A 54732-nucleotide genomic window follows, 5' to 3' on the forward strand; every position below is an offset into this window, starting at 1 on the left:
AACCGTCATCCCCGCGAAGGCGGGGACCCAGCGTCGTTGCTCGTCATTCCCGCGAAGGCGGGGACCCATGGACGTTGTTCTTGCCGTCATTCCCGCGCAAAACAAAACCGCAACGCATGCATGCTGAATATCGCATTCACCGACATCAATCCTCGACTAACGCAATTGCGACCTCGTTCGAATGCGCGCGCTGCGATGCTGTGCACGCGGCATCTGGCCAGGTGCGTCGCATCACCCGAAACCGAGGATGAGTGATGAACAAAGACATCATTGCTGGCAAGTGGACGCAGATCAAAGGCCAGGCTCAGGCCCGTTGGGGCGACCTGACCGACGACGATTTCGCAGTGGCCGAAGGCAACGCCGAATATCTCGCCGGCAAACTCCAGGAAAGGTACGGCTGGGAGCGCGACCGCGCTCAGCAGGAAGTGCGTGACTTCGAGAAGACGCTGAACTAGCAGTCCGTCGATCCACGCACGCGGTGCGCGCGCCGGGCGGTGCGGCTTTGGGCCGCAACCGGCGCGCGCGATGCGCTTCGCCACCGTTGACCCCACGAACCGGCCGCAAGGCCGGTTCTTTCATTGCCCGCTGTAACGCGGCGGGTCGGCGACGAAGCCGTCCGGGAAGGCGCGCGGCCGCGAATCGGGCAGGTAGCGCGGATACGGACGCAACACGCCACGCGCAACCAGCGAGTCGTAGTCGTCGTAACGCAACTCGCTGACCTGGTTCGGCGCACGCGTGGCGCGGATGAATTGCGTGTGGCTGGCGGGCGACCATTCGCGCTGGCCATGCCCGGTCCCTATCGATTGCGCGGCCGCTTCCGATTCACGTGCCGCCGGCGCGGCGTTCTTCGCGGCGTCGGCACGCTCGAGCCGGTCGAGAACCTCGCCGCGCCGTCTGTCCTCCAGCGCCACGCCGGCTTCCTCGAACACGGCCACGCCGATCACGCCGACGTTGTCGGGCCGCCCGGTCCGCGCGGCATAGCTGTCGGGCAGGTCGGTGAAGACGAACTGGGCGACCTGGTCGAGCGACTTGCGCCAGCCTTCGACCTCCATGGTCTGCCAGGGCGCGAGCACGTAGCCGGTCTGGGACGGGTGGGCGGTCTGCCCGCTGATGGCGTTGACGCCGTCGACCGACAGCACCACCAGGACCCGGCGGTCGCTGGTATTGGCCAGGCGCACCGAATAGCGATGGCCCGGGGTTCCGGCGATCCAGCGCTGGCCGCGGTGGACCGTCGGCGACAGCCATTGGCCGCTGTCGCGGTCGACCACGGCCAGTTCGACCGGTCCCCCGGGCTGATACCTGGCCAGCTCCCTGGCCGGCAGCGGCGCGACGAACGCGAGGGCCGCCGAGGCGGCGAGATTGGCAAGCAGGCGGGGCAGGGCGCGCAGCATGGTCGTTCTCCGGTTGGGACGCCCGGGGTGAACGGATCAGTCGCGGCTGCGGGGTTGGGTACACTGTTGGGCCGTTTTCCCCGGCGTCAGCGTTGATGAGCCCCAACCGCGTCCTCACCGGCATCACCACCTCAGGCACCCCGCACCTGGGCAACTACGTCGGCGCGATCCGCCCCGCCGTGGCGGCCAGCCGCACGGCCGGTGTGGAGAGCTTCTACTTCCTCGCCGACTACCACGCCCTGATCAAGGTGCAGGACCCGGCGCGCGTGCAGCGTTCGACGCTGGAGATCGCCGCCACCTGGCTGGCTTGCGGGCTGGAGCCGGACAAGGTCTGGTTCTACCGCCAGAGCGACGTGCCGGAAGTGCAGGAGCTGACCTGGTTCCTGACCTGCGTCGCCGGCAAGGGCATCCTCAACCGCGCCCACGCCTACAAGGCATCGGTCGACAAGAACCGCGAGGTCGGCGAAGACGACGACGCCGGCATCAACGCCGGGCTGTTCATGTACCCGGTGCTGATGGCGGCCGACATCCTGCTGTTCAACGCCAACAAGGTGCCGGTCGGCCGCGACCAGATCCAGCACATCGAGATGGCGCGCGACTTCGGCCAGCGTTTCAACCATGTCTACGGCGAAGAGTTCTTCGACCTGCCCGAAGCTGTGATCGACGAGAACGTGGCGACCCTGCCCGGTCTGGACGGCCGCAAGATGAGCAAGAGCTACGACAACACGATCCCGTTGTTCGTGCCGCGCGATGCGCTGAAGAAGCTGATCTATTCGATCGTCACCGACTCGCGCGCGCCGGGCGAGGCCAAGGATGCCGACAACTCCAACGTGTTCCAGCTCTACCAGGCCTTCGCCTCGGCGCAGGAAACGGCGGCCATGCGCCAGGCGTTCGCCGACGGCATCGCCTGGGGCGAGGCCAAGCAGGCGCTGTTCGAGCGCATCGACAGCGAGGTCGCGCCGCTGCGTGCCAGGTACGAGGAATTGATCGCGCGCCCGGCCGACATCGAAGCGGTGCTGCGCGACGGCGCCAGTCGCCTGCGGGCGCGTTACGCGCAGCCGACGCTGGCGCGCCTGCGCGAGGCCGTTGGCCTGCGCGACCTGTCGCGCACCAGCAGCGGTACCGCGAAGAAGGCCGTGAAGGCATCGCTGCCATTGTTCAAGCAGTACCGCGAGAGCGATGGCCGCTTCTACTTCAAGCTGGTCGATGGCGACCGCCTGCTGCTGCAGAGCATCGGCCACGAGTCGGCCCGCACCGCCGGCCAGCTGATCGGGCGCCTGAAGCAGCAAGGCGGCGCCGCCCTGCGCGGCGCGGGCAACGCGGCCGTGCACCTGGGCGATGAGCTGGTGGGCCACCTGCACGAAGGCGTCGATCTGGTCGAGGTGGTCGAGGCGCTGGCGCAACTCGTCGCCGAGGACGCATGAGCCCGGCGGTCGAGCTCAACCTGGCGCTGATCCTGTTCCTGCCGTGGTTTGCGATCCTCGGCGCGCTCTACTGGCTGTTCCCGCGGCAGCCGCGCAATGTCGCGCGCAAGCTTTACGACACGGTGTCGCTGCTGCTGGCGGTGACGGCGTTCCTGCTCAGCATCTACTGGTCGCATGACAACGCCGATCCGGCTTTCGGGCGGATGTGGCAGCAGATCCTCGCCACTGCGCTGGGTTACGGCGTGTTCCTGGCGGTGCTGACGGTGGCGTTCTTCCTGCGAAGACTGTGGCTGCGGCGCAGGGGTTGAACCTGCGACCAACGTCGGATCGCGTCCCCGTCGCCGGCGCGATATACCTTGCCGTAGGAGCGAGCTTGCTCGCGACCAGGCGCACGATCGCGAGCAAGCTCGCTCCTACAGTGACCAGGATCCGCGCATGAATCAGACCCACGGCATCGTCACGGTCGACACCGGCTTCCATCGGCCCTCGTTCGATGCCGCCTATCTGATGGTGGAGAACGGTCGTGGCGCTTTTATCGACTGCGGCACGCAGCATTCGATCCCGGCGATGCTGGCGGCGCTGGCAGGGCAGGGGCTGTCGCCGGCGCAAGTCGACTGGCTGATCCTGACCCACGTGCATCTCGACCACGCCGGCGGCGCCGGCGCGCTGTTGCGCGAGCTGCCCAACGCCGTTCTCGCCGTGCACCCGCGCGGCGCGCCGCACATGATCGATCCGGCACGGCTTGTGGCCGGTGCGACCGCGGTCTACGGCGAAGAGGAAATGGAACGCAGCTATGGCGAGATCGTTCCGGTCGCGGCCGACCGCGTGCGCGTGCTGGCCGATGGCGACGTGATCGAGCTGGCCGGTCGCCCGCTGCTGTGCATCGACACGCCCGGCCATGCGCGCCACCACCTGTGCGTGTGGGACGAGCGCAGTCGCAGCTGGTTCACCGGCGACACGTTCGGGTTGTCGTACCGCGAGTTCGACAACGCCGATGGCGCGCCGTTCGTGATCCCGACCACCTCGCCGGTGCAGTTCGAGCCGGAGCCGCTGAAGGCGTCGATCCGCAAGCTGTTGGCGCGCGCGCCGGAAGCGATGCACCTGACCCATTACGCGCGAGTCGGCGATGTCGCGCGCCTGGGCGACGACCTGATCGAACAGATCGACGCGATGGTCGCGCTGGCGCGCGCTGCCAATGGCAAGGACGATCGCCATGCACGACTCGTCCAATCGCTGTCGCAGCTCTACCTGGAGCGTGCACGCGCCCACGGTGCCCGGCTCGAAGCGGCTGCGGCGGCCAGGTTGCTGGCGATGGACATCGAACTCAATGCGCAGGGCCTGGAAGTGTGGCTGGACCGCGAGGCCGCCTGATTCCCATTCAGAATTAATGGGTGCTGGCTGACTGGATTCAGGGCCGTGTCGGATCGGCACAGCTGTGGCCTGCGTCACAGGTCGGGCGACCGCGGCAGAGTAGCCTGAGCCGCCTTTCAGCACCCCCCAGATGTCCGCCGTCCGACCCCTCCCCCCGCCACTGCCAGACGATGCGCCACGCCAGGCGGCGTTGGACGCATATGCAGTGGTGGACACGGTGCCGGAACAGGCCTACGACGACATCGTGCGCCTGGCCGTAACGCTGTGCGACGCGCCGGCGGCGGCGATTTCGCTGATCGATCACGACCGGCAATGGTTCAAGGCGCAGATCGGCTTCGATACCCGGCAGACGCCACGTGACCAGGCGATCTGCGATCGCGCGATCATGGCGCCCGGACAGACGCTGGTGATCGAGGATCTCGCCGCGCAGTCTTCTTTTCCACGGCCCGACCTTCGCATCGGCAAGCAGCCGTTGCGGTTCTACGCAGGCACGCCGCTGCTGAGCCCCGATGGTCATGCGATCGGCACCGTGTGCGTGCTCGACACCCGCCCGCGCACCTTGACCAGCGCGCAGCGCGAAGGCCTGGAAGTGCTCGCGCGGCAGACCCAGCACCTGCTGGAGTTGCGCCGCTATGCGCTGGAGCAGCGTCGCCTGTTGTCGGAGCGCGAAGCCTTCGCGCAGCGCCTCGAGGATGCCCGTGCCGACCTGCAGCGGCGCAACGACCAGCTCCAGCACAGTGCCACCCACGATGCGCTGACCGGTCTGCTCAACCGTGCCGCGCTTGTGCAACTGCGCGACAATCCCGAGGCGATGCTGCAGCTGCAGCGGGCGCCTTATACGCTGATGCTGCTCGACGTGGACCACTTCAAGGACGTCAACGACCGCCATGGCCACCTGCTCGGCGATCGCGCGCTGCGTGCGGTTGCCGATGCCGTGGCCGGTTCGATCCGGCAAGGTGACGTCGCCGTGCGCTATGGCGGCGAGGAGTTCCTGATCCTGCTGCCCGACACCCGACTGGCGGTCGCGGCACAGGTCGCCGAACGCATCCGCCAGCGCCTGTCGCAGTCGGCGTTGCCGTTCGAGTTGACGGTGTCGATGGGCCTGGCTGCCGGCGAGCCGACGCGCGACTGGTCCGAACAGGTGTTCGACCGCGCCGACCAGGCGCTTTACCGCGCCAAGGCGCGCGGCCGCAATTGCATCGTCGCCGACGACACGCCGCTGCACGAGGTGTGATCCTTGTCGTCGCCCCGCATAGGCCGCCTGGTCGCGAGCAAGCTCGCTCCTACGTGAACGACTTCAGTCCCAGGTGGTCGGCGGTGTGCCAACTTCGGGGTGGTGCATCTTCACCACGCAAAAGCGCTGCCCCGTCGGCGCTTCCATCACCCACCAGCGTTTGACGAAGGCGATCTTCTTCGCGCCGAGCTTCTCCAGCCGTGCCGCTTCGGCATCGACGTCGTCGGACTCGATGTCCAGGTGCACGCGCGACGCGTGGTCGACCTTCTGCACCTCGATGTGCAGCCCGTCGCGGGTATCGCCGAACTGGACGTAGGTGCCAGGGACATCGCCGGCATCAGCGTCGGCAATGCTGGCGCCGAGCGCCTGGCTCCAGAACCTCGCCGCGGGGGCGAGGTCGTCGGTCTGGCAATCGATGATGAAACCGGCAAGGCGACTGCGATGAGCCATGGATTGATCCTCGGTTACGTCGGCTGAGCCATATCGTCCAGCAACGCCTTGAGGAAGCGCGCGGCCTCGCCGCCGGTGCAGGCGCGGTGGTCGAAGGTCAGCGAGATCGGCATACGGCGGTGCACTTCGATGCCGCCGATCACCGCGACCACGTCATGGCTGAGCTTGCCCGCGCCGACGATCGCCACGCACGGCGGCACCACCACCGGCGTGGCATAGCGGCCGGCGAACATGCCGAAGTTGGACAGCGAGATCGTGTAGCCGCTCAGTTCGCTGGCCGGGATCGAACGCTCCTCGACCTGCGCGCGCAGGCGCTGGATCGCGGTGCGAACGCCGGCGCCATCGAGCATGTCGGCATTGCGCAGCGCCGGCACGAACAGGCCGTCGTCGGTGTCGACCGCGATGCCGATGTCGACCTGCGGGTGCAGGGTGCGGCTGAGGTTGTCGCCGTCGAACCAGGCATTGAGCGCCGGCACGGCCTTGCAGGCGGCGACCATCGCGCGCACCAGGCGCGCGGTGATGTCCTGCTTGCCGATCCAGGCGTGCAGGTCGGCGTCGTCGCACAGCGTGGTCGGCACGACCTTGGCGTGCGCATCGGCCATCACCCGCGCCATGTTGCGGCGCACGCCCTTGAGCTGTTCGGGCTGGCCGCTGGCGCTGACACCCGGCGGCTGCGTGCGGACCGGCTTGCCGGCCTGCGAAAGCGTGCTGCGGGTATTGGCCCCCTCTCCCGCTTGCGGGAGAGGGCTGGGGTGAGGGCGAGACGCCGGCACGCCTTCACCGGCCACTCTCCCGCCAGCGGGAGAGGGGAGCGGAGCGGCCGAGCCATCGGCGGCGGCACGCTTCACGTCGTCCATCGTCACCACGCTGTCGGCACCGGTCGCACGCACACGCGACAGGTCGACGCCGAGCTTGCGCGCCAGTGCGCGCACGGCCGGCATCGCCTTGACGCCGCCGACCGCGACGGCCTGTTCGCTGCGCACCGCATCGGAGGTCTGCATCGCGCCGACCACCGTGCCGGCGTCGTCGCGCTTGGCCTCGGCCTGCGGCGCGGCAGCCTGATCGCCGGCGCTGATCGTGCCGCCCTCGTCGGAGGCAATCACCTGGTCGCCGTCGTCGGGGGCGTGGCTGCCGGCGCCATGGTGGTGGCCGGTGTCCTGGCCCTCGGCGCGCTGCGGCATCGACGGATCGATCTCGAACTCGGCCAGCATCTTGCCGGTGATGATCACGTCGCCCGGTGCACCGGCGAGCCTGATCACCTTGCCGGAAACGGGCGAGGGCACCTCGACCACGGCCTTGGCGGTCTCCATCGACACCAGGTTGTCGTCCAGGCGGATGGTGTCGCCCTCCTTCACGAACCACTCGACGATGGTCGCGTCGGGCAGGCCCTCGCCGAGGTCGGGGAGGAAGAAGGTCTTGTTGCTCATACGGTGTCGTCCCTAGGTTGTGTCGCTTGGGTGTCGCGTGCGGTTCGTGTCGAGGCGCACCGCGTCACTTCGAAATTCTCGGGTCAGCTCAGATCCACACATCATTGCGCGCAGTCAGCCCGCCGCCGGCATCGCCGGTATTGACCACGCCGGCCGGCTCGATGATCAGCGCATGGCATTCCTCGCTGGCACCGGTGATGTGCTCGACGCCGCGCGGGATGACGCACATCTCGCCTTCGCCCAGCACCACGTCGCGGTCGCGGAAGCCGATTTCCATCTGTCCCTTGACGACGATGAACACCTCGTCGGTGTCCTCGTGCGAATGCCAGACGAAATCGCCCTGCATCTTGACCAGCTTGAACTGCACGTCGTTCATCTGCGCGACCACGCGCGGCGACCAGTGCTGCGCGAACAGCGCCAGCTTGGCCGCCAGGTTGATGGCCTGCGACTTCGCCTGCGGCTGGCAGGACGCGTCGCTCATGCGTCCTCGCCTTCGTCGTCGTCGAGGATTTCCAGTGCGCGTGCCGGGATCCAGCCCTGCATGCCCAACGCATTCTCCGCCCACCACCACTGCGCCAGCTCGTAGTGCAGGGTGACGAGTTCGTCGGCGCGGGCGTCGAGCTCGCGCGTGTCGTAGTCCGACAGCGCCTTGGCCGCGCCCTGCTCGCTGTCGAACAGGGCCACCGGAACCCAACCGCCATGGCCCTCGGCAATCGTGGTCCAGACGAACTGCGGCCAGTCACGGTCGCGTTCGCCCAGCGTCACCTCTTCGCCGCGTGCGATCCGGATCGCCGGGCGATCCGGTGCGCGGTGGGCGACTACGACGCGGGCGTGGCGCATGCTTGGCCTGTGTCCTCAGCTGGCTGCCAGGGTCCGCTTGGCCGCGGTGACGATGCGCTCCACGCTGGGCAGGTACTTCATCTCCAGGCGGAACAGCGGGATGTGCGTGTCGTAGCCGGTGACGCGCTCGACCGGCGCGACCAGGTCGAACATCGACTCCTCGGCCAGGCGCGCGGCGATCTCGGCGCCGAAGCCGGCGGTCTTGGGCGCTTCGTGCACGATCACGCAGCGGCCGGTGCGGCTGACCGATTCGGCGATCGTGGCGAAGTCGAGCGGACGCAGCGTCGCCACGTCGATGACCTCGGCACTGATGCCCTGCGCGGCGAGCTTCTCGGCGGCTTCGAGCGTTTCCTTCACCTGCGCGCCCCAGGTCACCAGGGTCACGTCGGTGCCGTCGCGCAGCACGTAGCACACGTCCAGCGGCAAGGCTTCGCCGTCGTCGGGCACCACTTCCTTGTACTGGCGGTAGATGCGCTTGGGCTCCATGAAGATGACCGGATCCGGCTCGCGGATCGCGGCCAGCAGCAGGCCGTAGGCACGCGCCGGCGACGACGGCATCACCACGCGCAGGCCCGGCACGTTGGTGAAGATCGATTCGTTGGCTTCGCTGTGGTGCTCCGGCGCACGGATGCCACCGCCCCACGGCACGCGCAGCACCATCGGGCAGGTCAGGCGGCCGCGGGTGCGGTAACGGAAGCGCGCGGCGTGGCAGATGATGTGGTCGACCATCGGGTAGACGAAGCCGTCGAACTGCGACTCGGCGACCGGCTTCATGCCCTGCGCGGCCAGGCCGACAGTCAGGCCGGCGATGGTGGTTTCATCCAGTGGCGTGTCGAGCACGCGCTCGGGGCCGAACTGCTGCTGCAGGCCGGCGGTGGCGCGGAACACGCCGCCGTTGACGCCGACGTCCTCGCCCAGCACCAGCACGGTGTCGTCGGCGCGCATCTCGTAGGCGAGCGCCTGGGTGATGGCTTCGATCAGGGTGATCGCGGTGGGCGTTGCCGGAGCGTTGGCCATGGCAGTGGAACCCTTGGTTGCTGCGGTCTTGATGGGATCCTCGACGCTCATCAGCGACCCTCCTGCGCCAGCACGTACGCGCGCTGGGCGGCGACGTCCGGCGGCATGTCGGCATAGAGGTAATCGAACATTGCCTCGACCGGCTGCACCGGTGTTTCCAGATAGGCGTTGATCTCGATGTCGACGCGCTTGCCGCATTCCTCGGCCCAGGCCTTCTCTTCGGCCTCGCTCCACACGCCCTGCGCGGTCAGGTACGTGCGCAGGCGGGTGATCGGCTCGCGCGTCCAGGCCGACTTGACTTCGTCGTCATCGCGATAGCGACGGGCGTCGTCGGCGGTGGTGTGGTCGTGCAGGCGGTAGGTCATGAACTCGATCACGCTGCCGCCTTCACCGCTGCGGGCGCGCTCGCTGGCGCGGCGCATGCCCTCGAGCACGGCGATCAGGTCGTTGCCGTCGACCTGCAGGCAGTGCAGGCCGCCGGCCAGGCCCTTCTGCGCCAGCGTCTTGGCACCGGTCTGCGCCGAGCGCGGCACCGAGATCGCCCAGCCGTTGTTGATCACGCACAGGACAAGCGGCAGCTTGTAGGCACCGGCGGAATTGAGTGCGGCATAGAAGTCGGTCTTGGACGAGCCGCCATCGCCGCAGCAGGCCACCGCCAGCTGCTTCTGCTTGCGCAGCTTGAACGCCAGCGCGGCGCCGGCGGCATGCAGGCACTGCGTGGAGATCGGCACGCACCAGGCGTAGTCCTGCCTGGGCCCGGAGAAGTCGTTGCCGCGTTCGTCGCCACCCCAGTAGAGCAGCACTTCGCGCGGCTTCACGCCGCGCATGAACTGCGCGCCGTACTCGCGGTAGCTCGGTGCGAACACGTCAGCGGCCTGCATCGAAGCGCCGATGCCGATGTGCGTGGCTTCGTGGCCCAGGCAACTGGCGTAGGTGCCGAGCTTGCCGGTGCGCTGCAAGGCGATGGCCTTGCTGTCGAAGGTGCGCACGAACAGCATTTCCTTGAACAGCGGCAGCAGCGCCTTGGCATCACGGAATGCGGGCGGAAGCTCCGCCACCGGCTTGCCGTCCGGGCCGAGGTATTGCAGGTATTCGATTTCGAAGGTCGCGGCGACCGTCATCGCGGAAGTCCTGGATGATGTGTGAAGGGAGTTCCGAAGCGGCCGCGTTCCGGATCCAGTGCCGGCGCATCACCGCATCGGGTGGCTGGGCCCGGAAGGCGCACCGGGCCTGGCTCCGCGGCGTCTGGATGGCCCCGAACACAGGCCCGGCCGACGCGCTTTCGCGAAGATCATAACCAAAGGCTTGTTAAGGGCCGTTGCGCGCTGCGACATGCATCTTTGCCGCAAAAAAGGTAGGTCCGCCCCGTGGCCGGCCGCACGGCGGGGTATGGAGCGCGGCCGCAGCGGCGGGTCTGCTGCCGCAAACGACAAGGGCGCGGTGAACGCCGCGCCCTTGCCGGTGCTGCCTGTTGCAGGTGTCGAGCGCGTCATCCGCGCCGACCGAGCGACCGCTCTCAGCGGCCGGTCTCAGCGGCCAATGCGGACCCGCACCACGTCGTGGTTGTTGGCTACCTGGGGATCCGGCGTGGCTGCCGCGACATCGGCACTGAACTCCAGTTCGGTGCCGCGGCGCGGGCGGTCCGGCACCACGATCGCAAAGGCGAACCACTGCGTTCCGGTCGCCATCGCACCGCTGCGCTGGCATTGCGCGCGGAAGCCGGCATCGCTGGCCTCGCGGGTGCAGCTCCAGCCGCTGGGTGCGGCGACGGCCGCGGCACCGACGGCGACGTTGCCTTCCAGCAGCAGACGCGCCTGCTGGGCGGCGTCCGGCCCGGCATTGCGTACCGGCACCAGGAAGGTCGCGATCGCGCCCTTGCGCACCGGCAGCGCGCCGCCGGCAATCTGCACCGACAAGTCCGCGGCGGCGACCACGGTGACCTCGGCGGTCGCCTGGTTGTCGCCATTGGCCCGGTCGCGGGTCTGCGAGCGCGCGGCCACGGCCATGTGCAGCGAGCTGCCGTTGGTCAGCGCCGGGACCGCCGTGGTCAGCGTGAAGCTGGCGCTGCCCTGTACGGCCAGGCTCGGCGCGGTGCATGCGACGGTGGTCGTTGCGGTCTCGTGGACCGGGGCTGCGCAGCTCCAGCCGGCCGGCGCCGTGATCGACGGGGTCACCTGCGCATCGAACACGAAGGCGACCGCTGCCGATTCAGCGGCATTGGGGCCGTCGTTGCCGACCGTGGCGGTCCACGTCGCGGTCTGGCCCGGGTGCAGCGACTGCGGCGAGCCGGTCGCGGTGACCGCGAGGTCGGCACTGCGGAACTGCGCCACCTCGATGCTCAAACGCACCGGATCGTGATCGGACACGCGCATCGGCACGGCACTGTCGCCGAAGTGGTCGACGCCGAAGTCGGCGTTGATGCGCGCATGGTCGACGCGAACCTGCGCCGCACCCATCACCAGCGCCTCGTTGACCAGCACATGGTCGAGCGTCTGTGCATTGCCCTGGTACACGTACGAATAGCGCTCGGCCGGGTCGGCGATCAGCTGCGAACCGTCGATCAGCGGCGTCGCCAGCGGGCTGTCGACCCAGGTCAGCACCTGGTCGCTGGTCGCTTCCTCGCCCTTGACCACGCCGAGCACGTCGACATAGCCGTCGTTGAACTCGAACGCGTTGAAGTCGCCGACCAGCACGATCTTCTCGTCCGGGTGCGACTGCTGCAGCGAGTTGACCAGGCCGGCCAGGTACGCCGCCTGCGCCGCGCGCTTGCCACGCACGCGCGCACCGGTGCTGGACCAGCCATTGCTGCCCGGTTCGACCGAGTCGATGTCGCTGAGCGAACGCAGGTGGTTGACGATCACCGTGACCGGGTAGCTGGCGCCGTTGTCCTGGTGCACGCGGGCGCGCAGCAGCAGCGGCGGGCGATCGTTGAGCAGGCTGGTGCTGCCGTCCGGGTTGGCCAGCGTGGCATCCTTGCCGTACTGCACCACTTCGTCCACCTCGACACGGGCGACGCCGGCGCCGTTGTCGCGCCTGGCGACGAGGAAGCCGACGTTGATGCCGCCGATGTCGTTGCCCTGCGCCAGGTACGGTGCATAGCCCGGCGCACGGGCGCAGCTGCTGTTGAGGCGATCGGCGAGCATGCCCAGTACGCGCAGGTTCTCGACTTCGACCACGCCGAGGATGTCGGGCGTCTTGAGGTAGTCGCAGATCGCCGACGAGGTCTTGGCCAGGCGCCTGGCCACGGCTTCGGGCTTGATCGTAGGTGCGCCATTGTTGTCGGCGATCTCGTCGAAGAATCGCAGCAGGTTGAAGCCGCCGACGGTGACCGCGTCGTAGGCCGGATCGGCCACCGCCTCGGGTGTGCGACCGCCGCTGGCGACCGGCGCGCTGGCCGTGTCGGGCAGCAGGGCCCAGGTGCCAGCGAAGTAGTCGAGCACGCCGACCATCGCACTCACCTGCGCGCCGGTGTCGACGTCCAGGGCGAACGCACCGACCTGGCCGCGGCTGCGCACCATCAGTCGTTCCTGGTTGGTGTCGAACAGCGGTGGATTCTTCCCTGCAGGCAAACTGCCCAGCGCCGCATCCATCACGCCGATGCCGGGTTCTCGGAACGGCGTGGCGATGTAGGGCAGGGTGACGTAGAAGACGCCGTCGCCGCTGGAGGTCGCGTCGTCCTCGTCGATGCGGCCTTCCGACGGACCAACGACCACCGTGCTGGCGACCCTGACGCGCATCGCTTCGAGCCGTTCGAGCGTGCCCGGCGTTGCGGTCGTGGCGAGGTCGGCGGCAGTCAGTTCGATCGCTGCCGGCAGCGCGACTGCGCCCTGCAGCAGTTCGACGGTCGGCCCGGTGATCTCGGTGACGGTGAGCTGGTTGACGTTGCTGGTCGGCACGAACTCTTCGACCAGGCCGGTCACCCGCACGCGATTGCCGACGGCGGCGCTGGCCGGCGGTGCCGAGTTGGTATAGACGAACACGGCATCGGACGTGTCCGGGTTGCCGTCTTCATTGCTGCTCTGCAGGAAGAATCCGTTGTTGAAGCGCAGCGCGGTAACGACGCCTTCCGTCACCACGCGCTTGCCGACATGGGCCGAACGCAGTGCGGCCCCCTGGATCTGGGCGATCGTCAGGGGCAGGGCAGGATCGGGTTGCGGCGGCGCCGAGCCGCTGTTGCGCGGCGTCGGCGCGGCGGCAACGAAGTCGGCCGCGTTGTCGTCGCTGTCGGTCCCGCCGTTGTCCTTGCGCAGGGCCGCGCTGGCCGCGCTCAGTCCCGGTGCCGGCGCGCTGCCTTCGAAGAAGTTGGCGTTGCCATAGCCGACCAGGTCGACGATCAGTGCCCGCTGCTGCGGCGTGCACGGCGTGCTGCCACCGTTGCAGGTCAGCGCGGTGGTGGTTTGCACCAGCGCGACCTTGCCGGCGCTGGCCGACATGTTGGCTGCGCCGACCGCGTCGGGCGTGGGCAACGGCGCGCCGGCGGTACCGCCGGTCATCTGCACCAGGAAGTACTGGCCCGGTTGCAGCGAAAAGGCTGGCAACACCGTGACGCCAGCGAAGTTGCCGGTGCCGGTGGCGCTGGCGTACTGCACCGACAGCCCCGCCAGCGCGACTGCGCTCGTGCCGCGATTGTGCAGTTCCACGAAGTCGTTGCTGAAGGGCGGGCTGGCGCCACCACCACCGCCGTAAACCTGGCTGATCACTACTTGTGCGTCGACGCCGCCGGCCACGGCCAGCAGTGCTGCCAACGCAAGCGTCCTGGCCGCAGCGCGGCCCGTGCTCTTGTCCATGAGAATCCCCGTTGTAGGCCTGCCATGGCCCCCCGTGCAGGCGGCCGGATTGTGCCGGACGGGGTATTGCAGAGGGGTGACGGGTCGATGCGGTACCCTTTTGGCCCCCTGTCCGGCGTCCTGCCGGGCCTGTGCCCCGCAGTGGCCCCTGCAATAGACGACGAGCCTGAGACGACGAGCCTGCAATGACGGTCGAGAAGAACGAGCGCGAACTGGAATCGAGCATCCACACCGACCTGTCCGGGCGGATGACCTATTCGGGGTACCTGCAGCTGGACACCCTGCTGTCGGCGCAGCAACGCCTGTCCAATCCGCCGCACCACGACGAGTTGCTGTTCATCGTCCAGCACCAGGTCTCGGAGCTGTGGATGAAGCTGATGATCCACGAGCTGAAGTCGGCGATCGCGCACCTGCGCGCCGATCGCCTCGGCGAGTGCCAGAAGATCTTCGCGCGCTGCAAGAACATCCTGCGCCAGCTGACCGAGATGTGGTCGGTGCTGGAGACGCTGACGCCGTCGGAATACATGGAGTTCCGCGAGATCCTTGGGCCGTCGTCGGGCTTCCAGTCGCTGCAGTACCGCACCATCGAATTCCTGCTCGGCAACAAGAATGCGGCGATGCTCAAGGTGTTCGGCCACGACGCCAAGGCCGAGGCGAGCCTGCGCGAAGTGCTCCAGGCGCCGAGCCTGTACGACGAGGCCCTGCGCTACCTGGCCCGGCACGGCCACGCGGTGCCGGCACGGCACATCGAGCGCGACTGGTCGCATGCGCACGTCGCCGACCCGGAATTGCTGCCGGTGTTCGAGCGCATCTACGAGGACACCGACGCGCATTGGCAGGCCTATCACCTGTGCGAGGACCTGGTCGACCTGGAAAGCCAGTTCCAGCTGTGGCGCTTCCGCCACATGCGCACGGTGATGCGCATCATCGGCTTCAAGCGCGGCACCGGCGGTTCCAGCGGCGTGGGTTTCCTCAAGCAGGCGCTGGAGCTGACCTTCTTCCCCGAGCTGTTCGACGTGCGTACGGTCATCGGTGCCGGCGGCAGCTACGGCGCAACGCCGGGGTAAGCACGTGGCGGCGCGCGTGCACGACTGCGTCGGCGCGTTCATCGTCCAAGATGGCGAGGTGCTGCTGGGCCTGCGCAGCGACGACTGCGACTGGCTGGCCGGCGCGTGGGACGTGTTCGGCGGCCACATCGAGCCGGGCGAAAGCGCCGATGAGGCGCTGCGGCGCGAGCTCGACGAGGAACTGGGCATCGCCCCGACGTGCGTGCGCTACCTGGACGTCATCAGCGGCGATGCGCCGGAGCCGTGGCGGTTGCGCCTGTATGTCGTCGAAGCCTGGAGCGGCGCCCCGCAGAACCGGCAAGAGCACGCGGCGCTGGCCTGGAGCACGCTCGAACAGGCGCAGCGGCGCCTGGCCGCCGCGCATCCGGACTTCCCGCGCTTGCTGGCCCAGGCCCTGGGCGGCGGCTGAACCGGCAGACCCGGCGCAGCAGCAGCCCGAATGGGCCGAAGCCGCCCACGCCCATCCATGTCCTGAATTGGCGGAATCAGTTGCCCCATCAGGCTGCGCCCCTTCCCGCGTAAGTGCGACCGCTATTCAGCTTTGATGCTGCGGTGCAGCACATTCTGGCCGGTCTTCACACAGGTTTGACGAGACCCGCCTCAGCCGGTAAATCTCCCCGGTCCCGTGCCAGCCGGCGTGGGTTTTTCCTTTCAGTATTCGTCCATTCAGTTTTTCGCAGGGGACACCGCATGAGCGGAACCGCACTACCTACGCCCGGCCAGGCCGCACCGATCCCGGAGTTCAAGCAGACCCTGGGGCATCCCAAGCCGCTGTGGATGCTCTTCATGACGGAGTTCTGGGAGCGCTTCGCGTTCTACGGCATCCGCTGGGCGCTGGTGCTGTACATCGTCGCCCAGTTCTACGGTGGCGATGCCGCGGGCGAGGCCCCGGCCAACCGCGTCTACGGCGCCTACCTGGCGCTGGTGTACGCCGCGGCGATCTTCGGCGGCTACATAGCCGACCGGGTATTGGGCTATCAGCGGTCGATCCTGCTTGGCGCGGTGATCATGGCCGCGGGCCTGTTCATGATCGCGCTGCCCAACGAGGCCATCTTCAAGCTCGGCCTGGCCACGATCGTGGTCGGCAACGGCCTGTTCAAGCCGAACATCTCGACGATGGTCGGCAAGCTCTACAGCGTTGGTGACGAGCGCCGCGACTCGGGCTTCACCATCTTCTACATGGGCATCAACCTGGGCGCGATGCTGGCGCCGCTGCTGACCCAGTACCTGGCACGCAAGATCTTCGGCACCGACACCATGCCGGCCTACAAGGTCGTGTTCATGGCCGCCGGCGTGGGCATGCTGATCAGCCTGGTGTGGTTCTGGTTCGGCCGCCGTGGCCTGGAAGGCATCGGCCGCCCGCCGCTGGACAGCGCGGACAAGCGCAAGGTGCTGTATGTCCTGATCGGCGCGCTGTTTGCGATCCCGGTCGTGTACTTCCTGCTGGCCATGGGCGCCGGTGCGCTGCAGGGCGTGCTGACGGTGATGTTCCTGGCGCTGTGCGGCATGTTGCTGGTCGAGGCCTTCCGTGAAGGCGCCGTCCAGCGCGACCGCTGCATCGCGATGCTGATCATCTTCACCTTCAACATCCTGTTCTGGATGTTCTTCGAGCAGGCCGGCAGTTCCTTCACCTTCCTCGCCGACAAGATCGTCGACCGCGACATCTTCTCCGGCGGCCTGGCCAACCTGGTCTACTCGCTCAGCGGCGAGCGCGTGTTCCCGACCGCCTGGTTCCAGAGCGTCAACTCGGTGGCGATCATCACCATGGCGCCGCTGATCGCCTGGGGCTGGGTCAAGCTGGGCCGCGCCAACCCGTCGATCCCGCGCAAGTTCGGCCTGGGCCTGATCTTCAACGGCCTGGCCTTCCTGCTGCTGATGTTCGCGCTGTCGAAGCTGGTCACGGCCGCTGGCCTGATCCCGTTCTGGACGCTGTTCGCGGTGTACTGGATCCAGTCGATCGGTGAGCTGTGCCTGTCGCCGATCGGCCTGTCGATGGTGACCAAGCTGGCACCGCTGCGCCTGGTCGGCTTCGGCATGGGCGGCTGGTTCCTCTCGACCGGCATCGGCAACAACCTGTCGGGCATCTTCGCCGGCCACGTCAGCGGCGAAGGCGGCATGACCACGGCTTCGGCGCTGAGCGGCTACACCTTCGGCTTCTGGGCCCTGGTCGGCGCCGGCGTGCTGCTGTTCCTGATCGCACCGCTGGTGCAGAAGCTGATGCATGGGGTGAAGTGACGCATCGGCCGGTCCGCGCGACGCGCGGACCGCTTTGCCGATGCGTCATCCCGACGAAAGTCGAGATCCAGGCGCCCGCGAAGCGGGCGTGCAGTTGCCCGTCATCCCGACGAAAGCCGGGATCCAGGCGCCCGCGCAGCGGGCGTGCAGTTGCCCGCGCAGCGGGCGCGCGGTTGACCCACGACGGCGGCCTCCGGCCGCCGTTTTCGTTTCCACCGGTAGAAGCAACGACGCTGGGTTCCCGCCTTCGCGGGAATGACGGGTTGCGAAGCAACGTCCATGGGTTCCCGCCTTCGCGGGAATGACGAGCGGGAGGTTCCCGCTCTGTGCGGAATGACGGACTCCCCCATGACAGCCCATTGAAGCCCGCCCGCGTAAGGTAGCGGCCTTCGCTCCGCCGGATCCCCGACATGCCGCAGCCGTCCCCGCTGACCCGCGCCGAAAGCAGCGACTACGCCTTCACCTCGCGCCATGCCGACGTGATGGCGTTCATCGACGCACTGGCCGCACGCAACGACCCACGCCTGCACGTCACCGACTTCGGCCAGACGCCCGAAGGGCGCACGTTGCCGCTGCTGGTGCTGTCGGCAACCGGAGTGACCACGCCCGCGCAGGCGCGCCAGCTCGGCCTGCCGGTGGTGCTGGTGATGTGCGGCATCCACGCCGGCGAGGTCGAGGGCAAGGAAGCCGGACTGATGTTCGTGCGCGACCTGCTCGACGGCGCGCACGGTGACCTGCTGGCGCAGATCACGTTGCTGCTGGTGCCGTTGTTCAACGCCGACGGCAACGAGCGCATCGATCCGGAGAACCGGCGGCTCGACATCGCCCACTTCACCGGCCAGCTCGGTCCCGATAGCGGCGTCGGCACCCGCGTCAATGCCGCCGGCATCAACCTCAATCGCGACTACATGCGCCAGCAGGCGCCGGAGATGCGGCTGCTGCAGACGCGGGTGATGCACCCGTGGAATCCGCACCTGAGCATCGACTGCCACGCCACCAACGGCTCGATCCACCGTTTCGACCTCACTTACGACATTCCGCACACCGTGCTGAGCGGACGCAGCGAGCCGATCGAGTTCATGCGCGACCAACTATTGCCGGCGGTGACCGCGGCGGTGAAAGAGAACGACGGCCGCGACACCTTCTACTACGGCAACTTCCTGCGCGACGAAGGCGGCGAGGGCAGCGGCTGGATCACCTATACCCACCATCCGCGCTTCGGCGGCAACTACCGCGGTCTTTGCAACCGGTTGGACCTGCTGCTGGAAACCTATGCCTACATCAGCTTCGAGCAGCGCGTGCTGACCACTTACGCGTTCGTCCGCGAGACGCTGGCCTATGTCGGCGCGAATGGCGCGCAGATCGTCGCACTGCTCGACAACTGCGAGATGCCGCCTGACGAGATCGCAGTGCGCTACCGCCTGGAAGCCTTCGAGGACACCGAAGTCGAAGTGCTCACGCGCGCGCCGTACATGCTCGAAGGCGAGCCGATCAGCGTGAAGGTGCCCTACATCGGCCGCTTCATCGGCGAGCAGGTGGTGCGCAGGCCGCTGGCGTATGCGATGCCGGGCGAGGTTGCCGCGCGCCTGGAGGGACATGGGCTGGTGATCGAGCGGCCACCGGTGCCGCCGCAGATCGACGCAGAGATCGCCACGGTGACCGCGCACGAGTCATCGGCGGGTCGCGAGATCCTCGAGGCCGATGCGACGCCGTTCCTCGCCGTCGAGTACCGGCGCGAGAAGCGGCCGTTGCCCGCCGGCTGGGCGATCGTGCGCACCGAGCAGCAGCGCGGCGCGGTCGCCGTGTATCTGTGCGAAGCCGGCAGCGATGACGGGTTGCTGGCGTGCGGGTGGATCGACACGCCGGAGGTCGACAGCGAGTTCCCGGCGTGGCGGGTGATCTCGATCGAGCATGGGTGAGCGGCGTTGCCGCTACCCCTCTCCCTGGCCGCCTGCGGCGGCCTGTCCTCGAGAGGGTTTAGCGCTCCGGTTTTCCCTCTCCCAGGGATCGCGGCAGCCATAGCAGAATCCGCGTCTCCCTCTCCCCTTGTGGGAGAGGGACAGGCGCAAAGCGCCAGGGAGAGGGCCCTAAGGCGCCGGCTGCTCCGAATCCGCCCGCAGCTCCAGCTCATCGAGCCGGTCGAGCAGCCGGAACAGCAGCGCCCGTTCGGCATCGTCGATGCCCTGCAGCAGTCGGCGCTCGAACTCGAGCGCCAGCGGCGCGACCTCGTCGTAGATCCCGTAGCCGGCCTCCGACAGCCGCAGCACCGAGCGGCGGCGGTCGTCGCCGTGGATCTCGCGCTGCAGCCGACCGGCCTCGAGCAGGCGGGCGACCGCGCGGCTGACGGCGACCTTGTCCATTGCCGTGCGCTGGGCGACCTCGTTGGCCGAAAGGTCCGGATAGCGACCGAGCACGGCCATCACCCGCCACTCGGTGATGCTCAGCGCGAAGCGCTCGGTGTAGATGCGCGCGATCGTGCCGCTGACGCGGTTGCTCAGCACCGACAGGCGATACGGCAGGAAATGCTCCAGGTCGAGCTGGGCGTGGTCGGGGCCCGCCTGGGGGCGGGTCGGGCGCTGAACGGGCCAGCGGTCATTCTGCGTGGGGTCGTTCATTTGTTGCGATGGGCCTTGATTATGGTTTCAATTGAAACTATAACGGCCTCTTCTGATCCAAGGCCGTCCCCAAGCGGGCGTCGCCGCTACCTGAGAACAATGCCATGAATGTGCAGCCCAACCTCGGCATGCAAGTCACCACGTTCGAAAATCCGCTCGGCATCGACGGTTTCGAGTTCGTCGAGTTCGCCGCCCCGGCCGGCCAGGGGGAGCTGCTGCACGACTATTTCCGCAAGCTCGGCTTCACCGCTGTGCTGCACCACAAGACCCGCCCGATCACCGTCTACCGTCAGGGCGGGGTCAACTTCCTGGTCAATGAAGATCCCGACAGCTTCGCTGCCGACTTTGCCGCCAAGCACGGCCCCAGCGCCTGCGGTTTCGCGATCCGTTTCAAGAAGCCGGGCAACGAGGTGTTCAACGCGGTCGTCGGCAACGGCGGCGAAGCGATCAGCGAAAAGGCCGACAGCCGCGCCGTGGATGCGCCCGTGGTCAAGGGCATCGGCGACTGCATGCTGTACCTGGTCGACCGTTACGGCAGCCCCGGTTCGATGTACGAGGACGACTACCTGCCGGTGCAGGGCGCCGACCAGGACCCGAAGGGTTTCGGCCTGACCTTCATCGACCACCTGACCCACAACCTGTATTTCGGCAACATGCAGCAGTGGTCGGACTACTACGAGCGTCTGTTCAACTTCCGCGAGATCCGCTACTTCGACATCAAGGGCGCCAAGACCGGCCTGATGTCGAAGGCGATGACCGCGCCGGACGGCATCGTCCGCATCCCGCTCAACGAGTCGTCGGATCCGAAGTCGCAGATCAACGAATACCTCGACGCCTACAAGGGCGAGGGCATCCAGCACATCGCCTGCTTCACCGACAACATCTACGACACGGTCGAAGCGATGCGCGCGCAGGGCGTCGAGTTCCTCGACACGCCCGAGACCTACTTCGACGTGATCGACCAGCGCGTGCCCAACCACGGCGAAGACGTGCCGCGCCTGGCGCGCAACAAGATCCTGATCGACGCCGACCCGGAAACCCACCAGCGCAAGCTGCTGCAGATCTTCACCCAGAACGCGATCGGGCCGATCTTCTTCGAGATCATCCAGCGCAAGGGCAACGAGGGCTTCGGCGAAGGCAACTTCCAGGCGCTGTTCGAGAGCATCGAGCGCGACCAGATGCGTCGCGGCGTGCTGTAACGGTCGTACCTTGAAGAACCCCTCTCCCGCTTGCGGGAGAGGGGCAGGGGTGAGGGAAAGCGGCCCGTGCCGCTGATGCGCCGACATCCCTGCCTGCCCTCACCCCAACCCCTCTCCCGCCAGCGGGAGAGGGGCTCTACCAGAAGCGATGCCTGCATGACCATCCGCAGCAACGGCTACCAATCCGGTTTCGGCAACGAGTTCGCCAGCGAGGCCGTCGCCGGCGCGCTGCCGCAGGGGCGAAATTCGCCGCAGCGCGTCGCGCACGGCCTCTACGCCGAGCAGCTGTCGGGTACGGCGTTCACCGCGCCGCGCCATGCCAACCGTCGCAGCTGGCTGTACCGGATCCGCCCGGCGGCCATGCACGGCAGGTTTGCGCCGTATCTGCAGCCGCGCTTCCACAACGACTTCGGCGATGGCCCGGTGACGCCGGACCAGCTGCGCTGGAATCCGCTGCCGATGCCGCAGCAACCGGTCGATTTCGTCGATGGTCTGTTCACCATGGCCGGCAACGGCTCGCCGGCCGCGCAACATGGCGTCGGCATCCACCTGTACGCCGCCAACCGCGACATGCAGGGACGCTACTTCTACGACGCCGATGGCGAACTGCTGATCGTGCCGCAGCAGGGGCGTCTGCATATCGCCACCGAACTGGGCGTGCTCGAAATCGAGCCGCAGCAGATCGCGGTGATCCCGCGCGGCGTGCGTTTCGCCGTTTCGCTGCCCGACGGAGAAGCGCGCGGCTACGTCTGCGAGAACTTCGGCGCGATGCTGCAGTTGCCCGACCTGGGCCCGATCGGCAGCAACGGCCTGGCCAATTCGCGCGACTTCCTCACGCCCAACGCCGCCTACGAGGACGTCGAGGGCGAGTTGGAGCTGATCGCCAAGTTCCAGGGTCACCTGTGGCGCGCCGACATCGGCCATTCGCCGCTCGACGTGGTCGCTTGGCACGGCAACTACGCACCGTGCCAGTACGATCTGCGCCGCTTCAACACCATCGGCTCGATCAGTTACGACCACCCGGATCCGAGCATCTTCCTGGTGCTGCATTCGCCCAGCGACACGCCGGGGACGAGCAACCTGGACTTCGTGATCTTCCCGCCGCGCTGGCTGGTGGCGCAGGACACGTTCCGTCCGCCGTGGTTCCACCGCAACATCGCCAGCGAGTTCATGGGCCTGGTGCACGGTGCCTACGACGCCAAGGCCGAAGGCTTCTCTCCGGGCGGTGCCTCGCTGCACAACTCGATGAGCGGACACGGACCGGATGCGGCGACGTTCGAGAAGGCCAGTGCCGCCGACCTGGGCAAGCCGGACGTGATCGCCGACACCATGGCGTTCATGTTCGAGACCCGCGCGGTGATCCGGCCGACGCGGCAGGCACTGGACGCCGCGCACCGCCAGCGCGATTACCAGGCGTGCTGGGCGGGCCTGAAGAAACACTTCGACGCGGAGTGATCGCACCCGCATGCGCGGCGCCTCTATGCGCTGCGTTCACGGCGGCCGGGTAGTCTGCTCCACTTGCCTTGCGAGCGGGTGGAGTGGTGTCGGTGAAATGGCTGTTGTCCCTGGCGGTGCTGAGCCTGTCGGCTTGCGGTGAACGCGCTGTCGATGCGCCGGCGTCATCGGCAACGGCAGCATCATCGGCAACACCCGCACCCGCACCCGCACCCGCACCGGCGCCCACGCCCACGCCCACGCCCGCGGTCGTCGCCCCGGTCAGGGGCACGATGCCGGCGCCAGGCACGATTGGTTTTGCCGGATTCGGCCCGGCGCAGTTCGGCGCCAGCGACGAGCAGGTGCGAATGGCGTGGGGTGCGGACCTGGGCGACGCCAGGCCCGAGCAACCGGGCGGCTGTTATTACCTGTTGCCGCAAGCGCGAAGTGCAAACGGTTACCGGTTGGGTTTCATGATCGAGCAGGACCGCTTCGCGCGCGTGGATGTCGATGCCGTCGACATCGAGGCGCCGGGCGGCGGCAAGGTCGGAATGAGCGCCCAGGACATCGACCGGCTCTACGCCGGTCGGGTCGGCAGGCAACCTCACAAGTACATCGACGGCGGCCAGTACCTGCGCATTGTCGATGCCGGCGGCGGCCCGGGTGTGCTGCTCTTCGAGACCGATGCAAAAGGTGTGGTCAGCTCGTGGCGTATCGGTGTGCCGCCTCAGGTCGATTACGTGGAAGGCTGTTCCTGAGACGCGTTGCTGGACGCGAGCAGGTCCTATAGGCATAGAATCACCGGTCAAGTCGTGTTGACACCGGGGGGATGACGCGATGTTTGAAGCCGCGATGTTGGAAGCCGTGGGTTGGTTCGTACTGGGGCTGGTGCTGCTCGCACTGGGTGGCGACTCGATCGTCAAGGGTGCTTCCGGCCTGGCGCAGCGCATTGGCGCATCGCCATTCGTCGCAGGCCTGGTGCTGGTCGCATTCGGTACCTCCTTGCCGGAGCTTGCAGTCAACCTGCAGGCGATCGTGCGCGGGCAACCGGCGCTGGCGCTGGGCAATGCCGTCGGCAGCAACGTCGCGAACTTCGGTCTCACGCTCGGTGCCGCGGCGCTGGTCGCACCGGTGGTGCTGCGCTGGCGCGCGCTGGCACCGCTGCTGCTGATGCTGCTCGCCGGTACGCTGGCGGTCGTGCTGATGGGCCTGGACGGCGTGCTGTCGCGCGTCGATGGCTTGATCCTGATTCTTGCCTTCGTCGCCGTGATGGCGTTCGCCGCGGCGCGCACGCGCCGGGAAGCGCCGGAACTGCAGGACGCGATCGCCGCATTCGCGCGCACCAGCAGCGACCTGTGGCTGAACCTGCTGCGCTTCGCGATTGCAGCGGTGCTGCTGTATTTCGGTTCCAAGCTGGTCGTGGGCAGCGCGCCGACGATCGGCGAGGGCCTGGGCATGGCGTCGCTGCTGACCGGCCTGCTGCCGGTGGCCATCGGGACGGCGCTGCCTGAAGTCGCCGCGGCGATCTCGGCGGCGCGACGCGGCCAGGGTGACATCGTTGCCGGCCACGTGATCGGCGCGAGCCTCTTCAATCTGCTCGTGGTGATAGGCGGCATGGCTGTCATCGACGGCTCGCTGGCATTGCCGGAGTCGTTCGTCCGCTTCGAGCTGCCTGCCGCCGGCGTCTTCGCGCTGATGCTCTACCCGATGCTGCGCGGCGACCTTCGCGTGAGCAAGAACGAAGGCGCGGCGCTGATGATCGCCTTCCTGGCCTGGGTGGCCTTCGAGCTGCTGGTCATGCGGGGCTGATCCAGACCCGCGGTCGTTATACTGCCGCGATGAACGAACACGCCCATGTCCACGCCCGTCCCGCGAGTTCACCGCGTGGACTGCGCGCCCTGAGCGAATTCTTCCGCCTCGAAGCGGCCGGCGGCATCATGCTGATCGGCGCGGCGTTGCTTGCGATGATCGCGGCCAATTCGCCACTGGCCGCGGCCTACGATGCCTTCCGCGACATGCCGGTGCAGGTGCGGGTGGGCGAGCTGGACATCGCCAAGTCGCTGCTGTTGTGGATCAACGACGGGCTGATGGCGATCTTCTTCCTGCTGGTCGCGCTGGAGATCAAGCGCGAATCGCTGAGCGGCCAGCTCGCCAGCCGCGACCAGCTGATCCTGCCGATGGTCTGCGCCTTCGCCGGCGTGGCCGTGCCGGCGCTGCTGTTCACCGCCTTCAACCACGACAATGCCGACGCCATGCGCGGCTGGGCCGTGCCGACGGCGACCGACATCGCCTTCGCCCTGGGCGTGCTGGCCCTGCTCGGGTCGCGTGTGCCCAGCGGCATGAAGCTGCTGCTGTCGACGATCGCCGTGGTCGACGACCTGATCGCGATCATCATCATCGCGCTGTTCTATTCGCACGGCCTGTCGATGGTGGCGCTGGCCTGGGCCGGCGCGGCCATCGCCGGCATGTTCCTGCTCAATCGCCGCGGCGTGCGCCGCCTGGCCCCGTACCTGCTGCTGGGCGTGGTGCTGTGGGTATGCGTGCTCAAGTCCGGCGTGCATGCAACGCTCGCCGGCGTCGTTACCGGCCTGATGATCCCGCACGTCGATCGCAACAATGCCGACGACGACGAAGTCGAGCATTCGCCGCTGGAGTCGCTCGAGCACGCACTGCATCCGTGGGTGGCCTACGCGATCCTGCCGCTGTTCGCCTTCGTCAACGCCGGCCTGGTGCTCGGCGGGCTGAGCATGGACGACATGCTCTCGCCGCTGCCGATGGGCGTGGTGATCGGCCTGTTCGTCGGCAAGCCGGTGGGCATCGTGGCAGCCGCCTTGCTGATGCGCGCGCTGGGCTGGGCGCGTTTCCCGGAGGGAATGGACCTGCGCGCGATGCTCGGCCTGGGCGTGATGTGCGGCATCGGCTTCACCATGAGCCTGTTCATCGGTTCGTTGGCCTATCGCGATCCGGTGCTCTACGAAGAGGCCGTGCTTGGCGTGCTGCTCGCCTCGCTGGTGTCGGCGTTGATCGGATATTCCTGGCTGCGCTTGACGCTGCCGGCGCGCACGCAGGCGGTCGGCTGAACGATGCGTCAGGCACTGGTATTCGGCGCGAGCGGCCAGATCGGCTATCCACTGCTTGGACGGCTGCATGGCGATGGCTGGCGCGTGACCGCGGTGTCGCGTGCGCCGCATTCGGACCAGCCCGGCCTGCACTGGCTGCGCGGTGATCTCGACCGCGTCGATGGCCTCCCCGGTCGGGTCGACGCGATTTTCAGCTGCGGTCCGCTCGACGCCTTCGCGCAGTGGTACGGCGCGTCGTCGATCGAGGCGGCGCGCGTGATCGCCTTCGGCTCGACCAGCATCGAGGTCAAGCGCGGTTCGGCCGATGCCGCAGAGCGCGATGTCGCACAGCGCCTGCGCGAAGGCGAGGATCGTCTGTTCGCTGCAGCCGATGCGCGTGGCGCCGCTGCGACCGTATTGCGGCCGACGCTGGTGTACGGGGCCGGTCGTGATGCCACGCTGACGCGCATCGCCCATCTCGCGCGGCGCTGGCGACGGTTTCCGCTGCCACGCGGCGCCAATGGCCTGCGCCAGCCAGTGCATGTCGATGACCTGGCCGATGCCGCGTTCGCCTGTCACGGTGTCGCCGCCGCGCACGGCCGCGCCTATGCTTTGCCGGGCGGCGAAACATTGAGCTATCGCGACATGGTCGCGCGCGTTCTGGCGTGCCTGCAGCCGCCGCCGACCCTGGTCGAACTGCCGTCGCCGATGTTCAGCCTCGCGTTGTTGGTGGCGCAGATGACCGGTCGCGCGACCGGACTGGGCGAGGCGGCGGTGCGCCGCATGCGCAGCGACCTGGTGTTCGACATGGCGCCGGCACAGCGCGACTTCGGATATTCGCCGCGGCTGTTCCGCCCGCGTGCCGACATGTTCGAGCCGCGCGACGACGAGGCCTGAATCCCCATCCTGGGTAGGAGCGAGCTTGCTCGCGATCAGCGCGTCCGCACAGGTAACGCCCTGTCGCGAGCAAGCTCGCTCCTACAGTTCCTCGGCCGGCGCGACGGGGCGCGCCTTGCGCAGCGCACGCAGTGCGATCAGCAACACGCCGCCGAGCACCATCGCCCCGCCGAGCAGCAAGCGCGGGCCGGGGCGATCGCCCCAGTACGCAACGCCCAGGCCGATGGCGAGCACCGGCACCAGCAGCAGCCACGGCGTCACCTGCGCGACCGGGTAGCGCTGCACCAGCACGTAATACAGGCCATGGCCGAGCAGCGATGACACGAAGGCGGCATAGGCCGCGCCCGCCCAACCGACCCAGCTGACATTGGGCAGCTGCGCGATGGCACCGGGTTCCAACCAGGCGCTGATCGCCAGCAGCGGCACTACGCTGAACACCGCCGTCCAGCCTTGCTGGCTGACCACGTCGACGCCGCGCAGACCCTTCATCAGCACCGTGCCCACGGCCAGGAAGGCGGCCGAGATCAGCATCAGCACCAACGCCATCGGCCGGTCGAGCACGATCGGGTCGAAGCCCAGCACCAGCACGCCGGCAAAGCTCACCGCAATGGCCAGGCCGGTGCGCCAGGCGAAGCGCTCGCCCAGCCACCACCAAGCCAGCAGTGTCGTCATCGGCACGTAGCTCTGCATCACGATCGCCGGTGACGACAGGTCGCCGGCCAGCTTCAGCGCGGTGAAGCTCAGGCCGAAGTGGAGCACACCGATGCACACGCATACCGCGAGCAGTCGCGGCCACTGGCCCGGCGCCGGCCGCTTGAGCATCCACACCAGCGGCATCGCCAGCAGGGCGAAACGCAATGCGGTGAACAGGAACGGCGGGATCTCGCGCATGGCCAGCGCGGAGGTCAGGAAGTTGACCGCCCAGGCGACGACGACAAGCAGGACGAGGACGAGATCGCGCGGGGTCATGCGTGTTCCATCATTGTCGCGCTCGAACTTCCGTCATTTCGTGCTGGAGTCCATCAGTCACGTCCTTCAAAAGCCCGTCATTCCCGCGAAGGCGGGAACCCAGCGACTTTGCTCCCGGTGCTGACCTGAAAATCCACGACACTGGGTCCCCGCCTTCGCGGGGATGACGTGTAGGTGCCTAGTACGACCAGCCCAGCTTCCGGTACAGCTTCGCCAGTACCCACGCCGGCCCGATCAAGAGATAGCGCAGGTCGGTGAAGAAACTAGGGCGCTTGCCCTCGAACAGCTTGCTGTGACCGATGAACTGCCCGACCCAGGCGACCACGAACACGCCCACGCCCAGCCACAGCAGCGTGCTGGTGCTGTAGCTGTCATGGATCCATCGCGTAGCCAGGCCCATCACCACGTAGACGGCGGCCATGCCCAGGCCGAGCGCACGTGAAGCCTTGTAGTAGAAAAGCACGCTGGCCAGCATCGCCAGCCCGGCCCAGAAGCCGGCGCGGAACAACGTGCCGGGCGCGGGGATGCACCACAGCAGCGCGATCACGCTCCACAGGATCGCCGGTACGCAGATCACGTGGATGAGCTGGTTGGTGGCATTGCGATGGTCGCCGGAGTAGTTGGCGAACCATTGGTCGATCTGTCGTTGCGATGACCCGGTCGTCGAGTCTGCTGCGGTGTTCATGGCGTCCCTCCCAGGCGCACTCGGCCGGCGCTCAATGCGGGGCCGAATGGGAGAATAGCTGGATCACGAGCACGCCGGCCATGATCGGGCCATGCCGGCACCGCCGGCTCAGCCGACCGTGCTGGCCGGCTCGGCCGCGTCGATGCTGATGCCGGCCAGTTTCTGCAGCGCCTCGGCGTACTTGGCGCGGGTGCGCTCGATCACCGACGCGGGCAGCGCCGGGCCGGGCGGGGTCTTGTCCCAGCCGAGCGTTTCCAGGTAGTCGCGCACGAACTGCTTGTCGTAGCTCGGCGGGCTGGTGCCGACTTCGTACTGGTCGGCAGGCCAGTAGCGCGACGAGTCCGGCGTGAGCATCTCGTCCATCACGTACAAGCGGCCGTCCGCATCCAGGCCGAATTCGAACTTGGTGTCGGCCAGGATGATGCCGCGCTGCGCGGCATGGTCGCGGGCGAACTTGTACAGGCGCAGCGTTGCGTCGCGCACCTGCTCGGCCAGGTCGGCGCCGACCGTGCGCACCGCCGTGTCGAAGTCGATGTTCTCGTCGTGGTCGCCGACGGCGGCCTTGGTCGATGGAGTGAAGATCGGTTCGGGCAGCATTTCTGCCTGGCGCAGGCCGTCGGGCAGGGCGATGCCGCTGACGCGACCGGTGCGCTGGTAGTCCTTCCAGCCGCTGCCGATGAGGTAACCGCGGGCGATGCACTCGATCGGCACCGGCTTCAGGCGCCGGGTCACGACGGCGCGCCTGGCGTACAGCGCGGTGTCGACACCCGACGGCAGCACGGACGCTACGTCTATGCCCGTGAGGTGGTTGCGGATGATGTGGTCGGTCTTGCCGAACCAGAAGTTGCTGATCTGGCAGAGCATCTCGCCCTTGCCCGGGATCGGGTCGGGCAGGACCACGTCGAAGGCGGACAGGCGATCGGTGGCGACCATCAGCAGGCATTCGCCGGCACCGGCGGGAAGCCGCTCGGCAGGCAGGTCGAACACGTCGCGGACCTTGCCGCGGTGGCGCAGGGTCAGGCCCGGCAGGTCGGATTGCAGCAGTGTCGTGGACAACGCAAAAACCCTCTGAATATGCATGCAGGCCCCGCCGCACACCATCAGCCTTGAAGCGCGCCTTGACGCGCGCGCGCGGACAGGGCCGGCCAGTGTACGCCGGCTTTGCACGGCGTGCAGGTACACTGGCGGCCGGTCTGGACACGTGTTCGGGAAAGGCGGCCACCGGGCCGCGGGGAGGACGATGAAACGCTGGTACGGCAAGCTGCTGGGCTTCTTCGCCGGAGCCGCCCTGTTCCGCACCAACCCGCTGTTCGGCGCCCTGGTGGGGCTGCTGATCGGGCATGCCTTCGACATCGACTGGTTCAGGCTGCGCCGGGACAACCCCTATGCCGCCCTGGGCCTGACCTCCGACGCCTCCGACGCCGAGGTCGACCAGGCTTACCGGCGGCTGATCTCGCAATACCACCCGGACCGCATGGCCGGCGCTGCCGCCGAGCTGCGCCAGCAGGCCGAGTCCCGGGCCCGCGAGATCAACCAGGCCTACGACCGCATCAAGTCCCTGCGCCAGCGCAGGTAATCCTTCCCCCTCTCCCCCGCGGGAGAGGCCGTAACCCATTCCCCCTCTCCCGCTTGCGGGAGAGGGCCGGGGTGAGGGCAGAACAGCCAGCCCCCTTTTCCAGACCCACACCTTCCCCCGACCGCCGGGGAGCAGGCAGACTCCAGGCAACAGGACCTCCCATGCAATCGACCGTCATCGCCCCGTCCATCCTTTCGGCCAACTTCGCCCGACTCGGCGAGGAGGTCGACAACGTGCTCGCCGCCGGCGCCGACTGGGTCCACTTCGACGTGATGGACAACCATTACGTGCCCAACCTCACCATCGGCCCGCTGGTCTGCGAGGCCCTGCGCAAGCACGGCGTGACGGCCCCGATCGACGTACACCTGATGGTCGAGCCGGTCGATCGCATCGTTCCGGATTTCGCCAAGGCCGGCGCCAGCATGATCAGCTTTCACCCCGAAGCCAGCGCGCACGTGCACCGCACCGTGCAGCTGATCAAGTCGCATGGCTGCCAGGCCGGACTGGTGCTCAATCCGGCCACGCCCATCGATGTGCTGGACTGGGTGCTCGAGGACCTCGACATGGTGCTGCTGATGTCGGTCAACCCGGGCTTCGGCGGGCAGAGCTTCATTCCGTCTGCGCTGGACAAGTTGCGCCGCGTGCGCGCGATGATCGACCGCAGCGGTAAATCTATTCGGCTGGAGATCGACGGCGGCGTCAAGGCCGACAACATCGCGCAGATCGCCGCGGCCGGCGCCGATACCTTCGTCGCCGGTTCGGCGATCTTCAATGCGCCCGACTACGCCGACGTGATCGGCCGGATGAAGGCGGCCGTCAAAGGAGTGAGGACCGGATGAACACCTGCGACCTGTGCGATCTCCATGACGCGCAGGTGCGCGTGCTCGACCTGCCGCTGCGCGATTTCGGCGGCCGCCTGGCATTCAACGGCCTGGTCAGCACGATCCGGGCCGACGAGGACAACTCGCGCGTGCGCGAAGCGGTGGCCGAGCCGGGGCAGGGCAGGGTGCTGGTGGTCGACGCCGGCGGCTCGACCCGGCGCGCGATGCTCGGCGACCTGCTCGCCGCCAAGGCAGAGGAGAACGGCTGGGCCGGTGTGGTGGTCTTCGGCGTGATCCGCGACAGCGGCGCGATCGGCGGGCTCAACCTGGGCGTCAAGGCGCTGGGGGTGTGCCCGCGCAAGACCGACAAGCTGGGCGAGGGCGAGCGCGATGTCGACGTGGAATTCGGCGGTATCCGGATCCGCCCGGGCGACTGGCTGTGCGCGGACGAGGATGGCGTGGTCGTGGCCGATACCGACCTGCGTTGACCCCTCTCCCTGGCCGCCTGTGGCGGCCTGTCCCTCTCCCACAAGGGGAGAGGGAGCTTTCTTCGGAGAGGGAACTTCAACCTCTCCCCTTGTGGGAGAGGGTGGCCCGAAGGGCCGGGAGAGGGGACGCTCTTGATCCCCAATGAAAAGCGGCAAGCCATCACTGGCTTGCCGCGGAAGATTGGAGGCAATCCAGCCTCCGCCCGTCGTCCCTGATATGGACTCCCATGTTCCGGATCGACGATGACGCGCTTATGACATCACGCCACCGACATCGCACCGCGTTCATCAAGCCAGTAAAGTAGGGCCGATGAGCAACGCGCCGACGACAACCCGGGCGATCCCGAAATTCCTTGCTGCCGGCGTGCATTCCGCCGGCATGGGCTGCGGCTGGCGATGGTGGCAACGGCCCCACGCCTGCGCGACCGCCCCCTCGTCTTCCAAGGAACCTTTGCGTGACCTCTCCCGAGCAGTTCCAGCAGCAGGCCGCTGACGGCCACACCCGCATTCCCGTCGTACGCGAGGTCCTGAGCGATCTCGATACGCCGCTGTCGGTCTACCTCAAGCTTGCCGACGGTCCGCACACCTACCTGTTCGAATCGGTCGAGGGCGGCGAACGTTTCGGCCGCTATTCGATCATCGGCCTGCCGGCGCAGCGCGTGTACGCCTTCGCCGGGCACACGCTGTTCGTGACCGAGGACGGCGAGCTGGTCGAAAGCCGCGTCGTCGACGATCCCTTCGCCGAAGTCGAACGCCTGCGCGCGGCACACAGCGTGCCGAAGATTCCAGGGCTGCCCGGTTTCACCGGCGGCCTGGTCGGCTGGTTCGGCTTCGAGTGCATCCAGTACATCGAGCCGCGCCTGGCCGGCGCCGACCCGAGCGGATCGCACAAGCCCGATGAACTCGGCACGCCCGACATCCTGTTGATGCAGAGCGACGAGCTGGCGGTGTTCGACAACCTCAAGGGCCGGCTGTACCTGATCGTCCACGCCGACCCGCAGGAACCGCGCGCGCTGGCCCGCGCCAACCGCCGCCTCGACGAACTGGTGCATCGCCTGCGCCAGGGCGGCCCGGGTTATCCGGAGACGCTGGAGGGTCGCGCGCTGGACGAGGCCGATTTCGTTTCCGGCTTCACCCGCGAGGGCTTCATCGCCGCGGTCGAGAAATCCAAGGAATACATCCGCGCCGGCGACATCTTCCAGGTGGTGCTGAGCCAGCGCCTGTCGGTGCCGTTCCTGGCGCGCCCGGTGGACGTGTACCGCGCGCTGCGTGCACTCAATCCTTCGCCGTACATGTACTTCCTCGACGTCGGCGGCACCCAGGTGGTCGGCAGCTCGCCGGAGATCCTGGTGCGCCTGCAGGACGGCCAGATCACGGTGCGGCCGATCGCCGGTACGCGCCCGCGCGGCGCAACCCCGGAAGAGGACGCCGCGCTCGAGGCCGAGCTGCTGGCCGATCCGAAGGAGCGCGCCGAGCACCTGATGCTGATCGACCTCGGCCGCAACGACGCCGGACGCGTGTCGGAACCGGGAACGGTGCAGGTCGGCGAGCAGTTCGTGATCGAGCGCTACAGCCACGTCATGCACATCGTCAGCGAAGTGACCGGCACGCTGAAACCCGGCCTGAGTTATGCCGACGTGCTGCGCGCGACCTTCCCGGCCGGCACGGTCAGCGGCGCGCCGAAGATCCGCGCGCTGGAAGTGATCCGCGAACTGGAACCGATCAAGCGTAACGTCTACGCCGGATCGATCGGTTACCTGGGCTGGAATGGCGATGCCGACACGGCGATCGCCATCCGCACCGCCGTCATCCAGGACGGGCGCCTGCACGTGCAGGCCGGTGCCGGCATCGTCTACGACTCCGACCCCGCCAAGGAGTGGGAGGAGACGATGAACAAGGGGCGCGCGTTGTTCCGCGCCGTGGCGGAGGCGGCCAAGGGATTGTGACGCGCGTCGCGACCTGAGTCGCTACTTGATTGGCCTGATTCGATTCATCTTCGAAATTCCTGCCTCGCGCTGTCCTCGATGGCGCGATCACAACGTTTTATTCACAAACGAACCGGTATTCAGTGGTCGTGTGATGAGCGGTGGGGTTCAAGGCCTTGGGGATGCATCCCAGGGGACTCACATCAACGGGAGCAGGCCAACGGGCAGGAGGCGGCGATGCAACTCGTCCAGGACAACCTCGTTCAATCCCGGTTTTCGAATACGTTCCCGCGTACGGTGGAAATGATCTGCCCGAACTGCCTGAAAGAGGCGGTTTTCGAGGCCAAAACCTGGCAGGAGCACGGACGGCAGCTGGCCGCCAGCGAACTGACCTGCGCGCGCTGCGAGCAGGAAGTCCTGTTCGTGCAGTTGCTGGAGGTCGACAGCACGCGCAAGGAAGGCGGGTTGTTCTGCTACCCGGGCCCGGCCGGTCGCGAGCCGATGTCCGGCGTGGAGCATCTGCAGAACCTGTCGGCGCCGCTGGCGCGCAGTTACGAGTCCGCGCTGAAGCTCTACAACCGTGCCGAGTGGGGTGCGACCGCGCTGACGGTGCGGCATCTGCTGGCCGGGCTGGCGGCGCGCCTGGTCAGTGAGGACAAGCGCGATCAGTCGCTGACGCAGAACCTGGAGGCGCTGCCGAAGGAGATGGATCTGTCGCGGCCGTTGCAGGACATCGCGCAGTTGCTGGCGCCGAGTGGGACGTTTGGTCGTCAGTTCGAGGATGAGGCGACGATCGACAAGGTCAGTGCGGATCTGCTGCTGGAGTTGGCGGAGCAGTTGATTTCGTATCTGGTGGTGCTGCCGGGGACGATGACCGATCTGAAGGGGCGCATTGCGACGGCGCCGGTGCCGATTCGCAGGGGCAGTGGCGTGGGTTGAATGTCACGTCGTCCCTGCTAACGCCGGGACCCAGGCAGTCACGCCTCCAGCCGGGTCACCGTCATCCCGGCGAACGCCGGGATCCAGGCCCGCACCTCATCAGCATCGTCACGTCATCCCGGCGAACGCCGAGATCCATAGCCAGCGTCAACGTCAACGTCCTTGGATCCTCGCCTGCGCGGGGATGACGTTGACTGTGCAACGTCACTGGGTTCCCGCCTTCGCGGGAATGACGGTGATTGGGCGGAAGGGTGATGTGTCCCGGTGTGCGCCGGAACGACGGTTGCTTGAGCCCCTCTCCCGTTTGCGGGAGAGGGGTTGGGGTGAGGGCAAACGAAGACCATGAAATGACGTGCCCCTGCGGACAACGCCGCTCCGAAGCCGAGGCAAGATCAAGACAATGCAACATCAAGATGGATCCCGGCGTTCGCCGGGATGACGTGATGGGGCGGATGCGTCGAGGGCCTGGATCCCGGCGTTCGCCGGGATGACGTGGTGCAGCGGCGACCCCGAACATTACCGATTGTTCATGCTCCGGAAAGATCGTCGAGAAGCGTGCGCGCGCAATCTGTCCCTGCGATGGGGAGTGACCCCACCGACAAGAGAGATTCCCAACCACGTACCTCGTCAACGTACCCAGTCCAGGAGTCACGACACCATGAACATCCGCAAGCCCCTGATCGCCCTCGCCCTGACCGCGCTCGCCGGTTCCGCCCTCGCCGCCACCCCGGCCACCACGCCCACGGCACCGGCCAAGTCCAGCGTCAGCAAGCACAAGCACGCCAGCAAGACCGACACCAAGAAGGCCGCCGAAAGCAAGACCAGCGACGGCAAGAAGAGCTGATCCGCACGAGTCGGGTCCACGCTCCGATCCACTGACCTGATCCACTGACCCGACCCACAAGTCCGACCCCTCCCCCCGGAGCCCGTGTGCAAGCGGGCGGATACCCCGTCGAGGTGCTTCGACGGGGTATCCTTTTTGCGTTGCCGGAGCCGTGCCGCATGCGAGTCCTGCTGGTCGAAGACGATCCCCATACCGCGGCCTTCATCGTCAAGGGCCTGCGCGAGGATGGACACGCCGTCGATCATGCCGGCGATGGCAGGCAAGGGCTGTTCCTGGCCACGACCGAGAAATTCGATGCGATCGTGCTCGACCGCATGCTGCCGCTGGTCGACGGGCTGGTGCTGCTGCAGACGCTGCGCGGTGCCGGCAATCCCACCCCCCTGCTGCTGCTGACCGCACTGGGCGAAGTCGAACACCGCGTCGAAGGCCTGCGCGCCGGCGCCGATGACTACCTGGTCAAGCCATTCGCCTATTCGGAACTGAGCGCGCGCCTGGACAGCATCGTCCGTCGTGGCCGCGATGGCGCCGAACGCGAACCCACCCGCTTGCGCGTCGGCGACCTCGAACTCGACCTGCTCGGCCGCGGCGCGCAGCGCGGCGACAAGCACATCGAACTGCAGCCACGCGAGTTCCGCCTGCTCGAGTACCTGATGCGCCAGGCCGGGCGCGTCGTCACCCGGACCATGCTGCTCGAAGCGGTCTGGGACTACCACTTCGATCCGCAGACCAACGTCATCGACGTGCACATCAGCCGGCTGCGGCAGAAGATCGATCACGGCTTCGAGTCGCCGCTGCTGCATACCGTGCGTGGCGCCGGTTACCGGCTGGGCGAGTGACGCGGATGACGATGCCGTGGCTGCGATCCACCAGCGCGCGGTTGGCGCTGGCGGTGATGGCCTCGTTCCTGATTGCGTTCGTGCTGCTCGGCGCAGGCGTGTATCTGGCCGTGTCGACGCTGCTGCTGCAGGATGCGCGCGAGCTGGTGCGTACCGATGCCTCCGGCCTGGCCGAGGTCCATCGCGACAGCGGCGGCGCCGCCCTGGTCGAGGAACTGCAAGGTCGCATCGCCGCGCCGGAAGATCCCGACGCGGTCTACGCGCTGTTCGATCGCGACGGACGCGCGGTAGTTGCTACCCCGGGCATGCAGGCGCATGCGGCGACCGGCGCGCGCTGGATCACCTTCGATGCCGCCGATGCCGGCGACTCCGATGGCCACCGCCGGGTCATCGCGCATCTGCAGCCGCTTGCCGACGGCGGCACGCTGCTGGTCGGCCTGCGGTTGCATTCGCAGGACCGCTTTCTCGCCCTGATGCTGCGCACCGCGCTGGCGGCATTGCTGGTCGCGGCGACGTTGGGCGCGCTCGTCGGTTGGCTGACCTCGCGCTGGGTGTCCGGACGGCTGCGCAGCCTGGATGCGACCGCCGAGCGGGTCGGCGGTGGCGAACTTGCGCTGCGCGTGCCGCTCGACGGCAGCGATGACGCCTTCGATCGGCTGGCGCGACGCTTCAACGGCATGCTCGACCGCATCGAGGATCTGCTCGGCGGCGTCCGTCACGCCACCGACCACATCGCCCACGATCTGCGAACGCCGCTGACGCGACTGCGCAACGGCCTGGAGGAGTTGCGCCGACAGCCGGGCGACCCCGCGCGCGATGCGGCACTGGACGCGGCCGTGGCCGAAACCGACCAGTTGCTGCGCACCTTCGCTTCATTGCTGTGGCTGGCCCGCATCGAGGCACAGGCACCGGCGCAGGACGAACCGCAGCTGGAGCTGGCGGCGCTGGTGGCCGATGCGGTCGAGCTGTACACGCCCAGTGCCGGCGAACGAGGCATCCGCCTGCAGGCGCATCTGCAGCCGGTCCAGGTTCGCGGCGATCGCGACCAGTTGTTCCAGCTGCTGGTCAACCTGCTCGACAACGCGCTCAAGTACGCACCGGGCGAGAGCGCGGTCGACGTCCGATTGCAGGCGACGCCGCAGGGCGCGCTGCTGCAGATCGATGACCAGGGCCCAGGCATTCCCCAGGCCGAACGCGAACGCGTGTTCGATCGCTTCCAGCGCCTGGAGTCTCATCGCGGTTCTCCCGGCAGTGGCCTGGGCCTGAGCCTGGTGCGGGCGATCGTGCACCGCCACGGTGGCCGCGTCGTCCTCCTCGATCGCGCGCCCGGGCTGCGCGTGCAGGTGCTGCTCCCGCCCGTTCACACCGGCTAGGCCCGGCGCTGACGGCTCGCGCACGACCGCTCTGGCCGCCGCGCCGGAGTGGCTGCGTTGAACTCCAATGAACTGCCAGGAATTTCGCCAACACGCCGTGCGGCGTGGGCGAAGACGCGTGCCCGCTTTGCGATCCCCCAGCAAAGGACTGCCGTCGTGCCCGATCGTGCAGACATTCGATGGTTCAAGTCGCGTTTCGCAACGCGTATCGGGCGCGCGACCGCGGGCAGGCCTTTCAGCCTCGATTTCATGGTCGCGCTGGCCTGCCAGGAGACCGGCGAGATCTGGCCGCAGTTGCGCCGCCAGGGGCTGGGCGAAGCCGACGTGCTGCGCCTGTGCGTCGGCGACACCATCGACGCGCGTGCGGACGGTGGCGGGCGCAGGGCGTTTCCACGCGACAAGGCGCAACTGCTGTCGGTCGAAGGCGGTGCGGCGATGTTCGCCATTGCCCGCCAGGCACTGATCGACATGGCCGTGCACATTCCCGGATACCGCGGCGCGGCACGACAATCGCACAAGTTCTGCCACGGCTTCGGCCTGTTCCAGCGTGACCTGCAGTTCTTCCGCGGCGATGCGCCGTACTTCCTCGAGCAGCGCTATGCGCGGTTCGACGAAACGCTTGCGCACGCATTGCGTGAGCTCGATTCCAAACAACGGAAGATCGGGCTGGGCGGCCGCGACGCGTTGAGCATCCTCGAGCAGGTCGCTGTCGCGATCGCCTACAACACCGGCGGTTTTGATCCTCGGCGCGGGCTGCGCCAAGGATTCCGTCCCGAGGGTGGCAAGTTCTACGGCGAAGCGGTGCTCGATTTCCTGCGCCTGTCCGAGACGGTTGCCGTCACCGGCGAGGAGCCGCTGATCGACCCGCCGCGGCGCGGCGAAGCGATCGTGCCGCCACCCAGCCCGGTCGAGGCGACAGGACCGGCGATGCGCGTCGACACGCGGGTATCGACGCTGTTCCTGCGCAGCCAACCGCGCAAGTCCAGGCCGCTGCGCGCCAACGTGATCGGCGAGCTGCCCGATGGCCAGCGCGTGCGTTGCATCAGCGGCCGGCCGGTCAATGGGTTCATGGCGGTGGAGACCAGCCTGTCGGGCGCGCTGCTGCGCGGCTTCGCGTCGACGCAGTTCCTGCGTGCCGACAGCAGCACCGAAGAGACGCCTGCCGCCACTGCCGAGACCATTTCGGCGCTGCCCAAAGCCGTCATGCCGCGCCGTCGTGGCCTGGTCACGCGGCGCGCCGACCCTGCCGGTGCGCATTCGCTCAACGAAGACGGGCAGCCCGGGCGGCGTGGCGCCGACGTCGACGCGCTGCGCGCGGAACTGGCCGCCATCATCGACTGGCTCGGCGTCGACAAGGGCACGCACCGGCGCTACCGCCCGCGTGAAGGCCTGACCTTCTGCAACATCTATTGCCACGACTACTGCCACCTGGCCGGCGTCTACCTGCCGCGCGTGTGGTGGTCGGCGCCCGCCTTGCTGGCGCTGCAGCGCGGCGAGGACGTGGCTTCGCTGATCGGCGACACCCTGCGCGAGATGCGCGCCAACGACCTGTTTCGCTGGTTGCGCGATTTCGGGCCGATGTTCGGCTGGCGCCGCACCGGCACGCTGACCAAGCTGCAGCTCGCCGCAAACCAGGGCGCGGTGGCGCTGATCGTCGCACGGCGCCGCGACGACGGCCGCTCCGGTCACATCGTCATGGTCGTCCCCGAGCGCGACGATCACCGCGCCAGGCGCGACGGCGCCGGCGAGGTGACCTCGCCGCTGCAGAGCCAGGCCGGCGTGACCAATTTCCGCTACGGCACCGCGCAGCCGGGCTGGTGGAACCGCGAAACGTTCGCCGAGAACGCGTTCTGGATCCACCCCTGAGCCACGGACGAGCACACGCCATGGCCGCCCTGTACAGCGAACTCGAACTGCGGATCCAGTGGCTGGACCGCGGCGTCTATTTCGTCGGCGGCAAGTACATCGACACCGAACAGGACCGCGAGAACGACATCCTCGATCCGGTGCGCGTGGCCATCGACCTGCCCAGGCTGCGCGAGCTCGCGCACGATCCCGATGCCTACGGTGCCGCGCTGGCGCAGATGCTGTTCGGCAACCCCGGCGACCCGATCCATGAGGCGTTCATGCGCGCACGCGTGGCTTCGGCCGCGCGCGACGGCCTGCGCATCCGCCTGCACGTGCAGGCCAGTGCACCGGAGCTGCATGCGCTGCACTGGGAGCTGATCCACGAGCCCGGCACCGGCAAGCCGCTGCTGGCGAGCCCGACGATCTGGTTCTCGCGCTTCCTCAGTACCGGCGACCTGCGCCTGCATCCGCTGCAGGACCCCGACAGCGTGCAGGTGCTGGTGGTGGTCGCCAATCCGAGCGATCTGTCGACGAAGTGGAATCAGCCGGCGCTCGACGCCGACCAGGAGTTCGAGGCGGCCTCGCAGGCGATCCGTTCGCAACTGGTGCCCGGCGTCCGCCGCATCGCCATTCGCCGGCTGGACAAGCCTGCCACCGTCTACAACATCGTCAGCGACATGCGCGAGAGCTACTCCGATGTCGTCTACCTGGCCTGCCACGGCACGCTGACGGCCGATGGCGAACCGCGCCTGCTGCTCGAAGACGAGGACGGCCTGGGCGAAATGGTCAGGGGCGAGCAACTGGTCGAGCGTATCGCCGCCGCGAACGAGCGGCCGCGGCTGGTGATCCTGGCGTCGTGCCAGAGCGCGGGCAGCCGCAACGGCGAGGGACTGGGCGCGCTGGCGCCGCGCCTGGCGCAGGCCGGCGTGCCGAACGTGCTGGCGATGCGCGGCGATGTCACCCTGGCCTCGGTCGCCCGCTTCATGCCGCGGCTGTTCCGCGAGCTGGTCGAGGACGGCCAGATCGACCGCGCTGTCGCCGCGGCGCGGTCGGACATCGGCGACCAGCGCGACTGGTGGATGCCGGCGCTGTACACGCATTCGCGCAGCGGCGCGCTGTGGCCGGCGCGCAATGTCGATGCCGAATCCTTCGACCGCTGGGACGCGGTGGTGGGCGACCTCCACGACGGCCGTTGCGTGCCGGTGCTGGGGCCGGGACTGGTCGAGAGCGTGTTCGGTTCGACCCGGGCCATGGCGCGCGAATGGGCCGAGCGCTACGAGTTCCCATTGGCGCCACGCAATCGCGACGACCTCGCGCAGGTGGCGCAATACCTGGCCTACCAGCAAAGCCGCGCCTACGTGCTGCGCCAGCTGCGCGGTTACCTGACGCGCTACCTGCGCCGCGAATTTCCCGACCGCATTCCGCAGGACCTCAAGGATGGACCGGCACGCGAGGGCCTGGTCGACCAGCTGATCTCGCACATCGGCACCGCCGAGCGTACCGGCAACCCCAGCGAAGTGCACAAGCTGCTGGCGAAGTTGCCCGTGGCCATCTACGTCAATGCCAACCGCGACAACATGCTGCACGACGCGCTGGTCGAGGCCGGCCGCAAGCCGCACGTGCAGCTGTGCACCTGGCGCAGCCTTGGCGACCGCTCGCTGCGGCAGGGGCCGGTGCCCGAGCCGAAGTACAAACCCAGCCCCGAGGAGCCGCTGATCTTCCACGTCTTCGGCAACTTCCAGTACCCCGAAAGCCTGGTGATGACCGAGGACGACTACTTCGACTTCCTCACGGCGGTGACGCGCAACGAAGCGCGCAACCTCAGCATTCCGCTGGAGGTGAGCCGCGCCCTGGCCAGTTCCGGCCTGATGCTGCTCGGCTTCCAGATGGACGCCTGGGACTTCCGCGTGCTGTTCAGCAGCATCGTGCGCCAGCCAGGCATCGACCTGTCGCTCTTGCGCACGCGCGTGGCGATCCAGATGAGCCCGGACGAAGCGCAGTCGACCGATCCGTCCAGGACCTACCAGTACCTGCGCAACTACTTCCGCGAGAACGCGCGCATCAACCTGTTCTGGGGCTCACCGGAGGAGTTCATGGTCAAGCTGATCGAACGCTTCGAGGACGAGACCGACTAGGCCATGACGATCGACGCGACCATGCCTGCAGGACCGGACCCCAACGTGCGTGGCGACAACCCGTACGTCGGCCCGGTGCCGCTGTCGGACGGACAGAAGCTGTACGGACGCGAGCGCGAGACCGACGAACTGGTCGACCTGATCGTCAGCAAGCGCGTGGTCCTGCTGCTGTCGCCGTCGGGCGCGGGCAAGACCTCGCTGATCCAGGCCGCGCTGGCGCCGGCGCTGCGCGAGCTCTACGAGCTGCAGCCGCTGCCGATCATCCGCCTGGGCTATTTCTGCCCCGACTGGCGCACGGCGGCCCTCACCAACCGCTACCGGCTGGCGATGCTGCGCGCACTGGAACGGCGCCTGCCGGCGGCCGAACAGCTGTCGGACCAGGCCCTGGCCGAATACTCGCTGGCGCGCTATTTCCTCCAGCGCCTCGGGCCGACGCCGCCCGGCGAGGTGTCGCGGTACTGGCTGCTGATCATCGACCAGTTCGGAGCTGCTCACGGTCAATCCGCTGGACGAGGAGGACAAGCGTGCCTTCCTCGACGAACTCGGCGCGCTGCTGGCCGGGTTGGACACCGACGACGGCACGCAGGTGCCGGTCTGGGCGCTGTTCGCGATGCGCGAGGACCGCGTGGCCGAACTTGAGCCGTACCTGGATCTGATTCCGACCGCGCTGGCGTACCGGTATCGCATGGACGCGCTGGCGCTGGATGCGGCCCGCGAAGCGATCGCCATGCCCGCCGGCGATCGCATGTCGGCCGATGCCGCCCAGCAGCTGGTGCAGGACCTGTGCACGGTGGTCGTGCGCGATGCCGATGGCGTCGAGACGCCGCGCCAGGGGCGCTTCGTCGAGCCGGTGCAACTGCAGGTCGTCTGCCGCGACCTGTGGGAGCGCATCGTGGTCGGCGAGAAGCGCAGCATCCAGGCCGACGACGTGGCCACCTGCGAGGCAAGCGAAGTCGATCTGGCCCTGCGCGCGTACTACGACCGCGAAGTGGATGCGGCGGCCGCGACCGCTGGCGTTTCCGAACGCAGGTTGCGCGAATGGATCAGCACGCAGCTGGTCACCACCGGCGGCGTGCGCACCCAGGCGTTGCGCGATGCGACCGCGCTGGGCGATATCGACACGGCCGTCGGGCGCCTGATCGATGCCCACCTGCTGCGCTCGGACGCGCGCAACGACCGCGAATGGGTGGAGCTGTCGCACGACCGCCTGCTGGCGCCGATCCACGCCGCCAACGAAGCGTGGGAGGTCGCCCACCTCACCCCGTTCCAGATGCGCGCCAAGCGCTGGCAGATGGCCGACGCGCACAACGACCGCAACTGGCTGATCACCGGCAGCGAACTGATGGAAGCGCGCGAGTTCGCCCGCCAGCACCCGGACTACCTCAACAGCAACGAAGAGCAGTTCCTGCAGGCATCGGAACAGGAACACAAACGTGCCACCGGCGAGCGGCGTCGCTACCTCGCCCTGGGCGGCACCGCGGTGCTGGCGGTGGTGGTGCTGCTGGGCTACTGGTTCTTCAACCTCAGGAAGGAACAGCACGAACTGGCGGTCAGCGAGATGCGTTCGGAAATCTCGCGCGAAATGCGCAGCACCGACGACTACCCGCCCGTGCAGGCGCTGGACATGCTGGTGCGCCTGCGCGAGCGCGCCGATGCCTTGCCGGAGGGCCGGTCGTTGTCGCTGCGGATCGGTCGCGCAATGCGCGAACGTCTCGGCGGCATGCCGGCGGCGCTGGTGCGCGGGCTCAATCCGCACGGGCACGTGGTGTGGTCGCTGGTCTTCACCGATGACGGTCGCCAGCTGCTGGCAGGTTCCTGGGACGGCCGCATCTCGGTGCAGGAGCCGCAGACCACGGGCCCGGCCTACATGACGCCCGACCAGGGGGCCGAGACCTACCAGGTGGTGATGTACGAGCCAACGAAACTGGTGGCCTCCACCTACATCGACGGCCGCGTCGTGCTCTGGCGTCTGCGCGGTGGCGGACTGCAGCGGATCGGCCTGCTCGATCCGACCCCCGGGCGACAGCGACGGCAGATGACGACGGCGGCCTTCAGCGCCGACGGACGCATGCTGGCGGTGGCGGGCTGGGACAAGATGGTGGAGCTGTGGGACGTCTCCGATCCGGCCGCCCCGCGCGCGTTGACGGCCTTCGGCGAATCGGCCGCGCCGATCCAGAAGATCCTGTTCCTGCCGCCGGCGCCCGGCGGCGGCGACGAGCGCCTGGCGTCGACCGACCTGGAAGGCAACGTACGCATCTGGACGATCGCACCGGGCCAGAGCAGCCGTCCGCCGCTGTGGCGCAAGTTCAGCATTCGCGACCACCTCGCCCGCGAAGTCGGCATATTCAGTGCCGCTGCCGATCCGTCGGGGCGCTACTTCGTCGCCGGCGACTCGGAGGGATTCCTGCACGTCTGGGACCTGGCCGCGGCGAACGCGGCGACCAGCGGCACGCGCCTGACGGTCGCCTTCCACGGCCGCGGCCAGCTCGACGCCCAGGTTCGCGGCATCGCGTTCGCGCCGCACTCGCTCGAGTTCGTCAGCGTTGGCCTCGACGGTTGCGTGATCCGCTGGCGCCTGCCGGCCGATGCCACCGGGCCGGGCGACATCGACCGGCGCACCGTGGCCAAGCGCTACGGCGAGGTCGGCGAGCGTCTGTACAGCACGACCTACCAGCCCGGCAGCGATGGCGTGATCGCCGTCGGTGGCACGCGTTCGATCTGGCTGGTCGACCTCAAGCGCGGCAACGGCTCGGTGCTGGCGCAGCCGTTGCCGTTCGCCGGCACTGAACCTGCGGCGTGGCGGGCGCTGTCGATGGATCGCGCCTCGGCCGTGGTCGCCGCTGCCGGCACCGACGATCGCATCCACTTCTGGAAGAAGATCGGCAATCGCCTCCAGCAGCAGTCGCGATGGAGTCTGGCCACCGGCCGCCGGGCGGCCTTCGTGCTCGAACCCGGTGGCGCGCACCTGATCAGCGCCGACTGCGACGGCAAGGTGCTGCGCTGGGCATTGCGTGACGGTGCGGTCCCGCAACGCACGGTCCTGTCGGGCGGCGATGGTGAAGGCCGCGGCGATGCCAAGTGCGTGCCGGCCACGCCGGCCGTGAGCAACGACGGACAGTTCCTGGCGACCAGCGTCGGCGCCAACCTGAACCTGTGGCGCCGCGGCAGCGGCGACAGCTGGAGGATGCAATCCACGCAGATGCTCACGCGCCCGGTGGTCGACCCGTCGCTGGGCAGGAACGAGGACCCCATCGCCAGCCTCGCCTTCGGTCCCGGTTCCGACCGTCTCGCGGTCGGTTCGGAAGCCGGCCTGATCCGCTTGTGGCTGAAGGCGCGCGACAACCCGACCTTCAGCACTGACCGGCGCTGGGTCGACGCGGGCAAGAACGTGCTGGCACTGGCATTCCAACCCGACGGCGCGGTGCTGGTGTCCGCCGGCGAAGACGGCTGGCTGACGCAATGGAAGGTGCCGGAGCTGATCCGTATCAAGAATCCCGTGCCGCACCACGAACGTGCCGTCACCGCGCTGGCGTTCTCCGCGCCGGCGCGTGGCACCGATGCGGTCCTGGTGTCGGCCGACCGCGACGGCAACGTCGTGGAATGGTCGAAGGGATCGATCACCGGCACCACGATCGATATCGCGCCGCGCTCGGGCAAGCCGGTCAACGCCATTGCCCTGGACGCGAGCGGAACGTTCCTGGTGACGGCCGGCGAGGAACTGCTGGCGTGGGATTACTCACCGGCGAACATCGAAGCCACCGCGCGTGCGTTGACGGGCCGCCCTGCCAAGGTCGTAGCCACCGCACCGGCGCGCGGCAAGTGAGCCTGCGAGGATCTGTATGAATGCCGTGATCGACCACGACGACGCGCCCGTTCTCAACGGTATCAATGGCGCCACCGGTTCCTACCTGTCGGCGTTGAGCCTGGATCAGATCGCGCGGATCGCCAGAGGGGAACCGGTCGAGGCGATCGTCAGCAGCGAGCTGCGCGTACGCCATGAGGCGACCGATCTCACCTTCGGCGCGCCGCTTGGCATCGATCCGCAGGACCTGTCGCAGGTCGGCTGGGGCGCGGTGTTCGCCCATGATGTCGCCGCGGACGTGGTGCAGGCGCTCAAGCCGCTGATGGACCTGCGCCACGCGCAAAGCGGCGACCTGTTCAAGGTGTTTGCCGATGCGAACGCCTACCGGCCGGGCGAGAAAGCCCGCGCCTGGCTCGGCCGCAACGGTGCCGAACTCGGCCAGGCGCAGGTCAAGCGCGTGCCGTACTACCTGCTGATCGTCGGCGGGCCCGAGTCGATTCCGTTTCGCTTCCAGTACGAGCTCGGGGTGAACTACGCGGTGGGGCGCATCGCCTTCGACAGCGTGCAGGAGTACGGGCACTACGCGCAGAGCGTGATCGCGGCCGAGCAACGGCAGCCGGTCGCGCGCCGCGCATGCTTCTTCGCCGTGCGCAACGACGACGACCGCGCCACGCAGATGAGCTGCGACCTGCTGATGACGCCACTGGCGGCATCGCTGCAGGCCGGACCGGCCACAGCGCGGTCCTGGCAGGTGCAGACGCTGATGGCGGCCGAAGCGACCAAGGCCGCGCTTGCCGCCCAGATCAACGGCGACGATGCACCGGCACTGCTGGTCACCGCCAGCCACGGCATGGGATTTCCCAAGGACGATCCGCTGCAGCTGCGCCACCAGGGCGCGCTGCTGTGCCAGGACTGGCCCGGGCCGCGCCTGCACCGCGGCGCGATTCCGGGCGAGCACTATTTCTCGGCGGACGATGTTGCCGACGGCGCCTCGACGGCGCCGGCGATCGCGTTCCATTTCGCCTGCTACGGCGCCGGCACGCCGCAACTGGACGACTACGCGCATGCCGATGGCATGCGCGCGGAGATTGCCGCCGCGCCGTTCCTGGCCGGCCTGCCGCGCCGTCTGCTTGGCCGTGCACAGGGCGGCACGCTGGCCGTGGTCGGTCATGTCGAGCGCGCCTGGACCTACTCGTTCACCTGGCCCGGCCTGGGCGCGCAGACCCATACCTTCGAGAGTTGCCTGGGCGAACTGATGAAAGGCGCGCGCGTCGGCGCGGCGATGGACGCGTTCTCGATGAAGCACGCCGATCTGGCCGTCAGCCTCAATGGCGAGCTGGAAGACCTCAAGTTCGGCGCCCGTCCCGACGACCGCAGCCTGGCCGGGCTGTGGACCGCCAACAACGATGCGCGCAGCTATGTCGTCATCGGCGACCCGGCCGTCCAGATTCCCTGAAGCCCCCTGACGCCCCCTGATGCACCGCACGGAGTTGCCGCCATGACCATCGAAACCATCCCCGGGACCGCCATTCCCTACTACCTGGTCACCTTCGACGCCAAGGGCCGCGAGCGCGACGACGACTCCGACGGACGCATGAGCGAGCGCGTGCTGCAGGCGTTGCGCGACGAACAACCCAGCGATGTCTTCGTCTTCATCCACGGCTGGAAGGGCGACATCCCGGCCGCGCGCAAGCAATACGGCGCATGGATGGGCGCGATGATGGCGCTCGACGGCGACCTGCAACGGGCCAGGCAACAGCGGCCGGGCTTCAAGCCGCTGCTGGTGGGGCTGCACTGGCCGAGCCTGCCGTTCGGCGAGGAGTCCTTCGACCCGGCAACGTCCTTCGCACCCGGCGCGGTCGATGAGCTGGAGGCGGAGATCGATCGCTGCGCCGAGCAGATCGCCGATACACCGGCCGCGCGCGCGGCACTGCGCACGATCTTCGAAGCCGCGCAGATGCAGTTCGCGCCGGCGACGCTGCCCGACGACGTGCGTGAGGCCTACGCCGCGCTCGACCGTGAGTCGGGCATGGGCGCGCAGGGCGTCGCCGGCGATCCCGGCGGCGACCGCGAACGCTTCGACGCCGAGGCCGCGTACGCCGACGCCCTCGACGATGCCGCCAGCTTCGGCGGTGGCGGCGTGCGCAACGCCTTGCTCTCGCCGCTGGTGCAACTGTCGTTCTGGAAGATGAAGGACCGCGCGCGCGAGTTCGGCGAGAGCGGAGGATTCGCCTTCCTGACCGCGCTGATGCGCGCCAGCGAAGGGCGCGACGTCCGCGTCCACCTGATGGGGCACAGCTTTGGTTGCATCGCCGTCTCGGCCAGCGTCGCCGGCCCTGTCGGCAGCCGCTTGCCGCGGCCGGTGCATTCGCTGGTGCTGGTGCAGGGCGCGCTGTCGCTGTGGTCGTACTGCGACGCCATCCCCTCGGCGCCGGGAAAGCCGGGCTATTTCCGCAAACTGGTCGCGGAGCACGCGGTGGCCGGGCCGATCGTCACCACCCAGTCCAGCCGCGACATGGCCGTCGGCAGCCTGTACCCGGCCGCGGCCGGCGTCGCCCGGCAGGTGGCGTTCGCGCCTGGCGAACTGCCCAAGTACGGCGGCGTCGGCACCTTCGGCCTTCGCGGCGGTGGCCTCGAGATCGCCGATCTCACCGTCCAGGGCAAGGATGCTGCCTACGGCTTCCAGCCCCGGCGCATCTACAACGTCGAGTGCAGCACGGTGATCCGCGAAGGTGGCCCGCCATCGGGCGCACACAGCGACATCGCCCGGCCCGAGGTCGCGCACCTGGTCTGGGCGGCGGCGCTGTAAGGCAACGGCACATCTGTGGTCCGGAGCGCTGGAAGAGATTGCATTCCTTGTGATGGTGCCATTTTGGCACCGCGTCCTGTATAGTAGCCCGGTGGCAATCCGCCACAGAAGAGAGCTTGGGAGTCCCCATGTCCGCAGGTGCCGCCGAGCGGGGTCGCATTACGGCCCGCGTCCCGGCTTACGCGCAAGACGTAATCGAGCAAGCGGCAAGGCTTACAGCAACGACGACAAATCAATTCGTTGCCCAGGCCGCGCTGCGGGAAGCAGAAAGAATTGTGAGGGAAAGCCGGACCATCCAGTTGAGTTCACGGGATGCTGAGCGGTTTTTCGCAGCACTGGACAACCCGCAGCCGGTCAATGAACGCCTTGCTGTTGCGCTCCGCAATCATCTGGAGAACAGCACAAATGCAGGAAGCAGAACCGGAGCTGGAACTACTCGTATTGGATGGAAGCCACGACCGCGCAGCGTTTGACTGCGGCGTAGAACCGTTGAACACCTGGCTGCGTAGCGTTGCCAGCCAGCAGGCAAAGAACAACACCGCTCGCACAGTCGTAGCCGTGCCCAGAAACGTGTCCGCATGGCACTGCGCCGGCTACACGGATGTCACCGGGGCCACCATCCTGGGCTACATCGCGATTTCCTCGGGCCAGGTCGAAGGCACAGCCCTCCCTCAAGCCACGCGAGGAAAGCTGCCGAGGTCGGTGCCGATCGCCCGACTCGGTCGTCTAGCCGTCGACAAGCAATTCCAAGGGCAGAAGCTCGGAGAGACCCTTCTGATGGAGGCCATCCGCCTGGCCGTGATTGCTGCCGAGAGCATCGGGGTCGCAGGTATCTTCGTCGACGCCAAGGATGGGCTGGGACCTTTCTACGAGAAGTACGGCTTCACTGCTTGCGAGGACGACCCTGCCAAGCTGTGGATGCCTTTGGCTTCGCTTCGAGACCTCCTGGCCTAGCGATGGGGCGACCCACGGCTCACGCCTCCAGCAGCGGGGGCTAGGATCCCGGCGCTGGCCTGCGCCGCCCCGTCGACAGCCTGCGGCCGTCGCTGCCGCTATCATTCAGGGCTGGGTGCTGCTTCAGCGCGCCCGAGAAGGGGTAACGAAGCGGAATCCGCGACGCTACTTTCCCGAGAACGCTTGGAACCAAGGGCGGAAAAGCGCGTCATGCTCCTGATGATCGACAACTACGACAGCTTCACCTACAACCTCGTGCAGTACCTGCAGACGCTCGGGGCGGAAGTGAAGGTGGTCCGCAACGACGAGCTCAGCGTCGCCCAGATCGAGGCGCTGCAGCCGGAGCGGATCGTGGTCTCGCCGGGGCCGTGCACGCCCAACGAGGCCGGCGTGTCGGTCGACGTGATCCGCCAGCTCGGCCCGCGCATCCCGGTCTTTGGCGTCTGCCTGGGCCACCAGAGCCTGGGCCAGGCCTATGGCGGCGACGTCATCCGCGCCAAGCGCATCATGCACGGCAAGACCTCGCGCATCCGCCACGAGGGCAAGGGCGTGTTCGCCGGCCTGCCCGACGGGTACGAGGCCACCCGCTACCACTCGCTGGTGGTGTCGCGCGAGACGCTGCCCGATTGCCTGGAAATCACCGCCTGGAGCGAGACCGCCGACGACGCGTCGGGTGCGGTCGAGTTCGACGAGATCATGGGCCTGCGCCATCGTGAATTCCCGGTCGAAGGCGTGCAGTTCCACCCCGAATCGATCCTGACCGAACACGGCCACGCGCTGCTCAAGAATTTCCTGGAGCGTTGACGGCCGGGCAACCGGTCCTTTTCATTCGCATTGCCCCGTCGCATTCGAGAACCTGGCAGCCCCCCATGCCCATCACCCCGCAAGAAGCCCTGCAACGCACGATCGAGCATCGCGAGATCTTCCACGACGAGATGGTCGAGCTGATGCGCATGATCATGCGCGGCGAAGTGTCGCCGACCATGACCGCGGCGATCCTCACCGGCCTGAGGGTGAAGAAGGAAACGGTGGGCGAGATCGCCGGCGCCGCGACCGTGCTGCGCGAGTTCGCGCGGCCGGTCGAGGTCGCCGACCGCACCGGACTGGTCGACATCGTCGGCACCGGCGGCGATGGCGCGCACACCTTCAACATCTCCACCGCCAGCATGTTCGTCGTCGCTGCGGCCGGGGCCAAGGTGGCCAAGCACGGCAACCGCAGCGTCTCGTCCAAGTCCGGCAGCGCCGACGTGCTCGAGGCGCTGGGCGCGGCGATCGAGCTGCAGCCCGAGCAGGTATCCCGATGCATCGACCGCTGCGGCATCGGCTTCATGTTCGCCCCGGTCCACCACCCGGCGATGAAGGTGGTGGCGCCGGTACGGCGCGAGATGGCCGTGCGCACCATCTTCAACATCCTCGGCCCGCTGACCAATCCGGCTGGCGCCTCGAGCATCCTGATGGGCGTGTTCCACCCCGACTTGGTCGGCATCCAGGTGCGCGTGCTGCAGGAACTCGGTGCCAGCCGCGCCCTGGTGGTGTGGGGTCGCGACGGCATGGACGAGCTCTCGCTCGGCGCCGGCAGCCTGGTCGGCGAGCTGCGCGACGGCGTGGTGCGCGAGTACGAGGTGCATCCGGAGGACTTCGGCATTGCCATGGCCGCCAGCCGCAACCTGCGCGTGAACGACGCCAACGAGTCGCGCGCGCTGGTGTTGCAGGCGCTGCGCAACGAAAGCGGCCTGCCGCGCGAGATCGTCGCGCTCAACGCCGGCGCGGCGATCTATGCCGCCGGCGTCGCCGACAGCATCGCCGAAGGTATCGACCGCGCACGCGCGGCGCTGGCCTCCGGTGCGGCGCACGCCAAGCTGGAGGAATTCGTCACTGCGACGCGCGAGCTGGCTGGCCAGCCCCAGCCCGTAGCGGAGGCGTGAGATGGACGACGCCTTCGCCCGCCTGCCACAGCCGCCGTACTACGCGGTGATCTTCTCCTCCCGGCGCAACGGCGATGACGATGCAGGCTATGCCGAAGCGGCGCAGCGCATGGTCGAGCTGGCCGCGCAGCAGCCGGGCTACCTCGGCGTGGAGTCCACCCGCGGCGACGACGGCTTCGGCATCACCGTGTCGTACTGGGAATGCGAGGCTGCGATCGCGGCCTGGCGCCAGCACGCCGAACATGCGGCGACCCGCGCCTATGGGCGCCAGCACTGGTACGAGCACTACGAACTGCGCGTGGCGAAAGTCGAGCGCGCCTACGGCAGGGCGGCGGCAAAACGGGCGGACGGCCTGGTGGACAGCAACGAGTAACGAGTCCAGGTCGCGTCAATCCCGCTTTCCCCTTCCGCACTTTTCACTGGTCCACAGCCCATGAGCGACATCCTCAACACCATCCTCGCCCGCAAGGCCGAGGAGATCCAGCAACGCAGCCGGGTGCGAACGCTCGCGGAGATGCGCGAGCGCGCCCTGCAGCAGCCGCCAACGCGCGGCTTCGTCGAGGCGATCCGCAAGCGCCACGCGGCCGGCGAGGCGGCGGTGATTGCCGAGGTGAAGAAGGCCAGCCCGTCGAAGGGGCTGATCCGCAAGGACTTCCATCCGGCCGACATCGCTCGCAGCTACCAGGCAGGCGGTGCGGCGTGCCTGTCGGTGCTGACCGACGTCGATTTCTTCCAGGGCAGCAACCTGTTCCTGGGCGAGGCACGTGGCGTCTGTTCGCTGCCGGTGCTGCGCAAGGACTTCACCATCGACCCGTACCAGGTCTATGAAGCACGCGCGATCGGCGCCGACTGCATCCTGCTGATCGTCGCCGCCCTCGAGGACGGCCCGCTGGTGGAGATGGCCAACCTGGCGATGGAGCTGGGCATGGATGTGCTGGTCGAGGTGCACGACATCGACGAGCTCGAGCGCGCGCTGCAGACCGATTGCGAGCTGATCGGCGTCAACAACCGCAACCTGCGCACGTTCGAGGTCTCGCTCGATACCACCCTGGCGCTGCGCAGTGCCGTGCCGCGCGACCGCACCCTGGTCACCGAAAGCGGCATCGCGACCCGCGCCGACGTGGCGACGATGCGCGAGGCCGGCGTGCAGACGTTCCTGATCGGCGAGTCCTTCATGCGCGAAACCGACCCGGGTGCCGCGCTGCATCGGCTGTTCGCGGCATGAGCAAGGAGATGGACCCCGGGCGTCCCTACTCGCCGCTGGTCGTGTTCGACTTCGACCACACGCTGTACGACGGCGATTCGGGCAGCCACCTGGTGCTGTGGCTGATCCAGCGCCACTGGGCACGGGTGACCGCGGCGCTGCTGCTGTCGCCGTTGCTGCTGCCGATGATCGCGTGGTTGCCGACCCGGCGGCGGGCGATCTCGGCGTACCTGTGGATCGGCACCGTCGGCACCCATCGCCGCGGCGACATGGACGATCTGATTGATCAGTACGTGCGGATCCACACGCGGCAGATCCGTGCGCGGCTGCTGCCGGTGGCGCTCAAGGTGCTGCAGCGCCACCGCGACGCCGGCGACCGCGTGATCATCGCCACCGGCGCGTCGCCGGAGCTGGCGCGCGCGATCCTGGACTTCGTCGCCCACGAGGACCTGCCGGTGATCGGCAGCATCGGCGGTCCGTTCCTGGGCGGCATGATCACGGTCGAACACTGCCACCACCGCAACAAGATGCGGATGATCTGGGATGCCGGTTATGACCAGATCGCGGTGGCCTATTCCGACAGCAGCGCCGACCTGCCGCTGCTGCAGGCGGCGCGCAAGCCGGTGGTGGTCAATCCCAAGCACAGCCGGGTGGCGATGTTCCGCCGCGTATTGCCGCCGGGGACGCCGATCCTCAACTGGGGCTGCAAGCAGCGCGGCGGCGACCGCGTGAGCTGAGCCATTGAGCCCCTCTCCTTTGAGCCCTCTCCTTTGAGCCCCTCTCCCGCTTGCGGGAGAGGGGTTGGGGTGAGGGCAGGCGCCTGACTCAGTCGCCCAGCGCCTTGATGAATCGCAGCGAGCCATCGGCGTAACCGCAATGGCGATAGAAGGCGTGGGCTTCGGCGCGACGGGCGTTGCTGGTGACTTCGATGCGACGCACGCCGATGCGACGCGAGATCAGCTCGACTTCGCGCAGCAGGCGCCGGCCGATGCCCTGGCCCTGGCTGCCGGCCTGGACCACCAGTCCGGTGATGCGCGCCAGTTCGTCGCCGTGGATCACCGAGTAGAGGGTGTACAGCGACACCAGGCCGCACGTATCGCCGTCGACCTCGGCCAGCAGCAGGTGCTGGCGCGGGTCATGGCGGACCACCGCAATGCGTTCGGCCGCCTCGTCGCGCTTGCACGGGTAGCCCAGTTCGCCCAGCAGCCGGGCGACATCGCTGGCGTCGCCAAGTTCCGCGGCCCGCACCCGGATCGAGGTGTCGGCGGAACCGGCGACGCGTCCCACTATCGGGTGCCGTAGAGGACGACGGTCTTGCCACGGGCGTGGAGCTTCTCGTCGGCCTGCAGCTTCTTGAGCACGCGGCCGGCCATCTCGCGCGAGCAACCCACCAGTCGCGACAGCTCCTGGCGCGAGACGCGGATCTGGGTGCCCTGCGGGTGGCTCATCGCCTCGGGTTCCTTGGCCAGGTCGTGCAGGGCACGGACGATGCGGTCGGTCACGTCGAGGAAGGCCAGGCGGCCGGCCTTGCGGCTGGTGTCGAGCAGGCGCCGCGAGATCTGCGCGCCGATGGCGTAGAGCAGCTTCGGCGCGTCCAGCGACAGGCGGGTCAGGAACAGGTCGTAGAGGCGCTCGTGGCCGATCTCGGCCAGCTCGCAGGTGCTGCGCGTGCGCAGGATCACCTCGCGCTGGTCGCTGGCGATGAACAAGCCCAGCTCACCGACGAACTCGCCGGGGCCGAAGTAACCCAGCACCAGTTCGCGACCGTCTTCCTCTTCGGTGATGATGCTGACCGAGCCGGAGACGATGTAATAGAGCGTGCTGGCCGGGTCGCCGGGCCGGAACACGTCGGTACGCGACGGGTAGCGACGACGGTGGCAGTGAGCAAGGAATCGCTCAATGGTCGCGCCGTCCGGCAGCAGTGGGCTGTTGGTTCGGCGCAGGGCAGGCGAGGGAACAACCGGATTGGCGGACATGGGCGTGAAGGTTTTGTGATGCGCCGAGCTTAGGCCGAACTAACGCTTTGGGCAAATATCCGCCGCAGAGCGTCACCCCGGCGGAATCTGAACCTGTGACGGAAGTGCCGGTTCAGGTTCGGCCGGTCCGGTGGTCCGAGGGAGCCTGCGCGTTCCCCCGTAACAACAATTGCCTCATAATCTCGCCCCTCACCGCCGTACCGGGACCCCCCACCGTGGTCAAGCCGTTGCCTCGCCTGAGGTTGCAGGGTTTCAACAACCTCACCAAGGCTCTCTCGTTCAACATCTACGATGTCTGCTTCGCGGCATCCGAGGACGAGCGCCGTCGTTACATCGAGTATATCGACGAGGCCTACAACGCCGACAGGTTGACGCAGATCCTGACGGATGTGGCGGAGATCATCGGCGCCAACATCCTCAACATCGCCCGCCAGGACTACGATCCGCAGGGCGCGTCGGTGACCATCCTCATTTCCGAGGAGCCGGTGATCGACAAGAAGGATGCCGGCAAGGAGATCATTTCCGACGCCGTGGTCGCGCACATGGACAAGTCGCACATCACGGTGCACACCTATCCGGAGACGCATCCGGACAACGGCATCGCGACCTTCCGCGCCGACATCGACGTGGCGACCTGCGGCGTGATTTCGCCGCTGAAGGCCTTGAACTACCTGATCGAGAGCCTGGAGTCCGACATCGTCATCATGGACTACCGGGTGCGCGGCTTCACCCGCGACATCAAGGGGCGCAAGCACTACATCGACCACAAGATCAATTCGATCCAGGACTACCTGGCCAAGAACATCAAGTCGCGCTACGAGATGCTCGACGTGAATGTCTACCAGGAGAACATCTTCCACACGAAGATGCACCTGAAGGAGTTCGACCTCGACAACTATCTGTTCGAGGAGAAGGCCAAGAACCTGTCGTTCAAGGAGCGCATGAAGATCGAGGCGCGCCTCAAGCGCGAGATCGAAGAGCTCTACCACGGCCGCAACCTGGCCGACTGAGGTCGTTGTTGCTTATGAAAAAGGCCGGCATTGCCGGCCTTTTTCTTTTCTAGGCCGTGGCCGTGAGGTCTGGGCTTTCGTCTGCGGGTCGGCGTCGTCCGCCGGGCCGGGGATTGCTCCGCCCCTTAGTCGGACATCCTGTCCGAATGCGGGGCGTGGGCCATCC

51 protein-coding genes and 1 pseudogene are annotated in these 54732 nt (G+C 67.9%); 38 read left to right on the forward strand and 14 right to left on the reverse strand.

The window, feature by feature from the left end; all coding sequences use genetic code 11:
- The coding region (locus AC3A3X_RS15610) for a hypothetical protein (protein WP_487583941.1) at positions 1-255 on the forward strand (255 nt) is incomplete at its 5' end.
- Positions 255-455, forward strand: coding sequence for a CsbD family protein (locus tag AC3A3X_RS15615; RefSeq protein ID WP_200606993.1), 201 nt, complete (start codon positions 255-257; stop codon positions 453-455). The genes AC3A3X_RS15610 and AC3A3X_RS15615, both read left to right, overlap by 1 nt.
- 120 nt (positions 456-575) lie before the next feature.
- On the opposite strand, the gene AC3A3X_RS15620 is transcribed toward AC3A3X_RS15615, so the two are convergent.
- Positions 576-1391 (reverse strand): hypothetical protein, encoded by an 816-nt coding sequence (locus AC3A3X_RS15620; protein ID WP_487583942.1) that lies wholly within the window; start codon positions 1389-1391, stop codon positions 576-578.
- 95 nt (positions 1392-1486) lie between these two features.
- Between AC3A3X_RS15620 and AC3A3X_RS15625 the strand changes: the two genes are divergently transcribed.
- The 4 genes from AC3A3X_RS15625 (at position 1487) to AC3A3X_RS15640 (ending at position 5420) form a co-directional block, all read left to right on the forward strand.
- A complete protein-coding gene (locus AC3A3X_RS15625) occupies positions 1487-2815 on the forward strand; it encodes a tryptophan--tRNA ligase (RefSeq protein WP_487583943.1) in 1329 nt (442 codons plus the stop codon).
- Entirely contained in the window at positions 2812-3123 is a 312-nt protein-coding gene (locus tag AC3A3X_RS15630; protein WP_487583944.1) for a hypothetical protein, read from the forward strand. Before AC3A3X_RS15625 ends, AC3A3X_RS15630 begins: the two co-directional genes overlap by 4 nt.
- A 127-nt stretch (positions 3124-3250) precedes the next feature.
- Positions 3251-4186 (forward strand): MBL fold metallo-hydrolase, encoded by a 936-nt coding sequence (locus tag AC3A3X_RS15635; RefSeq protein ID WP_487583945.1) that lies wholly within the window; start codon positions 3251-3253, stop codon positions 4184-4186.
- Between the two features lie 190 nt (positions 4187-4376).
- Entirely contained in the window at positions 4377-5420 is a 1044-nt protein-coding gene (locus AC3A3X_RS15640; RefSeq protein WP_487583946.1) for a GGDEF domain-containing protein, read from the forward strand.
- A gap of 63 nt (positions 5421-5483) precedes the next feature.
- Here the strand turns inward: AC3A3X_RS15640 and AC3A3X_RS15645 are convergent, their stop codons facing one another.
- The 7 genes from AC3A3X_RS15645 to AC3A3X_RS15675 form a co-directional block, all read right to left on the reverse strand.
- Complete coding sequence (locus tag AC3A3X_RS15645; protein ID WP_487583947.1) at positions 5484-5870, reverse strand: VOC family protein; 387 nt, start codon at positions 5868-5870, stop codon at positions 5484-5486.
- 14 nt (positions 5871-5884) lie between these two features.
- Positions 5885-7297 (reverse strand): dihydrolipoamide acetyltransferase family protein, encoded by a 1413-nt coding sequence (locus AC3A3X_RS15650; RefSeq protein WP_487583948.1) that lies wholly within the window; start codon positions 7295-7297, stop codon positions 5885-5887.
- 88 nt (positions 7298-7385) lie between these two features.
- A complete protein-coding gene (locus tag AC3A3X_RS15655; protein WP_487583949.1) occupies positions 7386-7778 on the reverse strand; it encodes a cupin domain-containing protein in 393 nt (130 codons plus the stop codon).
- A complete protein-coding gene (locus AC3A3X_RS15660; protein WP_487583950.1) occupies positions 7775-8137 on the reverse strand; it encodes an SH3 domain-containing protein in 363 nt (120 codons plus the stop codon). Before AC3A3X_RS15660 ends, AC3A3X_RS15655 begins: the two co-directional genes overlap by 4 nt.
- Positions 8138-8152: 15 nt before the next feature.
- Positions 8153-9154, reverse strand: coding sequence for an alpha-ketoacid dehydrogenase subunit beta (locus AC3A3X_RS15665; protein ID WP_386701216.1), 1002 nt, complete (start codon positions 9152-9154; stop codon positions 8153-8155).
- A 50-nt stretch (positions 9155-9204) separates the two neighbouring features.
- Positions 9205-10275: a pyruvate dehydrogenase (acetyl-transferring) E1 component subunit alpha gene (gene pdhA, locus AC3A3X_RS15670; protein ID WP_487583951.1), complete on the reverse strand. Its 1071-nt coding sequence runs from the start codon at positions 10273-10275 to the stop codon at positions 9205-9207.
- 408 nt (positions 10276-10683) lie between these two features.
- A complete protein-coding gene (locus tag AC3A3X_RS15675; RefSeq protein ID WP_487583952.1) occupies positions 10684-13941 on the reverse strand; it encodes a lamin tail domain-containing protein in 3258 nt (1085 codons plus the stop codon).
- Positions 13942-14126: 185 nt separating this feature from the next.
- Here AC3A3X_RS15675 and AC3A3X_RS15680 point away from each other — a divergent pair, with 185 nt between their 5' ends.
- The 4 genes from AC3A3X_RS15680 (at position 14127) to AC3A3X_RS15695 (ending at position 19162) form a co-directional block, all read left to right on the forward strand.
- Positions 14127-15008: a tryptophan 2,3-dioxygenase gene (locus AC3A3X_RS15680; protein WP_487583953.1), complete on the forward strand. Its 882-nt coding sequence runs from the start codon at positions 14127-14129 to the stop codon at positions 15006-15008.
- Positions 15009-15012: 4 nt separating this feature from the next.
- Positions 15013-15417, forward strand: coding sequence for an NUDIX hydrolase (locus AC3A3X_RS15685; RefSeq protein WP_487583954.1), 405 nt, complete (start codon positions 15013-15015; stop codon positions 15415-15417).
- Positions 15418-15698: 281 nt separating this feature from the next.
- Positions 15699-17243 (forward strand): peptide MFS transporter, encoded by a 1545-nt coding sequence (locus tag AC3A3X_RS15690; RefSeq protein ID WP_487583955.1) that lies wholly within the window; start codon positions 15699-15701, stop codon positions 17241-17243.
- A 410-nt stretch (positions 17244-17653) separates the two neighbouring features.
- Positions 17654-19162 (forward strand): M14 family metallopeptidase, encoded by a 1509-nt coding sequence (locus AC3A3X_RS15695; protein WP_487583956.1) that lies wholly within the window; start codon positions 17654-17656, stop codon positions 19160-19162.
- Positions 19163-19330: 168 nt separating this feature from the next.
- Here the strand turns inward: AC3A3X_RS15695 and AC3A3X_RS15700 are convergent, their stop codons facing one another.
- Positions 19331-19858 (reverse strand): MarR family winged helix-turn-helix transcriptional regulator, encoded by a 528-nt coding sequence (locus AC3A3X_RS15700; RefSeq protein WP_487583957.1) that lies wholly within the window; start codon positions 19856-19858, stop codon positions 19331-19333.
- Between the two features lie 104 nt (positions 19859-19962).
- On the opposite strand from AC3A3X_RS15700, the gene hppD reads away from it, so the two are divergent.
- From hppD to AC3A3X_RS15730, 6 genes are all read left to right on the forward strand, one after another.
- On the forward strand, positions 19963-21057 hold the full coding sequence (gene hppD / locus AC3A3X_RS15705; protein WP_487583958.1) for a 4-hydroxyphenylpyruvate dioxygenase: 1095 nt from the start codon (positions 19963-19965) through the stop codon (positions 21055-21057).
- A 156-nt stretch (positions 21058-21213) separates the two neighbouring features.
- Complete coding sequence (gene hmgA / locus AC3A3X_RS15710; protein WP_487583959.1) at positions 21214-22512, forward strand: homogentisate 1,2-dioxygenase; 1299 nt, start codon at positions 21214-21216, stop codon at positions 22510-22512.
- Positions 22513-22604: 92 nt separating this feature from the next.
- Positions 22605-23249, forward strand: a complete 645-nt coding sequence (locus tag AC3A3X_RS15715; protein WP_487583960.1) for a hypothetical protein — start codon at positions 22605-22607, stop codon at positions 23247-23249.
- Between the two features lie 94 nt (positions 23250-23343).
- Positions 23344-24300 carry a sodium:calcium antiporter gene (locus tag AC3A3X_RS15720; RefSeq protein WP_487583961.1) on the forward strand — a complete coding sequence of 319 codons (957 nt, stop codon included), beginning with the start codon at positions 23344-23346 and terminating at the stop codon, positions 24298-24300.
- A 29-nt stretch (positions 24301-24329) separates the two neighbouring features.
- On the forward strand, positions 24330-25571 hold the full coding sequence (gene nhaA, locus AC3A3X_RS15725) for a Na+/H+ antiporter NhaA (protein ID WP_487583962.1): 1242 nt from the start codon (positions 24330-24332) through the stop codon (positions 25569-25571).
- Between the two features lie 3 nt (positions 25572-25574).
- Positions 25575-26447 carry an NAD-dependent epimerase/dehydratase family protein gene (locus AC3A3X_RS15730; protein WP_487583963.1) on the forward strand — a complete coding sequence of 291 codons (873 nt, stop codon included), beginning with the start codon at positions 25575-25577 and terminating at the stop codon, positions 26445-26447.
- 81 nt (positions 26448-26528) lie between these two features.
- Here the strand turns inward: AC3A3X_RS15730 and AC3A3X_RS15735 are convergent, their stop codons facing one another.
- The 3 genes from AC3A3X_RS15735 to AC3A3X_RS15745 form a co-directional block, all read right to left on the reverse strand.
- Positions 26529-27416: a DMT family transporter gene (locus AC3A3X_RS15735; protein WP_487583964.1), complete on the reverse strand. Its 888-nt coding sequence runs from the start codon at positions 27414-27416 to the stop codon at positions 26529-26531.
- 178 nt (positions 27417-27594) lie between these two features.
- A complete protein-coding gene (locus AC3A3X_RS15740) occupies positions 27595-28101 on the reverse strand; it encodes an Mpo1 family 2-hydroxy fatty acid dioxygenase (protein ID WP_487583965.1) in 507 nt (168 codons plus the stop codon).
- Between the two features lie 108 nt (positions 28102-28209).
- Positions 28210-29157, reverse strand: coding sequence for a phosphoribosylaminoimidazolesuccinocarboxamide synthase (locus AC3A3X_RS15745; protein ID WP_487583966.1), 948 nt, complete (start codon positions 29155-29157; stop codon positions 28210-28212).
- Positions 29158-29341: 184 nt separating this feature from the next.
- On the opposite strand from AC3A3X_RS15745, the gene AC3A3X_RS15750 reads away from it, so the two are divergent.
- From AC3A3X_RS15750 to AC3A3X_RS15850, 21 genes and pseudogenes are all read left to right on the forward strand, one after another.
- The gene (locus AC3A3X_RS15750) at positions 29342-29677 is read left to right on the forward strand and encodes a J domain-containing protein (protein ID WP_241918376.1); all 336 of its coding nucleotides are present in this window, start codon (positions 29342-29344) and stop codon (positions 29675-29677) included.
- A gap of 161 nt (positions 29678-29838) precedes the next feature.
- Complete coding sequence (gene rpe, locus AC3A3X_RS15755; protein WP_487583967.1) at positions 29839-30516, forward strand: ribulose-phosphate 3-epimerase; 678 nt, start codon at positions 29839-29841, stop codon at positions 30514-30516.
- The gene (gene rraA / locus AC3A3X_RS15760) at positions 30513-30986 is read left to right on the forward strand and encodes a ribonuclease E activity regulator RraA (RefSeq protein ID WP_487583968.1); all 474 of its coding nucleotides are present in this window, start codon (positions 30513-30515) and stop codon (positions 30984-30986) included. The genes rpe and rraA overlap by 4 nt, the downstream gene beginning before the upstream one ends.
- Before the next feature lie 455 nt (positions 30987-31441).
- Positions 31442-32932, forward strand: a complete 1491-nt coding sequence (gene trpE, locus AC3A3X_RS15765) for an anthranilate synthase component I (RefSeq protein WP_487583969.1) — start codon at positions 31442-31444, stop codon at positions 32930-32932.
- A 216-nt stretch (positions 32933-33148) separates the two neighbouring features.
- Positions 33149-33850 carry a zinc ribbon domain-containing protein gene (locus AC3A3X_RS15770; RefSeq protein ID WP_487583970.1) on the forward strand — a complete coding sequence of 234 codons (702 nt, stop codon included), beginning with the start codon at positions 33149-33151 and terminating at the stop codon, positions 33848-33850.
- Between the two features lie 658 nt (positions 33851-34508).
- The gene (locus AC3A3X_RS15775; protein ID WP_487583971.1) at positions 34509-34694 is read left to right on the forward strand and encodes a hypothetical protein; all 186 of its coding nucleotides are present in this window, start codon (positions 34509-34511) and stop codon (positions 34692-34694) included.
- Between the two features lie 158 nt (positions 34695-34852).
- Positions 34853-35530: a winged helix-turn-helix domain-containing protein gene (locus AC3A3X_RS15780; RefSeq protein ID WP_487583972.1), complete on the forward strand. Its 678-nt coding sequence runs from the start codon at positions 34853-34855 to the stop codon at positions 35528-35530.
- Between the two features lie 5 nt (positions 35531-35535).
- Positions 35536-36903, forward strand: coding sequence for a sensor histidine kinase (locus AC3A3X_RS15785; protein WP_487583986.1), 1368 nt, complete (start codon positions 35536-35538; stop codon positions 36901-36903).
- A gap of 156 nt (positions 36904-37059) precedes the next feature.
- Positions 37060-38769 carry a hypothetical protein gene (locus AC3A3X_RS15790; RefSeq protein ID WP_487583973.1) on the forward strand — a complete coding sequence of 570 codons (1710 nt, stop codon included), beginning with the start codon at positions 37060-37062 and terminating at the stop codon, positions 38767-38769.
- A gap of 20 nt (positions 38770-38789) precedes the next feature.
- The gene (locus tag AC3A3X_RS15795; RefSeq protein WP_487583974.1) at positions 38790-40886 is read left to right on the forward strand and encodes a CHAT domain-containing protein; all 2097 of its coding nucleotides are present in this window, start codon (positions 38790-38792) and stop codon (positions 40884-40886) included.
- A 21-nt stretch (positions 40887-40907) separates the two neighbouring features.
- Positions 40908-42990, forward strand: a pseudogene (locus AC3A3X_RS15800) (NACHT and WD repeat domain-containing protein); the annotation flags it as partial.
- Between the two features lie 1095 nt (positions 42991-44085).
- Positions 44086-44709, forward strand: coding sequence for a WD40 repeat domain-containing protein (locus AC3A3X_RS15805; RefSeq protein WP_487583987.1), 624 nt, complete (start codon positions 44086-44088; stop codon positions 44707-44709).
- A gap of 16 nt (positions 44710-44725) precedes the next feature.
- Positions 44726-46144 (forward strand): hypothetical protein, encoded by a 1419-nt coding sequence (locus AC3A3X_RS15810; RefSeq protein WP_487583975.1) that lies wholly within the window; start codon positions 44726-44728, stop codon positions 46142-46144.
- Positions 46145-46186: 42 nt separating this feature from the next.
- Complete coding sequence (locus AC3A3X_RS15815; protein WP_487583976.1) at positions 46187-47497, forward strand: hypothetical protein; 1311 nt, start codon at positions 46187-46189, stop codon at positions 47495-47497.
- A 128-nt stretch (positions 47498-47625) separates the two neighbouring features.
- A complete protein-coding gene (locus AC3A3X_RS15820) occupies positions 47626-47970 on the forward strand; it encodes a type II toxin-antitoxin system TacA family antitoxin (protein ID WP_487583977.1) in 345 nt (114 codons plus the stop codon).
- Positions 47855-48451 carry a GNAT family N-acetyltransferase gene (locus AC3A3X_RS15825; RefSeq protein WP_487583978.1) on the forward strand — a complete coding sequence of 199 codons (597 nt, stop codon included), beginning with the start codon at positions 47855-47857 and terminating at the stop codon, positions 48449-48451. Before AC3A3X_RS15820 ends, AC3A3X_RS15825 begins: the two co-directional genes overlap by 116 nt.
- A 210-nt stretch (positions 48452-48661) precedes the next feature.
- On the forward strand, positions 48662-49255 hold the full coding sequence (locus tag AC3A3X_RS15830; protein WP_487583979.1) for an anthranilate synthase component II: 594 nt from the start codon (positions 48662-48664) through the stop codon (positions 49253-49255).
- Positions 49256-49320: 65 nt separating this feature from the next.
- Complete coding sequence (gene trpD / locus AC3A3X_RS15835) at positions 49321-50376, forward strand: anthranilate phosphoribosyltransferase (protein ID WP_487583980.1); 1056 nt, start codon at positions 49321-49323, stop codon at positions 50374-50376.
- A 1-nt stretch (position 50377) separates the two neighbouring features.
- Complete coding sequence (locus AC3A3X_RS15840; RefSeq protein WP_487583981.1) at positions 50378-50749, forward strand: antibiotic biosynthesis monooxygenase family protein; 372 nt, start codon at positions 50378-50380, stop codon at positions 50747-50749.
- A 60-nt stretch (positions 50750-50809) separates the two neighbouring features.
- Positions 50810-51601, forward strand: coding sequence for an indole-3-glycerol phosphate synthase TrpC (gene trpC / locus AC3A3X_RS15845; RefSeq protein ID WP_487583982.1), 792 nt, complete (start codon positions 50810-50812; stop codon positions 51599-51601).
- Positions 51598-52317 carry a haloacid dehalogenase-like hydrolase gene (locus AC3A3X_RS15850; RefSeq protein WP_487583983.1) on the forward strand — a complete coding sequence of 240 codons (720 nt, stop codon included), beginning with the start codon at positions 51598-51600 and terminating at the stop codon, positions 52315-52317. The genes trpC and AC3A3X_RS15850 overlap by 4 nt, the downstream gene beginning before the upstream one ends.
- 88 nt (positions 52318-52405) lie before the next feature.
- Here the strand turns inward: AC3A3X_RS15850 and AC3A3X_RS15855 are convergent, their stop codons facing one another.
- Positions 52406-52867 carry a GNAT family N-acetyltransferase gene (locus tag AC3A3X_RS15855; RefSeq protein WP_487583984.1) on the reverse strand — a complete coding sequence of 154 codons (462 nt, stop codon included), beginning with the start codon at positions 52865-52867 and terminating at the stop codon, positions 52406-52408.
- Positions 52867-53556 (reverse strand): cAMP-activated global transcriptional regulator CRP, encoded by a 690-nt coding sequence (gene crp / locus AC3A3X_RS15860; RefSeq protein ID WP_487583985.1) that lies wholly within the window; start codon positions 53554-53556, stop codon positions 52867-52869. The genes AC3A3X_RS15855 and crp overlap by 1 nt, the downstream gene beginning before the upstream one ends.
- Before the next feature lie 215 nt (positions 53557-53771).
- Here crp and speD point away from each other — a divergent pair, with 215 nt between their 5' ends.
- Complete coding sequence (gene speD, locus AC3A3X_RS15865) at positions 53772-54566, forward strand: adenosylmethionine decarboxylase (protein ID WP_200606931.1); 795 nt, start codon at positions 53772-53774, stop codon at positions 54564-54566.
- Positions 54567-54732 lie beyond the last annotated feature (166 nt).

Source organism: Lysobacter sp. Soil_N_23 (assembly GCF_057656135.1).

What these genes read in the sequence shown, in the direction of transcription:
- AC3A3X_RS15825 (WP_487583978.1), top strand. Translation starts at nt 47,855, where the DNA reads ATGAACGCCTTGCTGTTGCGCTCCGCAATCATCTGGAGAACAGCACAA.
- hmgA (WP_487583959.1), top strand. Translation starts at nt 21,214, where the DNA reads ATGACCATCCGCAGCAACGGCTACCAATCCGGTTTCGGCAACGAGTTC.
- AC3A3X_RS15690 (WP_487583955.1), top strand. Translation starts at nt 15,699, where the DNA reads ATGAGCGGAACCGCACTACCTACGCCCGGCCAGGCCGCACCGATCCCG.
- AC3A3X_RS15830 (WP_487583979.1), top strand. Translation starts at nt 48,662, where the DNA reads ATGCTCCTGATGATCGACAACTACGACAGCTTCACCTACAACCTCGTG.
- AC3A3X_RS15630 (WP_487583944.1), top strand. Translation starts at nt 2,812, where the DNA reads ATGAGCCCGGCGGTCGAGCTCAACCTGGCGCTGATCCTGTTCCTGCCG.
- rraA (WP_487583968.1), top strand. Translation starts at nt 30,513, where the DNA reads ATGAACACCTGCGACCTGTGCGATCTCCATGACGCGCAGGTGCGCGTG.
- hppD (WP_487583958.1), top strand. Translation starts at nt 19,963, where the DNA reads ATGAATGTGCAGCCCAACCTCGGCATGCAAGTCACCACGTTCGAAAAT.
- AC3A3X_RS15645 (WP_487583947.1), bottom strand. Translation starts at nt 5,870, where the DNA reads ATGGCTCATCGCAGTCGCCTTGCCGGTTTCATCATCGATTGCCAGACC.
- AC3A3X_RS15775 (WP_487583971.1), top strand. Translation starts at nt 34,509, where the DNA reads ATGAACATCCGCAAGCCCCTGATCGCCCTCGCCCTGACCGCGCTCGCC.
- AC3A3X_RS15730 (WP_487583963.1), top strand. Translation starts at nt 25,575, where the DNA reads ATGCGTCAGGCACTGGTATTCGGCGCGAGCGGCCAGATCGGCTATCCA.
- AC3A3X_RS15650 (WP_487583948.1), bottom strand. Translation starts at nt 7,297, where the DNA reads ATGAGCAACAAGACCTTCTTCCTCCCCGACCTCGGCGAGGGCCTGCCC.
- AC3A3X_RS15615 (WP_200606993.1), top strand. Translation starts at nt 255, where the DNA reads ATGAACAAAGACATCATTGCTGGCAAGTGGACGCAGATCAAAGGCCAG.
- AC3A3X_RS15850 (WP_487583983.1), top strand. Translation starts at nt 51,598, where the DNA reads ATGAGCAAGGAGATGGACCCCGGGCGTCCCTACTCGCCGCTGGTCGTG.
- rpe (WP_487583967.1), top strand. Translation starts at nt 29,839, where the DNA reads ATGCAATCGACCGTCATCGCCCCGTCCATCCTTTCGGCCAACTTCGCC.
- AC3A3X_RS15795 (WP_487583974.1), top strand. Translation starts at nt 38,790, where the DNA reads ATGGCCGCCCTGTACAGCGAACTCGAACTGCGGATCCAGTGGCTGGAC.
- AC3A3X_RS15625 (WP_487583943.1), top strand. Translation starts at nt 1,487, where the DNA reads ATGAGCCCCAACCGCGTCCTCACCGGCATCACCACCTCAGGCACCCCG.
- AC3A3X_RS15635 (WP_487583945.1), top strand. Translation starts at nt 3,251, where the DNA reads ATGAATCAGACCCACGGCATCGTCACGGTCGACACCGGCTTCCATCGG.
- AC3A3X_RS15735 (WP_487583964.1), bottom strand. Translation starts at nt 27,416, where the DNA reads ATGACCCCGCGCGATCTCGTCCTCGTCCTGCTTGTCGTCGTCGCCTGG.
- AC3A3X_RS15660 (WP_487583950.1), bottom strand. Translation starts at nt 8,137, where the DNA reads ATGCGCCACGCCCGCGTCGTAGTCGCCCACCGCGCACCGGATCGCCCG.
- AC3A3X_RS15655 (WP_487583949.1), bottom strand. Translation starts at nt 7,778, where the DNA reads ATGAGCGACGCGTCCTGCCAGCCGCAGGCGAAGTCGCAGGCCATCAAC.
- AC3A3X_RS15700 (WP_487583957.1), bottom strand. Translation starts at nt 19,858, where the DNA reads ATGAACGACCCCACGCAGAATGACCGCTGGCCCGTTCAGCGCCCGACC.
- AC3A3X_RS15740 (WP_487583965.1), bottom strand. Translation starts at nt 28,101, where the DNA reads ATGAACACCGCAGCAGACTCGACGACCGGGTCATCGCAACGACAGATC.
- AC3A3X_RS15720 (WP_487583961.1), top strand. Translation starts at nt 23,344, where the DNA reads ATGTTGGAAGCCGTGGGTTGGTTCGTACTGGGGCTGGTGCTGCTCGCA.
- AC3A3X_RS15665 (WP_386701216.1), bottom strand. Translation starts at nt 9,154, where the DNA reads ATGGCCAACGCTCCGGCAACGCCCACCGCGATCACCCTGATCGAAGCC.
- AC3A3X_RS15805 (WP_487583987.1), top strand. Translation starts at nt 44,086, where the DNA reads ATGCTCACGCGCCCGGTGGTCGACCCGTCGCTGGGCAGGAACGAGGAC.
- AC3A3X_RS15815 (WP_487583976.1), top strand. Translation starts at nt 46,187, where the DNA reads ATGACCATCGAAACCATCCCCGGGACCGCCATTCCCTACTACCTGGTC.
- AC3A3X_RS15780 (WP_487583972.1), top strand. Translation starts at nt 34,853, where the DNA reads ATGCGAGTCCTGCTGGTCGAAGACGATCCCCATACCGCGGCCTTCATC.
- pdhA (WP_487583951.1), bottom strand. Translation starts at nt 10,275, where the DNA reads ATGACGGTCGCCGCGACCTTCGAAATCGAATACCTGCAATACCTCGGC.
- AC3A3X_RS15810 (WP_487583975.1), top strand. Translation starts at nt 44,726, where the DNA reads ATGAATGCCGTGATCGACCACGACGACGCGCCCGTTCTCAACGGTATC.
- AC3A3X_RS15770 (WP_487583970.1), top strand. Translation starts at nt 33,149, where the DNA reads ATGCAACTCGTCCAGGACAACCTCGTTCAATCCCGGTTTTCGAATACG.
- AC3A3X_RS15680 (WP_487583953.1), top strand. Translation starts at nt 14,127, where the DNA reads ATGACGGTCGAGAAGAACGAGCGCGAACTGGAATCGAGCATCCACACC.
- AC3A3X_RS15675 (WP_487583952.1), bottom strand. Translation starts at nt 13,941, where the DNA reads ATGGACAAGAGCACGGGCCGCGCTGCGGCCAGGACGCTTGCGTTGGCA.
- AC3A3X_RS15840 (WP_487583981.1), top strand. Translation starts at nt 50,378, where the DNA reads ATGGACGACGCCTTCGCCCGCCTGCCACAGCCGCCGTACTACGCGGTG.
- trpC (WP_487583982.1), top strand. Translation starts at nt 50,810, where the DNA reads ATGAGCGACATCCTCAACACCATCCTCGCCCGCAAGGCCGAGGAGATC.
- AC3A3X_RS15695 (WP_487583956.1), top strand. Translation starts at nt 17,654, where the DNA reads ATGCCGCAGCCGTCCCCGCTGACCCGCGCCGAAAGCAGCGACTACGCC.
- AC3A3X_RS15785 (WP_487583986.1), top strand. Translation starts at nt 35,536, where the DNA reads ATGACGATGCCGTGGCTGCGATCCACCAGCGCGCGGTTGGCGCTGGCG.
- crp (WP_487583985.1), bottom strand. Translation starts at nt 53,556, where the DNA reads ATGTCCGCCAATCCGGTTGTTCCCTCGCCTGCCCTGCGCCGAACCAAC.
- AC3A3X_RS15820 (WP_487583977.1), top strand. Translation starts at nt 47,626, where the DNA reads ATGTCCGCAGGTGCCGCCGAGCGGGGTCGCATTACGGCCCGCGTCCCG.
- AC3A3X_RS15620 (WP_487583942.1), bottom strand. Translation starts at nt 1,391, where the DNA reads ATGCTGCGCGCCCTGCCCCGCCTGCTTGCCAATCTCGCCGCCTCGGCG.
- AC3A3X_RS15750 (WP_241918376.1), top strand. Translation starts at nt 29,342, where the DNA reads ATGAAACGCTGGTACGGCAAGCTGCTGGGCTTCTTCGCCGGAGCCGCC.
- trpD (WP_487583980.1), top strand. Translation starts at nt 49,321, where the DNA reads ATGCCCATCACCCCGCAAGAAGCCCTGCAACGCACGATCGAGCATCGC.
- nhaA (WP_487583962.1), top strand. Translation starts at nt 24,330, where the DNA reads ATGAACGAACACGCCCATGTCCACGCCCGTCCCGCGAGTTCACCGCGT.